At 56.9% G+C, this 57,671-nt stretch carries 53 protein-coding genes and 1 pseudogene (1 of these 54 running past the window's edge); 48 read left to right on the forward strand and 6 right to left on the reverse strand.

Features of this window, described 5'->3' with window-relative positions; genetic code table 11:
• From FHC49_RS16810 to nuoN, 15 genes are all read left to right on the forward strand, one after another.
• A partial coding sequence (locus tag FHC49_RS16810) for an IS1 family transposase (RefSeq protein WP_220423053.1) occupies positions 1-99 on the forward strand: 99 nt, incomplete at its 5' end.
• A gap of 30 nt (positions 100-129) precedes the next feature.
• Positions 130-1,071, forward strand: coding sequence for a transcriptional regulator LrhA (gene lrhA, locus FHC49_RS16815; RefSeq protein ID WP_185666809.1), 942 nt, complete (start codon positions 130-132; stop codon positions 1,069-1,071).
• Between the two features lie 626 nt (positions 1,072-1,697).
• Positions 1,698-2,144, forward strand: coding sequence for an NADH-quinone oxidoreductase subunit NuoA (gene nuoA, locus FHC49_RS16820; protein ID WP_185666810.1), 447 nt, complete (start codon positions 1,698-1,700; stop codon positions 2,142-2,144).
• A 15-nt stretch (positions 2,145-2,159) separates the two neighbouring features.
• A complete protein-coding gene (nuoB, locus tag FHC49_RS16825) occupies positions 2,160-2,834 on the forward strand; it encodes an NADH-quinone oxidoreductase subunit NuoB (protein WP_002913178.1) in 675 nt (224 codons plus the stop codon).
• 93 nt (positions 2,835-2,927) lie between these two features.
• Complete coding sequence (nuoC, locus tag FHC49_RS16830) at positions 2,928-4,733, forward strand: NADH-quinone oxidoreductase subunit C/D (RefSeq protein WP_115073849.1); 1,806 nt, start codon at positions 2,928-2,930, stop codon at positions 4,731-4,733.
• A 2-nt stretch (positions 4,734-4,735) separates the two neighbouring features.
• Positions 4,736-5,236 (forward strand): NADH-quinone oxidoreductase subunit NuoE, encoded by a 501-nt coding sequence (gene nuoE, locus FHC49_RS16835; RefSeq protein WP_035892483.1) that lies wholly within the window; start codon positions 4,736-4,738, stop codon positions 5,234-5,236.
• Entirely contained in the window at positions 5,236-6,573 is a 1,338-nt protein-coding gene (gene nuoF, locus FHC49_RS16840) for an NADH-quinone oxidoreductase subunit NuoF (protein WP_115073851.1), read from the forward strand. Before nuoE ends, nuoF begins: the two co-directional genes overlap by 1 nt.
• A 153-nt stretch (positions 6,574-6,726) precedes the next feature.
• Positions 6,727-9,453, forward strand: coding sequence for an NADH-quinone oxidoreductase subunit NuoG (gene nuoG / locus FHC49_RS16845; RefSeq protein ID WP_220440364.1), 2,727 nt, complete (start codon positions 6,727-6,729; stop codon positions 9,451-9,453).
• Positions 9,450-10,427 (forward strand): NADH-quinone oxidoreductase subunit NuoH, encoded by a 978-nt coding sequence (gene nuoH / locus FHC49_RS16850; protein ID WP_185666812.1) that lies wholly within the window; start codon positions 9,450-9,452, stop codon positions 10,425-10,427. Before nuoG ends, nuoH begins: the two co-directional genes overlap by 4 nt.
• 13 nt (positions 10,428-10,440) lie before the next feature.
• Complete coding sequence (nuoI, locus tag FHC49_RS16855) at positions 10,441-10,983, forward strand: NADH-quinone oxidoreductase subunit NuoI (RefSeq protein WP_000172742.1); 543 nt, start codon at positions 10,441-10,443, stop codon at positions 10,981-10,983.
• 11 nt (positions 10,984-10,994) lie between these two features.
• A complete protein-coding gene (gene nuoJ / locus FHC49_RS16860) occupies positions 10,995-11,549 on the forward strand; it encodes an NADH-quinone oxidoreductase subunit J (protein ID WP_185666813.1) in 555 nt (184 codons plus the stop codon).
• Positions 11,546-11,848, forward strand: coding sequence for an NADH-quinone oxidoreductase subunit NuoK (nuoK, locus tag FHC49_RS16865; protein WP_035892477.1), 303 nt, complete (start codon positions 11,546-11,548; stop codon positions 11,846-11,848). Before nuoJ ends, nuoK begins: the two co-directional genes overlap by 4 nt.
• Positions 11,845-13,686: an NADH-quinone oxidoreductase subunit L gene (gene nuoL / locus FHC49_RS16870; RefSeq protein ID WP_220440365.1), complete on the forward strand. Its 1,842-nt coding sequence runs from the start codon at positions 11,845-11,847 to the stop codon at positions 13,684-13,686. The genes nuoK and nuoL overlap by 4 nt, the downstream gene beginning before the upstream one ends.
• A gap of 100 nt (positions 13,687-13,786) precedes the next feature.
• Positions 13,787-15,316 (forward strand): NADH-quinone oxidoreductase subunit M, encoded by a 1,530-nt coding sequence (gene nuoM / locus FHC49_RS16875; RefSeq protein ID WP_185666815.1) that lies wholly within the window; start codon positions 13,787-13,789, stop codon positions 15,314-15,316.
• Positions 15,317-15,322: 6 nt separating this feature from the next.
• On the forward strand, positions 15,323-16,780 hold the full coding sequence (gene nuoN / locus FHC49_RS16880; RefSeq protein WP_185666816.1) for an NADH-quinone oxidoreductase subunit NuoN: 1,458 nt from the start codon (positions 15,323-15,325) through the stop codon (positions 16,778-16,780).
• Positions 16,781-16,837: 57 nt separating this feature from the next.
• On the opposite strand, the gene FHC49_RS16885 is transcribed toward nuoN, so the two are convergent.
• The gene (locus tag FHC49_RS16885; protein ID WP_185666817.1) at positions 16,838-17,467 is read right to left on the reverse strand and encodes an NUDIX hydrolase; all 630 of its coding nucleotides are present in this window, start codon (positions 17,465-17,467) and stop codon (positions 16,838-16,840) included.
• A gap of 160 nt (positions 17,468-17,627) precedes the next feature.
• On the opposite strand from FHC49_RS16885, the gene FHC49_RS16890 reads away from it, so the two are divergent.
• The 5 genes from FHC49_RS16890 (at position 17,628) to FHC49_RS16910 (ending at position 24,222) form a co-directional block, all read left to right on the forward strand.
• Positions 17,628-18,737, forward strand: a complete 1,110-nt coding sequence (locus FHC49_RS16890) for an AI-2E family transporter (RefSeq protein ID WP_220440366.1) — start codon at positions 17,628-17,630, stop codon at positions 18,735-18,737.
• Positions 18,738-18,854: 117 nt separating this feature from the next.
• Positions 18,855-20,636 (forward strand): diguanylate cyclase, encoded by a 1,782-nt coding sequence (locus FHC49_RS16895; RefSeq protein ID WP_220440367.1) that lies wholly within the window; start codon positions 18,855-18,857, stop codon positions 20,634-20,636.
• Positions 20,637-20,941: 305 nt separating this feature from the next.
• Positions 20,942-21,658 (forward strand): YebC/PmpR family DNA-binding transcriptional regulator, encoded by a 717-nt coding sequence (locus FHC49_RS16900; protein WP_185666820.1) that lies wholly within the window; start codon positions 20,942-20,944, stop codon positions 21,656-21,658.
• 270 nt (positions 21,659-21,928) lie between these two features.
• Positions 21,929-22,588, forward strand: a complete 660-nt coding sequence (locus tag FHC49_RS16905; RefSeq protein WP_185666821.1) for a DUF1345 domain-containing protein — start codon at positions 21,929-21,931, stop codon at positions 22,586-22,588.
• Between the two features lie 152 nt (positions 22,589-22,740).
• Complete coding sequence (locus FHC49_RS16910) at positions 22,741-24,222, forward strand: APC family permease (protein ID WP_185666822.1); 1,482 nt, start codon at positions 22,741-22,743, stop codon at positions 24,220-24,222.
• Positions 24,223-24,243: 21 nt separating this feature from the next.
• Here the strand turns inward: FHC49_RS16910 and FHC49_RS16915 are convergent, their stop codons facing one another.
• Both FHC49_RS16915 and FHC49_RS16920 read right to left on the reverse strand, forming a co-directional pair.
• Positions 24,244-24,942, reverse strand: coding sequence for a cache domain-containing protein (locus FHC49_RS16915; RefSeq protein WP_220440368.1), 699 nt, complete (start codon positions 24,940-24,942; stop codon positions 24,244-24,246).
• A gap of 7 nt (positions 24,943-24,949) precedes the next feature.
• On the reverse strand, positions 24,950-25,681 hold the full coding sequence (locus tag FHC49_RS16920) for a FadR/GntR family transcriptional regulator (protein WP_185666824.1): 732 nt from the start codon (positions 25,679-25,681) through the stop codon (positions 24,950-24,952).
• Between the two features lie 311 nt (positions 25,682-25,992).
• Here FHC49_RS16920 and FHC49_RS16925 point away from each other — a divergent pair, with 311 nt between their 5' ends.
• The 12 genes from FHC49_RS16925 (at position 25,993) to FHC49_RS16980 (ending at position 37,362) form a co-directional block, all read left to right on the forward strand.
• Entirely contained in the window at positions 25,993-27,420 is a 1,428-nt protein-coding gene (locus FHC49_RS16925; protein WP_220440369.1) for a gamma-aminobutyraldehyde dehydrogenase, read from the forward strand.
• Positions 27,421-27,432: 12 nt separating this feature from the next.
• Positions 27,433-27,909 carry an ester cyclase gene (locus tag FHC49_RS16930; RefSeq protein ID WP_220440370.1) on the forward strand — a complete coding sequence of 159 codons (477 nt, stop codon included), beginning with the start codon at positions 27,433-27,435 and terminating at the stop codon, positions 27,907-27,909.
• A gap of 82 nt (positions 27,910-27,991) precedes the next feature.
• Positions 27,992-29,884, forward strand: a complete 1,893-nt coding sequence (locus FHC49_RS16935; protein WP_220440371.1) for an FAD/NAD(P)-binding protein — start codon at positions 27,992-27,994, stop codon at positions 29,882-29,884.
• Between the two features lie 3 nt (positions 29,885-29,887).
• Entirely contained in the window at positions 29,888-31,084 is a 1,197-nt protein-coding gene (locus FHC49_RS16940) for a cytochrome c (RefSeq protein WP_220440372.1), read from the forward strand.
• Between the two features lie 31 nt (positions 31,085-31,115).
• On the forward strand, positions 31,116-31,742 hold the full coding sequence (gene ccmA / locus FHC49_RS16945; RefSeq protein ID WP_220440373.1) for a cytochrome c biogenesis heme-transporting ATPase CcmA: 627 nt from the start codon (positions 31,116-31,118) through the stop codon (positions 31,740-31,742).
• Positions 31,739-32,401 (forward strand): heme exporter protein CcmB, encoded by a 663-nt coding sequence (gene ccmB / locus FHC49_RS16950; protein ID WP_185666830.1) that lies wholly within the window; start codon positions 31,739-31,741, stop codon positions 32,399-32,401. The genes ccmA and ccmB overlap by 4 nt, the downstream gene beginning before the upstream one ends.
• Positions 32,402-32,433: 32 nt before the next feature.
• The gene (locus FHC49_RS16955) at positions 32,434-33,171 is read left to right on the forward strand and encodes a heme ABC transporter permease (RefSeq protein ID WP_220440374.1); all 738 of its coding nucleotides are present in this window, start codon (positions 32,434-32,436) and stop codon (positions 33,169-33,171) included.
• Complete coding sequence (gene ccmD / locus FHC49_RS16960; RefSeq protein ID WP_220440375.1) at positions 33,168-33,380, forward strand: heme exporter protein CcmD; 213 nt, start codon at positions 33,168-33,170, stop codon at positions 33,378-33,380. Before FHC49_RS16955 ends, ccmD begins: the two co-directional genes overlap by 4 nt.
• On the forward strand, positions 33,377-33,847 hold the full coding sequence (gene ccmE, locus FHC49_RS16965) for a cytochrome c maturation protein CcmE (protein WP_185666833.1): 471 nt from the start codon (positions 33,377-33,379) through the stop codon (positions 33,845-33,847). The genes ccmD and ccmE overlap by 4 nt, the downstream gene beginning before the upstream one ends.
• Complete coding sequence (locus FHC49_RS16970) at positions 33,837-35,765, forward strand: heme lyase CcmF/NrfE family subunit (RefSeq protein WP_220440376.1); 1,929 nt, start codon at positions 33,837-33,839, stop codon at positions 35,763-35,765. The genes ccmE and FHC49_RS16970 overlap by 11 nt, the downstream gene beginning before the upstream one ends.
• The gene (locus tag FHC49_RS16975) at positions 35,762-36,319 is read left to right on the forward strand and encodes a DsbE family thiol:disulfide interchange protein (protein WP_220440377.1); all 558 of its coding nucleotides are present in this window, start codon (positions 35,762-35,764) and stop codon (positions 36,317-36,319) included. The genes FHC49_RS16970 and FHC49_RS16975 overlap by 4 nt, the downstream gene beginning before the upstream one ends.
• On the forward strand, positions 36,316-37,362 hold the full coding sequence (locus FHC49_RS16980) for a cytochrome c-type biogenesis protein CcmH (protein WP_220440378.1): 1,047 nt from the start codon (positions 36,316-36,318) through the stop codon (positions 37,360-37,362). Before FHC49_RS16975 ends, FHC49_RS16980 begins: the two co-directional genes overlap by 4 nt.
• On the opposite strand, the gene FHC49_RS16985 is transcribed toward FHC49_RS16980, so the two are convergent.
• Complete coding sequence (locus FHC49_RS16985; protein WP_220440379.1) at positions 37,349-38,833, reverse strand: PLP-dependent aminotransferase family protein; 1,485 nt, start codon at positions 38,831-38,833, stop codon at positions 37,349-37,351. The two genes, FHC49_RS16980 and FHC49_RS16985, sit on opposite strands and share 14 nt — an antisense overlap.
• 107 nt (positions 38,834-38,940) lie before the next feature.
• Here FHC49_RS16985 and puuE point away from each other — a divergent pair, with 107 nt between their 5' ends.
• The 5 genes and pseudogenes from puuE to FHC49_RS17010 all read left to right on the forward strand — a co-directional run bounded on the left by puuE (position 38,941) and on the right by FHC49_RS17010 (position 44,648).
• Entirely contained in the window at positions 38,941-40,206 is a 1,266-nt protein-coding gene (puuE, locus tag FHC49_RS16990; RefSeq protein ID WP_220440380.1) for a 4-aminobutyrate transaminase, read from the forward strand.
• Positions 40,207-40,348: 142 nt separating this feature from the next.
• A complete protein-coding gene (locus FHC49_RS16995) occupies positions 40,349-41,620 on the forward strand; it encodes a Glu/Leu/Phe/Val dehydrogenase (protein ID WP_220440381.1) in 1,272 nt (423 codons plus the stop codon).
• A gap of 455 nt (positions 41,621-42,075) precedes the next feature.
• Positions 42,076-42,327: pseudogene (locus FHC49_RS17000) on the forward strand (SymE family type I addiction module toxin); the annotation flags it as partial.
• Positions 42,328-42,534: 207 nt separating this feature from the next.
• Positions 42,535-43,428 carry a hypothetical protein gene (locus FHC49_RS17005; protein ID WP_220440383.1) on the forward strand — a complete coding sequence of 298 codons (894 nt, stop codon included), beginning with the start codon at positions 42,535-42,537 and terminating at the stop codon, positions 43,426-43,428.
• Between the two features lie 302 nt (positions 43,429-43,730).
• The gene (locus FHC49_RS17010) at positions 43,731-44,648 is read left to right on the forward strand and encodes a hypothetical protein (RefSeq protein WP_220440384.1); all 918 of its coding nucleotides are present in this window, start codon (positions 43,731-43,733) and stop codon (positions 44,646-44,648) included.
• 193 nt (positions 44,649-44,841) lie between these two features.
• Here FHC49_RS17010 and FHC49_RS17015 read toward each other — a convergent pair whose 3' ends face one another.
• Entirely contained in the window at positions 44,842-45,837 is a 996-nt protein-coding gene (locus FHC49_RS17015; protein WP_220440446.1) for a chemotaxis protein, read from the reverse strand.
• 66 nt (positions 45,838-45,903) lie between these two features.
• Positions 45,904-46,821: a ribonuclease BN gene (gene rbn / locus FHC49_RS17020; protein ID WP_220440385.1), complete on the reverse strand. Its 918-nt coding sequence runs from the start codon at positions 46,819-46,821 to the stop codon at positions 45,904-45,906.
• A gap of 46 nt (positions 46,822-46,867) precedes the next feature.
• Between rbn and FHC49_RS17025 the strand changes: the two genes are divergently transcribed.
• From FHC49_RS17025 to rhmD, 11 genes are all read left to right on the forward strand, one after another.
• A complete protein-coding gene (locus FHC49_RS17025; protein ID WP_220440386.1) occupies positions 46,868-47,329 on the forward strand; it encodes a GNAT family N-acetyltransferase in 462 nt (153 codons plus the stop codon).
• A gap of 147 nt (positions 47,330-47,476) precedes the next feature.
• Positions 47,477-48,769: an isochorismate synthase MenF gene (menF, locus tag FHC49_RS17030; RefSeq protein WP_220440387.1), complete on the forward strand. Its 1,293-nt coding sequence runs from the start codon at positions 47,477-47,479 to the stop codon at positions 48,767-48,769.
• Positions 48,770-48,847: 78 nt separating this feature from the next.
• Positions 48,848-50,518 carry a 2-succinyl-5-enolpyruvyl-6-hydroxy-3-cyclohexene-1-carboxylic-acid synthase gene (gene menD, locus FHC49_RS17035; RefSeq protein WP_220440388.1) on the forward strand — a complete coding sequence of 557 codons (1,671 nt, stop codon included), beginning with the start codon at positions 48,848-48,850 and terminating at the stop codon, positions 50,516-50,518.
• Positions 50,515-51,279 carry a 2-succinyl-6-hydroxy-2,4-cyclohexadiene-1-carboxylate synthase gene (gene menH / locus FHC49_RS17040; RefSeq protein ID WP_220440389.1) on the forward strand — a complete coding sequence of 255 codons (765 nt, stop codon included), beginning with the start codon at positions 50,515-50,517 and terminating at the stop codon, positions 51,277-51,279. Before menD ends, menH begins: the two co-directional genes overlap by 4 nt.
• Positions 51,280-51,287: 8 nt before the next feature.
• Positions 51,288-52,145, forward strand: coding sequence for a 1,4-dihydroxy-2-naphthoyl-CoA synthase (gene menB, locus FHC49_RS17045; protein ID WP_035892608.1), 858 nt, complete (start codon positions 51,288-51,290; stop codon positions 52,143-52,145).
• A complete protein-coding gene (gene menC, locus FHC49_RS17050; protein ID WP_220440390.1) occupies positions 52,145-53,110 on the forward strand; it encodes an o-succinylbenzoate synthase in 966 nt (321 codons plus the stop codon). The genes menB and menC overlap by 1 nt, the downstream gene beginning before the upstream one ends.
• Positions 53,107-54,468, forward strand: a complete 1,362-nt coding sequence (gene menE, locus FHC49_RS17055) for an o-succinylbenzoate--CoA ligase (protein WP_220440391.1) — start codon at positions 53,107-53,109, stop codon at positions 54,466-54,468. Before menC ends, menE begins: the two co-directional genes overlap by 4 nt.
• A 176-nt stretch (positions 54,469-54,644) precedes the next feature.
• Positions 54,645-55,187, forward strand: a complete 543-nt coding sequence (locus FHC49_RS17060; protein ID WP_185666850.1) for a YfaZ family outer membrane protein — start codon at positions 54,645-54,647, stop codon at positions 55,185-55,187.
• A 98-nt stretch (positions 55,188-55,285) separates the two neighbouring features.
• Positions 55,286-56,482, forward strand: a complete 1,197-nt coding sequence (locus FHC49_RS17065) for a nicotinamide mononucleotide deamidase-related protein YfaY (RefSeq protein WP_220440392.1) — start codon at positions 55,286-55,288, stop codon at positions 56,480-56,482.
• A gap of 203 nt (positions 56,483-56,685) precedes the next feature.
• A complete protein-coding gene (locus tag FHC49_RS17070; RefSeq protein ID WP_185666852.1) occupies positions 56,686-57,468 on the forward strand; it encodes an IclR family transcriptional regulator in 783 nt (260 codons plus the stop codon).
• A gap of 14 nt (positions 57,469-57,482) precedes the next feature.
• Positions 57,483-57,671 carry the beginning of an L-rhamnonate dehydratase gene (rhmD, locus tag FHC49_RS17075; protein WP_220440393.1) on the forward strand. It continues 1,017 nt past the right edge of the window, so the window shows 189 of its 1,206 coding nt (coding positions 1-189); it begins with the start codon at positions 57,483-57,485; its stop codon lies off the right edge, out of view.

The following is a 57,671-nucleotide window of genomic DNA, read 5'->3' on the forward strand; positions in this document are numbered from 1 at the left end:
CTGGCAAGGCTGGGACGGAAGTCACTGTCGTTCTCAAAATCGCTGGAGCTGCATGACAAGGTCATCGGGCATTATCTGAACATAAAACACTATCAGTAAGTTGGAGTCATTACCTGTAAGTGGATTAATATGATAAATGCCAATCGTCCGATACTGAACCTCGATCTCGATCTGCTGAGAACCTTTGTTGCTGTTGCCGACCTGAGCACCTTCGCGGCGGCGGCGGCGGCGGTGTGCCGCACTCAATCTGCCGTCAGCCAGCAAATGCAGCGCCTGGAACAACTGGTGGGGAAAGAGCTCTTTGCCCGCCATGGGCGTAATAAGCTCCTCACCGAACATGGCATCCAACTGCTGGGCTATGCGCGAAAAATTCTGCGCTTCAACGATGAAGCATGCACGTCGCTAATGTTTAGCTCCCTGCAGGGGCAGCTAACGCTCGGCTCATCAGATGAGTCCTCTGATACCATTCTCCCGTTCCTGTTGAACCGCATTAGCTCTGCCTATCCGAAGCTGGCGCTGGATGTGCGGGTTAAACGTCACTGCGTGATGGCCGAGATGCTGAAAAGCAAAGAGGTCGATCTGGCGCTGACGACGCATCCGTTGGAAGGTTTTGAGTCGACGATTTTACGTACGTCGCCTACGCTTTGGTATTGTGCGGCGGACTTCACCCTGCGCCCGGAAGAGCCGGTACCGCTGGTGTTGCTCGACGATCCAAGTCCGTTCCGCGATATGATTATCAAAACGCTGGATGCCGCCGGTATCGCGTGGCGTCTGGCATACGTTGCCTCAACGCTCTCCGCCGTTCGCGCTGCGGTTAAAGCGGGTCTTGGCGTGACCGGTCGGCCGGCCGAGATGATGAGCCCGGATCTCCGCGCCCTCGGCAAAGGAGAGGGGATGCCAGACCTACCGGAAACGGAATATATGCTCAGCTACAACGTGGAGAGCGAAAACGAGCTGGCGCAGATGATTTTCCAGTCTCAGGAACAGCGTTACGATCCGTGGCCGAATGCTGGCAGTTATACCTCGGAAGGGGGAGATAATTCCCTTATTCATGAGAGGGACTTTGATTAACAACTCGCTCAAAATGTAGTAACAAAATGTGAATGCAAAAAAGAATCGTAGACGAAGAAAAATCCGTTTGCGGTTCTTTTTTCGTACTTCTACGTAGCCAGAAAAAAAATAAATCTAATAATGTGATAATAATCATGCAATTAGAATTATTTTCCTCTTCAAATGCCCTACCATTAAACGCAAAGTCATATCACCTGCTAATGTTAAAAAAACGGATAGATTGTTGCCGTTTTGCGGGTCGAATTAACAAAAGCGTGTCTTAGATCAAGAAAATACTCCTCATTGGGGGGAGGAATCATTAGAAAATCCTGTCAAAATAGAAGGGTAATTCTTGTTGTCGCTACAAAACGGACACGATTCAACAACAGGTAAACCGCAGGGTCTATTGAGCTGAATCAAATCAAAGGGCACGTAATGTTAATGAAATGCTTTTGATGTAAATTAATGTGAGGAAACTTTTGTTAAAGTTGACAAAAGGTTATAGAAAGGAGTAAAAAACCTCCACATTTTGCGGTCTATGTTTCGAATTGGGCTGTTTGTTGGTTTTTTAATCCTCCCCATGAATCGATGTAGCGTCCATCTGCCGGTAAGAGCAGAGGTGGTAATGCTACTTATTTGGTTAAGCAATGCGTATGTCAACATCCACTGAAATCATCGCTCATCACTGGGCATTCGCTATCTTTCTGATCATTGCCATTGGCCTGTGCTGCCTGATGTTAATCGGCGGCTGGTACCTTGGTGGTCGCGCACGCGCAAGAAGCAAAAACACCCCGTTTGAATCGGGTATCGACTCCGTTGGCTCCGCTCGTTTGCGTCTGTCGGCTAAGTTTTATCTGGTCGCCATGTTCTTCGTCATCTTCGACGTTGAAGCGCTCTACCTCTACGCCTGGTCAACGTCCATTCGCGAGAGCGGTTGGGTTGGCTTTATCGAAGCCGCCATTTTCATATTTGTGCTGCTGGCTGGTCTGGTTTACCTCGTTCGCATCGGCGCGCTTGATTGGACGCCTGCGCGTTCTCGCCGCACGCTGGCTAACCCAGAAACCGACAGCGTCACTAACCGTAATACGCAGTAAAAGCGAGGCAATAAGATGGATTATACGCTCACCCGCATAGATCCTAACGGTGAGAACGACCGTTACCCCCTGCAGAAACAGGAGATTGTTACCGATCCCCTGGAGCAAGAGGTGAACAAAAGCGTGTATATGGGGAAACTCGAACACGCGCTTCACGACATGGTCAACTGGGGCCGTAAGAACTCAATCTGGCCTTACAACTTCGGCCTTTCTTGCTGCTACGTTGAAATGGTGACGTCATTCACTGCGGTGCATGACGTTGCGCGTTTTGGTGCGGAAGTACTGCGTGCGTCCCCGCGTCAGGCTGACCTGATGGTGGTTGCCGGTACCTGCTTCACCAAGATGGCTCCGGTTATTCAGCGTCTGTACGACCAGATGCTGGAACCGAAATGGGTTATCTCAATGGGCGCCTGTGCAAACTCCGGTGGTATGTATGACATCTACTCCGTGGTGCAGGGCGTGGATAAATTCATTCCTGTCGACGTGTACATTCCAGGCTGCCCTCCGCGCCCGGAAGCCTACATGCAGGCGCTGATGCTGCTTCAGGAATCCATTGGTAAAGAACGTCGCCCACTGTCGTGGGTTGTTGGCGATCAGGGCGTTTACCGCGCCAACATGCAGTCGGAGCGCGAGCGTAAACGCGGCGAACGCATTGCGGTGACGAATCTGCGGACACCGGACGAGATTTAATTTGCGCCTGCGGGCGGTGGCACTTTTTGACTTCGCAAACCAATATACAACAGCGCGAAGGCCACCCCCGGCAGTCACCACGGACCTTTTGCAATGGTGAACAATATGACCGATTTAACCGCGCAAGACGCAGCCGCATGGCAAACCCGCGATCACCTTGATGATCCGGTCATCGGCGAGTTGCGCAACCGTTTTGGGCCGGATGCTTTTACCGTTCAGGCCACTCGCACCGGGATACCCGTTGTTTGGGTTAAGCGCGAACAACTGCTCGAAATTGTCGACTTCCTGAAGAGGTTGCCAAAGCCTTACGTCATGCTTTTCGATCTCCACGGCATGGACGAACGTCTGCGTACGCACCGCGAAGGTTTACCTGCCGCGGACTTTTCCGTTTTCTACCACCTGATCTCAATAGACCGCAATCGCGATATCATGCTCAAGGTGGCATTGTCTGAAAACGACCTGAACGTCGCGACCATCACCAAACTTTTCCCGAACGCCAACTGGTATGAGCGTGAAACCTGGGAAATGTTCGGCATTACCTTTAACGGCCACCCGAACCTGCGCCGCATCATGATGCCGCCGACCTGGGAAGGCCATCCGCTGCGTAAAGACTACCCGGCGCGCGCCACCGAATTCGACCCGTTTGAGCTGACGAAAGCCAAGCAGGATCTGGAAATGGAAGCGCTGACCTTCAAACCGGAAGAGTGGGGCATGAAGCGCGGGACCGAAAACGAGGACTTCATGTTCCTCAACCTCGGCCCGAACCACCCGTCTGCGCACGGTGCATTCCGTATTATTCTGCAGCTTGATGGCGAAGAGATTGTCGACTGCGTACCTGACATCGGCTACCACCACCGTGGCGCTGAGAAGATGGGCGAGCGTCAATCCTGGCACAGCTACATTCCGTACACCGACCGTATCGAGTACCTCGGCGGCTGCGTGAACGAAATGCCGTACGTGCTGGCGGTAGAGAAACTGGCGGGTATCACCACGCCGGACCGCGTGAACGTGATTCGCGTGATGCTCTCCGAACTGTTCCGCATCAACAGCCACCTGCTGTACATCTCGACGTTCATTCAGGACGTCGGCGCGATGACGCCGGTCTTCTTCGCCTTCACCGACCGTCAGAAAATCTATGACCTGGTCGAAGCGATTACCGGCTTCCGTATGCACCCGGCCTGGTTCCGCATCGGCGGCGTGGCGCACGACCTGCCTCGCGGCTGGGATCGTCTGCTGCGTGAATTCCTCGAGTGGATGCCGAAGCGTCTGGACTCTTACGAGAAAGCCGCGCTGCGTAACACCATTCTGAAAGGCCGCTCCGTCGGCGTTGCTGCTTATACCGCAAAAGAAGCGCTGGAGTGGGGCACCACCGGTGCTGGCCTGCGTGCGACCGGTATCGGCTTCGACGTACGTAAATGGCGTCCATACTCTGGCTACGAAAACTTCGACTTCGAAATCCCGACCGGCGGTGGCGTTTCTGACTGCTACACCCGCGTGATGCTGAAAGTGGAAGAGCTGCGCCAGAGCCTGCGCATTCTTCAGCAGTGCCTCGACAACATGCCGGAAGGCCCGTTCAAGGCGGATCACCCGCTGACCACGCCGCCACCGAAAGAGCGCACGCTGCAGCACATTGAAACCCTGATCACCCACTTCCTGCAGGTTTCCTGGGGCCCGGTTATGCCGGCGCAGGAGTCCTTCCAGATGGTGGAAGCGACCAAGGGTATTAACAGTTACTACCTGACCAGCGACGGCAGCACCATGAGCTACCGCACCCGTATCCGTACGCCGAGCTATGCGCACCTGCAGCAGATTCCGTCGGCGATCCGTGGCAGCCTGGTATCAGACCTTATCGTCTATCTGGGTAGTATTGATTTTGTTATGTCAGACGTGGACCGCTAATTATGCACGAGAATCAACAACCACAAACCGAGGCTTTTGAGCTGAGTGCGGCAGAGCGTGAAGCTATTGAGCACGAGAAGCACCACTACGAAGACCCGCGTGCGGCGTCCATCGAAGCGCTGAAGATCGTTCAGAAACAGCGTGGCTGGGTACCGGACGGTGCGATTTACGCGATTGCCGAGGTTCTGGATATTCCGGCAAGCGACGTAGAAGGTGTGGCAACGTTCTACAGCCAGATTTTCCGCCAGCCGGTTGGCCGTCACGTGATTCGCTATTGCGACAGCGTGGTGTGTCACATCACCGGTTATCAGGGCATTCAGGCCGCGATTGAGAAGAAGCTCGACATCAAACCGGGTCAAACCACCTTTGATGGCCGCTTCACCCTGCTGCCGACCTGCTGCCTGGGCAACTGCGACAAGGGGCCGACCATGATGATTGATGAGGACACTCACAGCCATCTGACGCCGGAAGCCATTCCTGACCTGCTGGAGCAGTATAAATAATGAAAAATATTATTCTGACTCCCGAAACCCATCCGCTGACCTGGCGTCTTCGCGACGACAAACAGCCGGTGTGGTTGGAAGAGTATCAGGCGAAAAACGGCTATGCCGGTGCGCGTAAAGCGCTCTCCGGGATGGCCCCGGACGAGATCGTCAACCAGGTCAAAGACGCTGGCCTGAAAGGGCGCGGCGGCGCGGGCTTTTCCACCGGTCTGAAGTGGAGCCTGATGCCGAAAGACGAATCCATGAACATCCGTTACCTGCTGTGTAACGCCGATGAAATGGAGCCGGGCACCTATAAAGACCGCCTGTTGATGGAACAGCTGCCGCACTTGCTGGTGGAAGGCATGCTGATCTCCGCGTTCGCCCTGAAGGCGTACCGCGGCTACATCTTCCTGCGTGGTGAATACATTGAAGCCGCACAGCACCTGCGTCGCGCCATTGCGGAAGCGACCGAAGCGGGCCTGCTCGGGAAAAATATTCTCGGCACCGGTTTTGACTTCGAGCTGTTCGTGCACACCGGGGCAGGGCGCTACATTTGCGGTGAAGAAACCGCGCTGATTAACTCCCTTGAAGGCCGTCGTGCTAACCCACGTTCTAAGCCGCCGTTCCCGGCGAGCTCTGGCGTGTGGGGCAAACCGACCTGCGTCAACAACGTGGAAACCCTCTGTAACGTTCCGGCGATTCTGGCCAACGGCGTGGAGTGGTATCAGAACATCTCCACCAGTAAAGATGCCGGCACTAAGCTGATGGGCTTCTCCGGGCGTGTGAAAAACCCAGGCGTCTGGGAACTGCCGTTTGGCACCACCGCGCGTGAAATCCTTGAAGACTACGCTGGCGGTATGCGTGATGGCCTGAAATTTAAGGCCTGGCAGCCGGGCGGCGCAGGGACTGACTTCCTGACCGAATCGCACCTTGACCTGCCGATGGAGTTTGAAAGCATCGGTAAAGCGGGTAGCCGTCTGGGTACCGCGCTGGCAATGGCCGTCGACCACGAGATCGGCATGGTACCGTTGGTGCGTAACCTGGAAGAGTTCTTCGCCCGTGAGTCCTGCGGCTGGTGTACGCCATGCCGCGACGGCTTGCCGTGGAGCGTCAAAATTCTACGCGCCCTTGAGCGCGGTGAAGGCCAGCCTGGCGACATCGAGACACTTGAGCAACTGTGTCGATTCTTAGGGCCGGGTAAAACCTTCTGCGCGCACGCGCCTGGTGCGGTTGAGCCGCTGCAGAGCGCCATTAAATATTTCCGCGAAGAATTCGAAGCAGGCATCAAGCAGCAGTTCAGCAACACCCATGCAATTAACGGGATTCAGCCGAACCTGCTAAAGACGCGCTGGTGATTCCCACAAACTCATTCAGGTTGCATCAAGGCGGCAACTGAGTGAATCCCCGGGAGCTTACATTGGTAAGTGACTGGGGTGAACGAAGGCAGCCAACGCAGAGGCAGCCTGAATGAGGAAGTGGTAACGATTTTTTAATTTGGAAGCACGCTAATGGCTACGATTCATGTAGACGGCAAAGAGTACGAGGTCAACGGAGCGGACAACCTGTTACAGGCATGTCTCTCTATGGGCCTTGATATTCCCTACTTTTGCTGGCACCCGGCGCTTGGGAGCGTCGGTGCTTGCCGCCAGTGTGCGGTGAAGCAATATCAGAACGCGGAAGACACGCGTGGCCGCCTGGTGATGTCCTGTATGACACCGGCATCTGACGGCACCTTTATTTCTATCGACGACGCAGAAGCGAAGCAGTTCCGCGAGAGCGTGGTGGAGTGGTTGATGACTAACCACCCGCACGACTGTCCGGTCTGTGAAGAGGGCGGTAACTGCCACCTTCAGGATATGACCGTAATGACCGGCCATAGCTTCCGTCGCTATCGCTTTACTAAGCGTACCCACCGCAACCAGGACCTGGGGCCGTTCATCTCTCACGAAATGAACCGCTGCATCGCCTGCTACCGCTGCGTGCGTTACTACAAAGACTACGCTGACGGCACCGATCTCGGTGTATACGGCGCGCACGACAACGTCTACTTCGGCCGTCCAGAAGACGGTACCCTGGAAAGCGAATTCTCCGGTAACCTGGTTGAAATTTGCCCGACCGGCGTATTTACCGATAAGACGCACTCCGAGCGCTACAACCGTAAGTGGGACATGCAGTTTGCACCAAGCATCTGCCAGCAGTGCTCCATCGGCTGTAACACCAGCCCGGGCGAGCGTTACGGCGAACTGCGTCGTATCGAAAACCGCTATAACGGTACCGTTAACCACTACTTCCTCTGCGACCGCGGTCGTTTCGGCTATGGCTATGTGAACCTGAAAGACCGTCCGCGTCAGCCGGTTCAGCGTCGTGGCGATGACCTCATAACCCTCAACGCCGAGCAGGCGATGCAGGGCGCGGCGGATATTCTGCGTCAGTCGAAGAAGGTGATTGGTATCGGTTCTCCACGTGCGAGCGTGGAAAGCAACTTCGCGCTGCGTGAACTGGTGGGTGCGGATAACTTCTACACCGGCATCGCCAAAGGCGAGCAGGAACGTCTGCAGCTGGCGCTGAAAGTGCTGCGCGAAGGCGGCATTCATACGCCGGCGCTGCGTGACATCGAATCTTACGATGCGGTACTGGTGCTGGGCGAAGACGTTACCCAGACCGGCGCTCGCGTCGCGCTGGCGGTACGCCAGGCGGTGAAAGGTAAAGCGCGAGAAATGGCAGCGGCCCAGAAAGTGGCTGACTGGCAGATTGCGGCAATCCTGAACATCGGCCAGCGTGCTAAACATCCGCTGTTTGTCACCAACGTTGACGACACCCGTCTGGACGATATCGCCGCGTGGACCTACCGCGCACCGGTAGAAGATCAGGCGCGTTTAGGCTTCGCCATTGCCCATGCGCTGGACAACAACGCGCCGGCGGTTGACGGTATCGATCGCGACCTGCAGGGCAAGATCGACGTGATCGTTCAGGCGCTGGCCGGGGCGAAAAAACCACTGATTGTCTCCGGCACCAACGCCGGTAGCGCTGAAGTGATTCAGGCTGCAGCGAACGTGGCGAAAGCCCTGAAAATGCGCGGTTCTGACGTTGGCGTGACGATGATTGCTCGTGCGGTGAACAGCGTTGGCCTCGGCATGATTGGCGGCGGCTCTCTGGATGACGCCCTGAACGAGCTGGAAAGCGGCGCTGCCGATGCGGTTATCGTGCTGGAAAACGACCTGCACCGTCATGCGGCTGCCAGCCGTGTGAACGCGGCGCTGGATAAAGCTCCGCTGGTGATGGTCATTGACCATCAGCGCACGGCGATTATGGACCATGCGCACCTGGTGCTCTCGGCGGCAAGCTTTGCTGAAAGCGACGGTACGGTCATCAACAACGAAGGTCGCGCACAGCGCTTCTTCCAGGTGTATGACCCAAGCTACTACGACAGCAAAACCATCATGCTGGAAAGCTGGCGCTGGCTGCACTCGCTGCACAGCACCCTGGAAAACCGTCAGGTTGACTGGACTCAGCTGGACCACGTGATTGACGCTGCCGTCGCGGCGCTGCCGCAGCTGGCGGGCATTAAAGATGCTGCGCCGGATGCGACCTTCCGCATTCGTGGTCAGAAGCTGGCGCGTGAACCGCACCGCTACAGTGGCCGTACGGCCATGCGCGCGAACATCAGCGTTCACGAACCGCGTCAGCCGCAGGATAAAGACACCATGTTCGCCTTCTCTATGGAAGGGAACAACCAGCCGGGCGCGCCGCGCTCGCAGATCCCATTCGCATGGGCTCCAGGCTGGAACTCCCCGCAGGCATGGAACAAGTTCCAGGCGGAAGTGGGCGGCAAACTGCGTCACGGTGACCCGGGCGTACGTCTGATTGAAGCGTCTGCTAACGGTCTGGATTACTTCACCACCGTACCGGCAGGCTTCCAGGCTGAAGCCGGAAAATGGCGCGTGGCCCCGTACTACCATCTGTTTGGTAGCGACGAGATGTCACAGCGCGCACCGGTGTTCCAGAGCCGCATGCCGCAGCCTTACCTCAAGCTCAACCCGGCCGATGCCGCGGCGCTTGGCGTAAACGAAGGCGCGAAGATGGCGTTCAGCTTTGATGGTCAGACGGTCACGCTGCCGCTGGTCATTTCCAGCGGGCTGGTGGCAGGGCAGGTTGGTTTGCCGATGGGCATGCCGGGCATTGCTCCAGCACTGGCGGGCGCGCGTCTTGAGAATCTGCAGGAGGCACAGCAATGAGTTGGTTAACGCCGGATCTGATTGAGATCCTCCTTAGCATCATCAAGGCCGTGGTCATCCTGCTGGTGGTCGTCACCTGCGGGGCGTTCATGAGCTTCGGTGAACGTCGCCTTCTGGGCCTGTTCCAGAACCGCTACGGGCCAAACCGCGTGGGCTGGGGCGGTTCGCTCCAGCTGGTTGCCGACATGATCAAAATGTTCTTTAAAGAGGACTGGGTTCCGAAATTTACGGACCGCATGATCTTTACGCTGGCACCGGTTATCGCCTTCACCTCGCTGCTGCTGGCCTTCGCCATTGTGCCGGTCAGCCCAAGCTGGGTGGTCGCCGACCTCAACATCGGGATCCTGTTCTTCCTGATGATGGCGGGTCTCGCGGTTTACGCGGTGCTGTTCGCCGGCTGGTCGAGCAACAACAAATACTCGCTGCTGGGTGCGATGCGTGCGTCTGCGCAGACCCTGAGCTACGAAGTGTTCCTGGGTCTGTCTCTGATGGGCGTGGTGGCGCAGGCCGGTTCATTCAACATGACCGACATCGTCAATAACCAGGCTCACCTGTGGAACGTCATTCCTCAGTTCTTCGGCTTCATTACCTTTGCGATTGCGGGCGTGGCGGTATGTCACCGTCACCCGTTTGACCAACCGGAAGCGGAGCAGGAACTGGCCGATGGTTACCACATCGAATATTCCGGTATGAAATTCGGTCTGTTCTTCGTGGGTGAATACATCGGTATCGTCACCGTGTCGGCGCTGATCGTGACGCTGTTCTTCGGTGGCTGGCAAGGCCCGTTCTTACCGCCATTCATCTGGTTCGCGCTGAAAACCGCGTTCTTCATGATGATGTTCATTTTGATTCGTGCGTCGTTACCGCGTCCTCGTTATGACCAGGTAATGTCCTTCGGCTGGAAAGTGTGCCTGCCGCTGACGCTCATCAACTTGCTGGTAACGGCGGCTGTCATTCTCTGGCAGCAGCCATAAGGGGCTATAGACCATGACCTTAAAAGAATTACTCGTAGGCTTCGGCACCCAGGTACGCAGTATCTGGATGATCGGCCTGCATGCGTTCGCCAAACGCGAAACGCAGATGTACCCGGAAGAGCCGGTCTACCTGCCGCCGCGCTATCGTGGCCGTATCGTGCTGACGCGCGACCCGGACGGCGAAGAGCGCTGCGTTGCCTGTAACCTGTGCGCGGTAGCCTGCCCGGTTGGCTGTATCTCTCTGCAGAAAGCAGAGACCAAAGATGGCCGCTGGTATCCGGAGTTTTTCCGCATTAACTTCTCACGCTGCATCTTCTGCGGCCTGTGTGAAGAAGCGTGCCCGACCACGGCGATTCAGTTGACCCCGGATTTCGAACTGGGCGAATACAAGCGTCAGGATCTGGTGTACGAAAAAGAGGATCTGCTGATTTCCGGTCCGGGCAAATACCCGGAATATAACTTCTACCGGATGGCGGGTATGGCAATCGACGGCAAAGATAAGGGCGAAGCAGAGAACGAAGCTAAGCCTATCGACGTCAAGAGCCTGTTACCGTAAGGAGAGGGGCAATGGAATTCGCTTTTTATATCTGTGGCCTGATTGCTGTCCTCGCGACCCTGCGAGTGATTACGCACACTAACCCGGTACACGCGCTGCTGTATCTGATTGTCTCGCTGCTGGCTATTGCCGGGGTGTTCTTCTCGCTGGGCGCTTACTTCGCCGGTGCGCTGGAGATCATCGTCTATGCGGGCGCCATCATGGTGCTGTTCGTCTTCGTGGTGATGATGCTGAACCTGGGCGGCGCTGAAATCGCCCAGGAACGTCAGTGGCTGAAGCCGCAAATCTGGATTGGCCCGGCGGTTCTGTCCGCCGTGCTGCTGGCGGTGATGGTGTACGCCATCATGGGCCTGAACGACCAGGGTATTGACGGTAACGCTATCAGCGCCAAAGAAGTCGGTATTGCCCTGTTCGGGCCGTACGTACTGGCGGTTGAACTGGCATCGATGCTGCTGCTGGCAGGCCTGGTTGTGGCCTTCCATATCGGTCGTGAAGACCGCATGGGCGAAGTGCTGAGCAACCGTGCTGGCGATAGCGCGAAAAGGAAAACGGAGGAACACGCATGATTCCTTTACAACATGGGCTGATCCTCGCGGCGATTTTATTCGTGCTGGGTTTAACCGGTCTGGTTATCCGCCGCAACCTGCTGTTTATGCTGATTGGGCTGGAAATCATGATTAACGCCGCCGCGCTGGCCTTCGTGGTCGCCGGCAGCTACTGGGGCCAGACCGACGGTCAGGTGATGTATATCCTCGCCATTACCCTCGCGGCTGCGGAAGCGAGTATTGGCCTGGCGCTGCTGCTGCAGCTCCATCGTCGCCGCCAGAACCTGAACATCGATTCAGTAAGTGAGTTGCGCGGATGAACATGCTTGCCTTAACCATTATTCTGCCATTCATTGGCTTCGTTCTGCTGGCCTTCTCCCGCGGACGCTGGTCGGAGAACCTCTCCGCTACCGTTGGCGTCGGGTCGATTGGCCTCGCGGCGCTGGTCACGGCGTTTGTCGGTATGGACTTCTTTGCCAACGGCAAGCAGGCTTTCAGCCTGCCGCTGTGGACGTGGATGTCCGTCGGCGACTTCAACATCGGTTTTAACCTGGTGCTGGATGGCCTGTCCCTGACCATGCTCTCCGTGGTGACCGGCGTCGGCTTCCTGATCCACATGTTCGCCTCCTGGTATATGCGTGGGGAAGAGGGTTACTCTCGCTTCTTCGCCTACACCAACCTGTTTATCGCGAGCATGGTGGTGCTGGTGCTGGCCGATAACCTGTTGCTGATGTACCTCGGCTGGGAAGGCGTAGGCCTGTGCTCCTATCTGCTGATCGGTTTCTACTACACCGATCCGAAGAACGGCGCAGCGGCCATGAAAGCCTTCGTGGTGACCCGTGTCGGTGACGTATTCCTGGCGTTCGCGCTGTTCATTCTCTACAACGAGCTGGGCACGCTGAACTTCCGCGAAATGGTTGAACTGGCACCGGCGCACTTCGCCGCGGGCAACAACATGCTGATGTGGGCAACCCTGATGCTGCTGGGCGGTGCGGTAGGTAAATCCGCGCAGTTGCCGTTGCAGACCTGGCTTGCGGATGCGATGGCTGGCCCAACCCCAGTTTCTGCGCTGATCCACGCGGCGACCATGGTGACCGCTGGTGTTTACCTGATTGCCCGTACCCACGGCCTGTTCCTGCTGACGCCGGAAGTGCTGCATCTGGTCGGTATTATTGGGGCGGTAACGCTGGTGCTGGCAGGCTTTGCCGCGCTGGTACAGACCGACATCAAACGTGTACTCGCTTACTCCACCATGAGCCAGATTGGCTATATGTTCCTGGCGCTTGGCGTACAGGCATGGGATGCGGCGATTTTCCACCTGATGACCCACGCGTTCTTCAAAGCGCTGCTGTTCCTGGCGTCCGGCTCGGTGATTCTGGCCTGCCATCACGAACAGAATATCTTCAAGATGGGTGGCCTGCGTAAGTCGATTCCGCTGGTGTATGCCTGCTTCCTGGTCGGTGGTGCCGCGCTCTCCGCGCTGCCGCTGATTACCGCTGGCTTCTTCAGTAAGGACGAAATCCTTGCCGGTGCGATGGCGAACGGTCATATCAACCTGATGGTTGCGGGCCTGGTCGGCGCATTCATGACCTCGCTCTACACCTTCCGTATGATCTTCATCGTCTTCCACGGCAAAGAGCAGATTCACGCCCACGCAGGGAAGGGGATTACTCACCACCTGCCGCTGATCGTGCTGATGGTGCTGTCGACCTTTATCGGCGCGCTGATTGTGCCACCGCTGCACGGCGTACTGCCGGCAACGACCGAACTGGAACACGGCCGCGTGCTGACGCTGGAAATCACCTCGGGTGTCGTGGCGATTGCCGGGATCCTGATTGCCGCATGGCTGTGGCTGGGCAAACGCACGCTGGTGACCTCCATCGCCAACAGCGCGCCTGGCCGCCTGCTGGGGACCTGGTGGTATAACGCCTGGGGCTTTGACTGGCTGTACGACAAGGTGTTCGTGAAGCCGTTCCTTGGCATCGCCTGGCTGCTGAAGCGCGACCCGCTCAATGCCTTGATGAACATTCCGGCTATCCTCTCACGCTTCGCAGGCAAAGGCCTGGTACTGAGCGAGAACGGGTATCTGCGCTGGTATGTTGCGTCAATGAGCATCGGTGCCGTGGTGGTGCTGGCGTTGTTGATGGTATTGCGTTAATTCGTTGGGGAGGAGTTTCCTCCCCATGAAAATGTCGTGCTGTTTTCCTGTTCTGGCAGGCTTGTCGCCTCCGGATAGATTAATAAGGAAATGAATTGCCATGTTATTACCCTGGCTAATACTGATTCCCTTTATCGGCGGTTTCCTCTGCTGGCAGACCGAACGCTTTGGCGTGAAGATGCCGCGCTGGATCGCGCTGATCACCATGGGACTGACGCTGGCGCTTGGCCTGCAGCTGTGGCTGCAGGGCGGCTACTCACTCACCCAATCCACCGGTCTGCCGCAGTGGCAGTCTGAGTTCATCCTGCCGTGGATCCCACGTTTTGGGATAACGATTCACCTCGCTCTCGACGGCCTGTCGCTGCTGATGGTGGTGTTGACCGGTCTGCTGGGTGTGCTGGCGGTGCTCTGTTCCTGGAATGAAATCCAGAAATACCAGGGCTTCTTCCACCTCAACCTGATGTGGATCCTGGGCGGCGTTATCGGCGTGTTCCTGGCCATCGACATGTTCCTGTTCTTCTTCTTCTGGGAGATGATGCTGGTGCCGATGTACTTCCTGATCGCGCTGTGGGGCCATAAAGCCTCCGACGGTAAAACGCGTATCACGGCGGCCACCAAGTTCTTCATCTATACCCAGGCGAGCGGCCTGGTGATGCTGATTGCCATCCTGGCGCTGGTGTTCGTGCACCACGATGCGACCGGCGTATGGACCTTCAACTATCAGGACCTGCTGAAGACGCCAATGTCCCACGGCGTGGAATACCTGCTGATGCTGGGCTTCTTCATCGCCTTCGCGGTGAAAATGCCGGTGGTTCCGCTGCACGGCTGGCTGCCAGACGCGCACTCGCAGGCACCAACCGCCGGTTCCGTTGACCTTGCGGGTATCTTGCTGAAAACCGCGGCCTACGGTCTGCTGCGCTTCGCGCTGCCGCTGTTCCCGAACGCCTCTGCGGAGTTCGCGCCTATCGCCATGTGGCTGGGTGTAATTGGTATCTTCTACGGCGCATGGATGGCGTTCACGCAGTACGACATCAAACGTCTGATTGCTTACACCTCCGTTTCCCACATGGGCTTCGTGCTGATTGCTATCTACACCGGCAGCCAACTGGCTTACCAGGGCGCGGTTATCCAGATGATTGCGCACGGTCTGTCCGCAGCCGGCCTGTTCATCCTGTGTGGTCAGCTTTACGAACGTCTGCACACCCGCGACATGCGTCAGATGGGCGGCCTGTGGAGCAAAATTAAATGGCTGCCTGCGCTGTCACTGTTCTTCGCAGTCTGTACGCTGGGGATGCCGGGTACCGGTAACTTCGTCGGCGAATTCATGATCCTGTTCGGCAGCTACCATGTGGTTCCGACGATTACGGTGATTTCGACCTTCGGTCTGGTGTTCGCTTCCGTTTACTCGCTGGCGATGCTGCACCGTGCGTACTTTGGCAAAGCGAAGAGTGAAATCGCGGCAAAAGAACTGCCAGGGATGTCGCTGCGCGAGCTGTTTATCGTCCTGTTGCTGGTCGTGCTTCTGGTTCTGCTGGGCTTCTACCCGCAGCCGATTCTGGACACGTCACATTCTGCGATGAGTAACATCCAGCAGTGGTTTGTTAATTCTGTTTCAACTACAAGGCCGTAATTCGCCATGACAATAACTCCACAACAACTGATCGCGCTATTACCGCTGCTGATCGTCGGCTTGACGGTGGTGGTTGTGATGCTCTCCATTGCGTGGCGACGCAATCACTTCCTGAATGCCACGCTGTCAGTGCTTGGGCTTAACGCCGCGCTGGTCTCGCTCTGGTTTGTTGGTCAGGCGGGGGCGATGGACGTCACGCCGCTGATGCGCGTTGATGCCTACGCCATGTTCTACACTGGCCTGGTGCTGCTGGCGAGCCTTGCGACCTGTACCTTTGCTTACCCGTGGCTTGAGGGCTATACCGACAACAAGGAAGAGTTCTACCTGCTGGTGCTGATTGCTGCCCTCGGCGGCATTCTGCTGGCGAACGCCAACCACCTGGCGGCGCTGTTCCTCGGTATTGAGCTGATTTCTCTGCCGCTGTTTGGCCTGATTGGTTACGCGTTCCGCCAGAAACGTTCTCTGGAAGCGAGCATCAAATACACCATTCTGTCCGCCGCCGCATCGTCATTCCTGCTGTTCGGTATGGCGCTGCTGTACGCGCAGTCCGGCAACCTGTCTTTCGTCGCGCTCGGTAAGAGCCTCGGCGATAACATGCTGCACGAACCGCTGCTGCTGGCAGGCCTGGGGATGATGATTGTTGGCCTCGGCTTCAAGCTCTCTCTGGTGCCGTTCCACCTGTGGACGCCGGACGTTTATCAGGGTGCCCCTGCGCCGGTATCAACCTTCCTGGCCACCGCCAGCAAGATTGCTATCTTTGGCGTGGTGATGCGTCTGTTCCTGTATGCGCCGGTAGGCGACAGCGAAGCGGTACGCGTGGTGCTGGGTCTTATCGCCTTTGCCTCCATCATCTTCGGTAACCTGATGGCGCTGAGCCAGACCAACATCAAGCGTCTGCTCGGTTACTCCTCCATCTCTCACCTCGGCTACCTGCTGGTGGCGCTGATTGCGCTGCATAGCGGCGAGATGTCGATGGAAACCGTTGGCGTGTACCTGGCGGGTTACCTGTTCAGCAGCCTCGGCGCGTTTGGTGTCGTCAGCCTGATGTCCAGCCCGTACCGTGGCCCGGATGCAGAGTCTCTGTACGCCTACCGTGGTCTGTTCTGGCACCGTCCGATTCTGGCGGCGGTGATGACCGTGATGATGCTGTCTCTGGCCGGTATCCCAATGACCCTCGGCTTTATCGGCAAGTTCTACGTGCTGGCCGTCGGCGTCCAGGCACACCTGTGGTGGCTGGTTGGCGCGGTGGTTGTCGGTTCCGCGATTGGTCTCTACTACTACCTGCGTGTGGCGGTGAGCCTGTACCTGAGCGCGCCGGAAAAACCAAACCGCGATGCGCCGTCTAACTGGCAGTACAGCGCAGGCGGTATTGTGGTTCTGATCTCCGCGCTGCTGGTACTGGTGCTGGGTATCTATCCACAGCCGCTGATTAGCATTGTGCGCCTGGCGATGCCGATGATGTAATCCATCGTCACCGATGTGAAAAAACCCCGCGACGCGGGGTTTTTTATTGCCGGATATCTAGTCGCACCACACCGGTTCGTTTTCACGAATGCTGCGGATGCTAGCGTGGATCTCTTCCGGCACGATACGCGTCAGGGAGAGCGGCGGCAGATTGTTCGGGTCAACGTAGGCGATATCCAGCGATTCATGGCTGATGGCAAGCTCGCCGCCCAGCGTTTCGCAGAGGAAAATCAGCTTATAGACATGCCAGGGATAGGGCGGATGCCCGTGCTGGTTGCGGTCCCAGACGCCGAGAAGGCGGCTCACCTTCACCTCAAGCCCGGTCTCTTCACGCACTTCACGCTCGACCGCTTGCGCAGGGCTATCGCCAATATCGGCCCAACCTCCCGGCAGGCTCCAGCCTTTATCGTCAGATTCCTGAACCATCAGCAGCTTGCCTTCATGCAGAATGATGGCGCGGACGTCGGTTTTTGGCGTGGCGTAGCCGGTGTCTACCTTATGCAGATTTTTCAGCGTGGCTTCCGGCAGGTCAAAGCGCGCGGTTAGCATTCGTTCGGCGATGCCCATCAGCTCTTCATAACGCTCCCGGTCATAGGCGTCTTTGGTGTAGGTGAGTCCGGTCTGCGCCAGCGCTTGTAAACGTTGGGCAATGCGTGCAAGTTCATTATCGTTGAGTACTTCTGACATGCTTCCTCCCGTTGTGTCTTCCGGTCAATGGGCCGGAAAACGGTCTTTGTAGGTTACCAGGCGCGGTCACTTGTCCGTTAGGGAGAATGAACATGCCGCCTGGTAAATCCGGCTAAACGCTTCTATAGTCGAGACTGTTTCCCCGCAACAGGACTCACTAATGCGATTTAACGGATTGACCAAAGGCTTCTTTATTTTCATTCTCGCGCTCGTGACCTGGGCATTCTTCGATGTACTGTCGCCGTATTTCTCCGCCATTCTATGGGCCGCGATACTCACCGTCGTCTTTAACCCGGTGAAAAACAAACTGCGCAGCATACTGGGCGATCGTAACGGATTGGCCTCGCTGCTGACTATCGGCATTATCTGTCTGATCGTTTTTATTCCATTGATGGTGATCCTCTCCTCGCTGGCGCTTGAGCTAAACGTGGTGTACACCAAGCTGCAGGAGAACAACACCCGTTTTCCGCAGGTGATAGCCAGCCTGTTCTCGCATCTGCCGCATTGGGCGCGCGGGTTCCTGATAGAACACAATCTCGATAACGTCGCACAGATCCAGAAAAAACTCTCTGACGTCGCGCTGGCGGGTGGGCAGTACCTTGCTGGCAGCGCCTTCTTGATTGGTAAAGGGACGTTTGGCTTTGCCATCAGTTTCGGCATCATGCTCTATCTGCTGTTCTTCCTGCTGAAAGACGGGCCGTTTCTGGTGCGCCAGATCCTCGACTCCTTACCGCTGACGGATATCGTTAAGCAGCACCTGTTTGCCAAGTTTGTCGGCGTCACGCGGGCGACGGTCAAAGGCACGGCGGTGGTCGCGGTGGTGCAGGGGACGCTCGGCGGCATAGCCTTTGCTATTGTCGGCATTGACGGCAGCGTGCTGTGGGGCGCGCTGATGGCGTTTCTCTCGCTGGTGCCAGCCGTAGGGTCGGCGATTATCTGGGTACCGGCGGCAATCTTCCTCTTCGCCACCCAGCAGGTGTGGCAGGGGCTATTTATCGTCGGCTTCTTCGTGATTATTGTCGGGCTGGTGGACAATATTCTGCGCCCGCTGCTGGTGGGCAAAGATACCAAAATGCCTGACTACCTGATTCTTATCACCACCATTGGCGGTATGGAAATTTACGGTATCAACGGCTTTGTGATTGGCCCGCTGATTGCCGCGCTGTTCCTCGCCTGCTGGAACCTCTTCTCCGGGCGAGATCACGCCGGGAACGTCGAGGGGCTGGACGAAGAGTTTATCGAAGAGGGCAAAAGCCCGCCCGAGGCATGACGATCACGAAATAGCAAAAGGCGGCCTGAGGTCGCCTTTTTATTGTCACGAGAAATCAGGCGTTTCCTATAATTTCAATCATGCTTCTTGTTTTCAGGTAGTAGAAGGAACCGACAGGTGAGAATTGCCACAATAACCAACTGGGCCTACGGCGCGACGGTATGTCTGACGATTGCCTCCGGTATCGTCATGTTGATGGCCTCCAGTGCGGATAACGCCGAACGGCAGGCGGTACAGCAGCGTCTGATGTTCGACCAACTGACGGACGAGGTCGACGGCGATGCCTGGTCGCTCTCTGACCTGGCGCGCCTGTACGTAGTGAATAAAGACCCGGCGGTGTTGAGTGAATACCAGCAACGAGAAAAGCAGCAGGTTGAGATTGAACAGCGTCTGTCAAAGCTCAAAGACGCCGGTGCGACAGGGGAAGAGCTGGCGCTGCTGCATGAAGGGCTGGAGATTGTTGATGGGCTTCAGGATGAACAGCAAACGGCGCTCGCCAACCTCGCACACGATCAGGCTCCGCTGGCGGTTTCGCTGCTGTATGGCAAAGTCTACGAGCAGGAGCTTGACCGGGCGCAGGAGCGCATGGACCATTTCCGCCAGATGCTCGATAGCCGGGCGCTGCGTGCGGTTCAGGAGGCGACCCGCGACTCTCGTATGCTGCGCACGCTGTCGGAGGTGATGGTCGGGCTGACGGCGCTGCTGTTTTTATTCGTCCTCGGTTTTATTTTAAAACGCCGCGTGCTGCGCCCGGTCGTGCGGTTGAGCGATGTGGTGCATCGCCTGGCCTCGCAGGACTATGCCGTTGAAACGCCGAGCTTTAACCAGATTGATGAAATTGGCGACATGGCGCAGGCGATCCGCATTTTCCGCGAGAACGGCCTGGTGCGGCAGCAGCTTGAACGGCAGCGCGATGCCGACTGGGCGATACGCGAACTGCTGGCGCGCATGACCCAGCGTCTGCAGGGCTGCGAGTGTTTTGATGATGTGGTTAACGTCGCCGAGCTTTTTGCCCCGAACATTGCGCCGGGCGTGGCGGGGCGACTCTATATCCTCGACCGCGACCCGTGGCAGATGCGCTGCGTGGCCTCCTGGCTTTCCCCGGAGGGCGAACCAACGCCGTTCCATCCGGATGAGTGCTGGGCAGTGCGCCGCGGGCAGAGCCACCCGCCGGTACATGGCGAGCCGGATATCGGCTGCTACCATCTGCCGGAGTCATGCCTCGACCATACGCTGTGCGTCCCGCTGATTGCCCAGGGCGAGGCCATTGGCCTGCTCTCATTCCAGAATCTCAACGACCAGACTGCACCTTCCCGCGCCTACCTTGAACTGATGGCGGAAGCGCTGGGCCTGGCGTTAGCCAACCAGCGCCTGCGTGACGCGCTGCTGGAAAAAGCGCTCTACGACCCGCTCACTGGTCTACGTAACCGCCACCATCTGGACGATATCCTGAATACCCAGATGAGCCAGGCGATTCGCAACGAAGAGCCGATGAGCTGTTTGATGATCGATATCGATCACTTCAAAAACATCAACGATCGCTTCGGCCACGAGGCGGGCGACGGCGTGATTAAAAGCGTCGCCTCCACTATTCAGCGCGTGGTGAACGACCGCGGTATGGCTTTCCGTTACGGCGGCGAAGAGTTTCTGGTGCTGCTGTACGACGTGGATGATGAGGCCGCCAACCGCATCGCCAGTGAGATTTTCGACGGCGTGCGCGAACTGGTGCTGCGCTTTAGCGGTGCGGAGATTGGTCATGTGGATGTCTCCATCGGCGTGGCAAGCTACCCGCAGCACGCCCAGAGCGACAGCCTGCTGCGTGCGGCGGACGTGGCGCTGTATCGGGCGAAAGAGCTAGGGCGTTCGCGGATAGTGAGCTTTGGGGCGCTGGCAGGGTAGGGCAGGTGTGCGTGGTTTTATAATAAAATGACGGCGGTATTTTTCAGGAATGCCGCCTTATTTCTATTATATTTTATTGCTAGCGTTTGGTTATTAATAATAGAAATATAATATCCTGGAGCTCATTTCAAAATAATTCACCCGCAATGTTAATTATTTATATAATTAAAGTAACACGTCGTGAAAGTTGGCTGTTTTTAGTTCTCATAGACGAGTATTTACATATCATGATATAATGCGGAGGAAAAACGTGCAGATTATTAATCTGGCGTTAACGTAAATAAATATTTGAGGGGACTCTTCCAGTGGGACGTAAATGGGCCAATATCGTTGCTAAAAAAACGGCTAAAGACGGTGCAACGTCAAACGTATATGCAAAGTTCGGTGTAGAAATCTATGCTGCTGCTAAACAAGGCGAGCCAGATCCAGAATCAAACTCCGCGTTAAAATTCGTTATTGAACGTGCTAAACAAGCACAGGTTCCAAAGCACGTTATTGATAAAGCTATTGATAAAGCCAAAGGCGGCGGAGACGAAACCTTCGTAGCAGGGCGTTATGAAGGCTTTGGGCCAAGCGGTTCTATGCTTATCGCTGAAACGCTGACCTCTAATGTTAACCGCACGATTGCTAATGTCCGCAACATTTTCAATAAAAAAGGCGGGAACATCGGCGCAACGGGTGCGGTCAGCTATATGTTTGACAACACCGGTGTGATTGTATTTAAGGGAACAGACCCTGATAGTATTTTTGAAATTCTGCTTGAAGCTGAAGTGGAAGTTCGTGATGTGACTGAAGAAGAAGGCAACATTATTGTTTATACTGAAGCCACCGACCTTCATAAAGGTATTGCCGCGCTGAAAGCGTCTGGTATTACTGAATTCGCGACCACAGAATTAGAAATGATTGCGCAGTCAGAAATTGAACTGTCACCAGAAGATTTAGCCATCTTTGAAGGGCTTGTTGATGCTCTTGAAGATGATGACGATGTGCAGAAAGTCTATCACAACGTTGCTAACCTCTAATTATAGATTACAGAAATCTGCCGTTATGGCAGATTTTTAAATTTATAAAGACGTTATAAATATATCCAGCCTGATATATTTTTTGCCAAAGGCAGCGCTAAAAGATAGCTAACAGCGGTTTAAATACCGCTGTAATTAGCACTAAATGAAAGAACTTCCCACCTCGCCGTTGACCTATCAGTAGCATCTACTTTCAAGGGCCAACCCGCGAAGATTTGAAGGGTTAGGGCTACAGTTAATCTATCGTCCCTTTTCTAAGCCACTCACATCATGACCCTTTCTCTCGGTACTTACTTTCGCGCGCGTCTGCGCTTACTGATGGCTATTCTGGCCGGGCTAATCTGTTTCTTTACTCTTCCTCCCGCGCTGGGTTATTTGCAGCGGTTGCTGATTAGCTGGAACGTGCTGGCGTGGCTGTATCTGTTCTTTATGTGGTTTCTGATGCTGCGTACCGATGTGCGGGACATTCCGCGCATTGCCAGAATGCAGGATGAAAGCGCGGGGCTGGTGCTGGGCATGGTGATTGTTGGTTGTCTGGTCAGCATCCTGGCGATTCTGGTTGAGCTGACGTCGCTTAAGCATCTTTCCGGCACGCCGCGGGTACTGCATCTGTTGCTCACCGGCGCCACGCTGGCGGTATCCTGGGCCTTGCTTCCCACCTCATTTGCCATGCATTACGCTCACCACCATTATCTGCACCGTAGCGAAGAGGTCACGCCGATGATCTTCCCGGAAAAACCAGGGGAACCGGGCTACTGGGATTTCCTCTATTACTCCTTCACCATCGCCGTCGCGTCACAAACCGCTGATGTGGCGACGGGGACTACCGATATGCGACAAATCACGCTGCTCCATTCGGTTATCTCTTTTGTATTCAATCTGGCGATTCTGGGCCTGTCGGTGAACGTCGGGGCGGGGCTGCTGAGCTAAATGCAGCATAATTTCGGACAAACCATTCCTTAGCACCCTAAGTCCACACTAAAACTTAACAAAAATGTGACAATGACAATATACATATAACTTATTATCTTTTATAAATTAGCGGGTGTACTCTGCGCTTTACCTACAAATGAGAAACGTATATGGAACAGACACCTGCTAAAAAAACTGAACATATTCAGTCTGATAACAAAGAGCAATTCACAAGATCTATTGGCCTGGTCTCAAATTTCGCGTTGGGTTTTACCTATCTTTCGCCGCTGACCGCCGTCTACTCGCTGTTTGCCCTGGCGGTGACGCTGGCGGGGCCACCGGCGGTATGGTGGATTCTGATCGTCGCCTGCGGGCAGCTGCTGGTGGCGCTGGTTTTTGGTGAAGTCTCTTCGCAATACCCGATTACCGGGGGGTTATACCCTTGGGCCAGACGCCTGTGGGGGAAAAAATACGCCTGGATTGCTGCCTGGATCTACCTCTGGGCGCTGGTCGTGACCGTTACCTCCATTGCGGAATACACCGCGACCTTCGTTGAGTCGTTGTTCAAGTACGGACAAACGCCGATGACGATGTTGATAACCTCAGCGGTACTGCTGCTGATGATGATGGCTATCAATATGTCGGGTACCAAAAACCTGGCGCGCGTCGCCCGTATCGGCTTCTGGTGCGAGATTGTCAGCGTAATTGCGCTGGGCATCTACTTACTGATTTTCCATCGCACTCAGCCGTTCTCGGTGATCTTCGACTCGATGGGCGTGATGGCGCATGATGGCAGCTACACCACCGCCTTTATGTCCGCCGCGCTGATGGGCCTGTTTATGTTCTTTGGCTTCGAAGCCTGCGGCAACGTGGCGGAAGAGGTGCAAAACCCAGGCAAGAAGATCCCGGTCGCCATGATTTTAAGTATCGTCTTCGGCGCTATCTCCGCCATTATCTCGGTACTGGGCTATCTGCTCTCCTCACCGAATCTGCTCAATATCGTGAACGGCAAGGTGGCGGATCCTATCCCGGCAATTTTGCATGAAGCGCTGGGTGAAACCGGTGCGACGGTATTTATCGTGATCGCGATTATTGCCATGCTCTCCTGCATTCTCTCTCTGCAGGCGGCGTTAAGCCGACTGATCTTCTCCTTCTCCCGCGACAAAATGTTACCGGGCAGCGAGTGGATGTCTAAAATCTCCAAAAACAGCGTGCCGGACAACGCGATGATCGTCAGCTGCCTGCTGCCGGTGATTGTCTGCGTCTGCGTCTACTTCCAGCCTGACAACCTGGCGCGTATTACCGCGTTTGCGGTGATCGGCATTTATATCTCCTTCCAGATGGTAGTGCTGGCCGCCATGCGTCAACGCCTGAACGGCTGGAAACCGGCCGGTGAGTGGACTATCGGTGGCTGGGGGACGCTGGTGAATGGACTGGCGCTGGCCTATGGCGTCGCGGCTATCTGGCTGCTGGCGCAGCCTGCGGAAGGGAGTACCTTCCTCGATCGCTGGACGGTGCTGATTGGACTGGCGATTGTGCTGGGAACCGGTCTGCTCTATATGGCGATTGCGCGACCGTTTGGTCGCTCCAGCGCGCCGGAAAATGATGCCATCGCCTATGCGGATGAGCTGAAAGCAAGAGAAAGTTATTAATACTCAAGGGCCTGCGGGCCCTTAATTGTCACATTGATACAGAATGAAGTAGTCGCTTTGATGAAGCACCGTAGCCGGGAGCGTGGTCAGCAGATTGCCCACCCGGAAACGGGGTTCAGTCGAAAAAATGATGCGTCTGTCGCGGTTAGTCAGCACCACTTTTGCGGGAGGGCGACAGGAAAGCAGCTCCTCTTCAATCTGGCCTACCAGCATATCGATAGCCGCCACGCCAAGAAATTGCCCATTGCTGTAAACCGGCACCGCAGAGGTGAGGGTGTACGCGGTATTACAGACGTAATCCACATAAGGGCCGTGAATACAGGCCTTACCCACCGACGGCGTGTGTTTAAACCACTCAAATGTTCTGAAATCCAGCCGCTGCTGGGTAGCCTGATCCAGGTCGAGATTGACCTGCTGCATCCCGTTGGCCTTTTTAAACCACCACTCCAGCAACCAGTATTCGCTGGTAGTCGGGCTGCTCTCAATATGGCTGGCAAAACCGGCCCCCGAGCAGTAGCGGTTATGCTGCAACGTGTGCTGGATATGCCCCTGAATGGTGGCCTTCACGGCAGGCTCTAATAACATCTCCGCCGACGCCTTTTGCCCGCTAGTGATGCTTTCACGTATGCGGTCAGCCAGCGCGACGGTGGACGCCACTGTTGAGGCGGTAATATCCTCAATTTTATCTATCAGGGTGGTAAACGATATGGGAGAGGTCATTTTGCGGTCAGCCTTCGCTCAGATTATATTTCATCTTTTGGTCGATCAGGTGGTAGATAAACGTATCAATAAGTCGGGTTGCAATCGCCATGGCGGCCAGTTCGTCGTGGTTCGCCAGCGCCTCCGTCAGCGTCTCGTACAGGGCCACAACCTGCGGGAAAATCTCATCGGAACGGTAGAGTACCGCCACCAGTGAGGCCCACTCAGCCTGCAGCTGTAGCTCCTGGTTTGCCAGCCTGGCGGAATGCGAGCTGGCGGCAAGCGCCAGCAGACAGCGCATATCAGACTGGGTTCTTTGCTCCGGCGTGTCGGCGTGTTTCAGCACGTCAACAAACCCTCGCAGCCGGTCAATATCCGCCGCGGTCACCCGGCGGGAGGCTAGCCTGGCACTATGGCTGATAATGGCGGAGTGCATCTCTCCTAAATCGGAAAGGTAATCCGTGCTGATGGTTTTGAACGGGTGCAGGCTGCTGTTTTTATCGCGCACGTTTTCGCACACGAAGCTGCCGCCATTTCTACCACGCACGGTGTAGATCAATTCATTGGCCCGCAGCGTGTTAAGCGCCTCGCGGATCGTAATGTGCGAAACGCCCATCATTTTCGCTAAGTCGGTTTCATTGGGCAGCTGTTCATGAGGTTCCAGCAGCCCGGTAATGATCGCGTTGGAGAGGCGCTGAACTATTTGATCGGAGCGACTGGCCTGTCCAATAGGCGCAAAGATAACTGCATGAGTAATCATAAGCTTTTCTATTATTTATTCCCTGAAAGAGCACCCTTCTTAACATAAGCCTGCCGGGCAGGAAAGGAGAGAATCACGGCAGATAACCCCCGTTTTCGCGATCTCCTGGCCTGCTGGCACTGAGCCAACATAGCGTAATCCCGTCGGTGAGCAATCCCTCCCCGCTTAGATTTAGCTATTTTGTGATTCTAATGTAAGAAAATAGTTAAATTTGCGAAGCGTATCATATTGTTCGCTCAGCACGTTTGAATCCTGACGGTAACAAATATATTACATAAGTTTCTTTATGTTTTAAATGTCAGGAGTTGGTCATGAACACGCTGAAGCATTTTATTAACGGACAGTTTGTCTCGTCGTCGTCGGAAGAGTCGTTTGAGCTAGTGAGCCCGGTCGACGGCGAATGCTATGCCATGAGCCCGAACGGCGGCAAAGCGGAGGTCGATCAGGCTTACGCGGCGGCAAAAGCGGCTTTCGCGGTATGGAAAAAATCGACCCCGGCGCAGCGTCAGAAGGCGCTGCTGAATCTTGCGGATGCGATTGAAAGCAACGCCGCGCGCCTGGCGGAAATTCAGAGCCAGGAGACCGGGCAGCTGCGGCACTTTATCGAGAAAGAGGAAATTGCCGCGTCCTGCGACGCCATTCGCTTTTTTGCCGGGGCCGCACGCTGCCTGGAAGGTAAAGCCAGCGGGGAGTACAGCGAAGGTTTTACCTCCACGATTCGCCGCGAACCGCTGGGGATCGTGGGGCAGGTGACCCCCTGGAACTACCCCTTCATGATGGCGGTATGGAAAATTGCTCCGGCGCTGGCAGCAGGTAACACGGTGGTGTTAAAGCCGAGCGACACGACCCCTATCAGCACCCTGATGCTGGCGGAACTTGCCGCGCCATTCTTCCCGGCAGGGGCGTTTAATGTGGTGCTGGGTAAGGCCGGTACCGGTTCGCTGGTGGTCTCAAACCCCACGGCCTCGCTGGTATCGATTACTGGCTCCGTGCGTGCCGGTCTGCAGGTCGCCGCATCGGCGGCAGCCAACCTGACCAAAGCGCATCTGGAGTTGGGCGGTAAAGCGCCGGTAGTGGTGTTTGCCGATGCCAATCTGGACAAAGCCGTCGATACCATCCTCACCGCCGGGTTCTTCAACGCCGGGCAGGACTGCACCGCCGCCACGCGCCTGCTGGTTGAGCAGTCGGTCTACGACGTCTTCCTGCAAAAACTGCTCGAGAAAGGCAAAGCCATCCGTTTTGGGCTGCCGGACGATAAGTCTGCGCTTTACGGCGCGCTGAACAGCAAAAATCAGCTGGAGCAGGTGAAAGGCTTTATTGAGCGCCTGCCGTCGCACGCCAGAATTGAGATGGGCGGCCATGCGGGGCCGGGGCCGGGCTTCTACTTCGAACCGACGCTGATCTCTGGTCTGCATCAGCAGGACGAAGCCATCCAGCATGAAGTCTTCGGCCCGGTGATGACCATTCAATCGTTTAACAGCGAAGAAGAAGCGCTGCATAAGGCCAATGACGTGGAGTATGGCCTGGCGGCCAGCGTCTGGACCAGTAACCACGGCCGTGCCCAGCGTTTCAGCATCGAGCTGGATTTCGGCACCGTATGGGTCAACAACCACATCCCGCTGTGTGCCGAAATGCCTCACGGCGGCTTCAAAAAGTCCGGCTATGGCAAAGATCTCTCCTCCTATTCACTCGACGAGTACACCAGAGTGAAACACATCATGTGCGATATCACTGAATAACAAGGATAAAAAATGAAAACCCTTAAAGTTGCCCTTTTTTCCGCCGTGCTGTTCTCCGGGCTGGCGCAGGCCCATAGCTCCTCTATGGAAGTCGTAAAAGCCTATATGGCGGCATGGAATGCCCATGATGCCAGCAAGGCGGCGACCCTGCTGTCCAGCGACGTGGTCTATTACGACGCGGCGGCGGGTGAGCCGGTGAAGGGCCGGGATAACGCCGAAAAAGAGGTGATCGGTGCCTTTATCCACGCCGTTCCTGACCTGAAATGGACCATGACCGATAAGCCGGTTTACGACAAAGATACCGTTGCCTTCCGCTGGCAGTTTGTCGGCAAAAACAGCGGTGAGTGGGCAGGTAGCCCGGCTACCAACAACGCCATCAAATTTGAAGGCGTGAGCTATATCCGTGTGAAGGACGGAAAAATCACCTGGCAGGGGGATTATTACGATTCCAAAAAGCTGGATGAAGAGCTGAAACCTGAGAACAAATAATCGGCCACCCCCTTTGCAAAAAGGGGGGACGTTTAACCTGGCATCCTGAACCGGGTGTCAGCCATAAAAGACAGGATTATCAATGGCAATCACCAGACGTGATTTTCTTAACGGTGTGGCAATTACCATCGCGGCCGGGCTGACGCCGCTGGAGTGGGCGCGGGCGGCAGGCAAAGAGAATGAGTTTATCCACGGGGAGGCTTACCCCCCAGCGCTCACCGGTCTGCGCGGCAACCACCCCGGTTCATTTGAGATGGCCCATGCCCTGGGCCGTGAGCATGAAAAGTTTGATTTCGGCACTCTGCCGTTTGAAGAAGAGTATGACCTGGTTATCGTCGGCGGCGGGATAAGCGGGCTGGCTGCGGCCTGCTTCTGGCGCGAGAAAATGGGGCCGGAAAGTAAAATCCTGATCCTCGATAACCACGACGATTTCGGCGGCCATGCCAAACGTAACGAATTTACCGTCGGCAATAAAACGCTCATCGGCTATGGCGGCAGCGAGGCGTTTCAGTCTCCCACCCACAACTTTAGCCCGGAAGTGAATGGCTTGATGCAGAAGTTGGGGGTGAGTATCACCCGCATGAAAGAGAGCTTTGACGTCAATTTCTACCCGGATCAGCAGCTCAGCCGTGGCGTCTTTTTTGATAAGAAAAACTTTGGCGAGACCAAAATCGTCAGCGGCGATCCGGGCCGTGCGGTCGCAGATGATATTCCTCCGGACAGGCTGAATGGCCGTAGCATGGAAGCGTTCATCAATGATTTTCCGCTGGTGGAGAGCGATAAAAAAGCGCTTCTCGACCTCTACGAACATCCACGGGACTATCTGCCGGGCATGAGCCAGGAAGAGAAAATCGCCTGGATGGATACCCATAGCTACAGCGAGTTTCTCAGCGATAAGGTAGGGCTCAGCAAGATGGCTCGCCTTTACTTCCAGCAGCGCTCCAACGATTTCTTCGCCATTGGCATTGAGGGCATTTCCGCCACCGACGCCCGCGCCTGCGCGCTGCCGGGGATGGAAGCGCTTGGCCTGCCGCCGCTGGATGGCGAAACGCTGGCCGACCTCGAAGAGCCGTATGTGTATCACTTCCCGGACGGCAACGCAGGTCTGGCACGCCTGATGGTGCGCCACCTTCTGCCTGACGCGCTGCCGGGCAGCACCATGGAAGACTCGGTCACTTCCCGCCTCGATTACAGCAAGCTTGATCTGGCCAAAAACAGCACCCGCCTGCGGTTGAGCAGCATTGTTATCAACGCTGCCAACGAGCAGGACGGGGTGAGTATCACCTACATCAACGACGGCAAGCTCCATCGCGTTCGGGGACGCAACGCGGTGATGGCAGGCTACAACATGATGATCCCGTATCTGGTGCCCGAGATGCCTGAGGAGCAAAAGGCCGACATGCGGCTGAACGTCAAAGCGCCGCTGGTGTACACCAACGTGGCGGTGAAAAACTGGCAGGCGTTTAAAACCCTCGGCGTGCATGAGTTTTACTCACCGACGGCGCCTTACAGCCGGGTAAAACTCGACTATCCGGTGAGCATGGGCGGGTACGAACACTCCCATGGCCCGGATGAGCCGATCGTGCTGCATATGGTCTTTGTCCCTACCTACCCAGGCAGCAATATGAGCGCGCGGGAGCAGTTCCGCAAAGGCCGAGCCTGGCTGCTCGGCACCTCTTTTGAGGCGCATGAAAAAATGATCCGCGACCAGCTCCAGGAGATGTTTGGCGCGGTCGGGTTCGACCATCAGCGGGATATCGCTGGGATCACCGTGAACCGCTGGGCGCATGGCTACGCCTACTATGCCTGCTCGTTGTTCGACGATATGGACAAAATCCCCGACATTATCTCCCGCGCGAGAAAGCCCGTTGGCCGCATCACCATCGCCAACTCCGATTCAGACTGGAGCGCTTACGCCCACGCGGCGATCGACCAGGCCTGGCGTGCCGTCAACGAACTCAAGGATATGGGGTAAGCGATGCGTATCGTAACCATGTTATTCACCGGCCTGCTTTCTGTTGGGGCCTCTGCGGCACCGATGACGGGGGAGTATATCGCCCGCGTTGCCGATTGCATGGCCTGCCACACGGCAGAAGGCGGTTCCCCTCTGGCGGGGGGCAAGAAATTTCCGACTCCCGTCGGTGATATTTATTCCACCAATATCACCCCGGATAAAACCCACGGCATCGGTAACTACAGCTATGCCGATTTTGAAAAGGCCGTGCGTCAGGGGATAGCCAAAGACGGCCATCCGCTCTATCCGGCTATGCCTTATCCCTCCTACGCCCGGATGAGCGATAGCGATATTCACGCCCTGTACGACTACTTTATGAAAGGCGTCGCGCCCTCAGAGAAAGCCAATCAGGAGAGTGACATTCCCTGGCTGCTCTCCGCTCGCTGGCCGTTGCATGTCTGGAACTGGCTGTTCCTGGACCCGCCGACGGGAGAACGTCGTCCGCTGTCGGATCCCGTGCTTCAGCGGGGCGCGTACCTGGTTGAAGGGGCCGGTCATTGCGGGGCGTGCCATACGCCGCGAGGCGTGGCGATGAACGAAAAAGCCTACAGCAACCAGGATGATACGTTCCTGAGCGGTGCCATGATTGACGGCTGGTATGCACCGTCGCTGCGAACGCTGTCGCTGCCGGAAAACGAGCTGACCTCGCTTATCGTCACCGGTAGGAGCAAGCATGCCGCTGTATCGGGCTCTATGGCGGAAGTGGTCAGTCAGAGCACCCAATATCTGACGCCTGACGATGCCACCGCCATTTCCCGTTACCTGTTAAGCCTCAATAACAATAAGCGCACGGCGACGCCTGCCAGCCATGTGGCTACCGCTGCGTCTGCTTCTCCGGCAGCGGGGAAAACCCTGTATGGCCGCTACTGTTCCACCTGTCACGGCACCGAGGGGAAAGGCACCGATGACAACGTTCCTTCGCTGGTGAATAACCCTCTCGTCAGCGCCAAAGCGGCCACGCCGCTGCTGCGTGTGGTCACGCAAGGCGCGGAAACGCCGACGACCGTGGGCAACGTCTCGTTCAGAATGCCTGGCTATGGGGATGTGATGACCGACGAAGAGATGCGCGACGTGGTGAATTACGTTCGGCAAAGCTGGGGTAACGGCGCGGGCGATGTCACGGCCGATGATGTGGCGAAGGTGAAAGCATCTCACCCTTAACCTGGCATAGGGGTCAGCAAAAAGGCAGAACATGGAAAACAGATTAGAAGCGGTAGGGCTGTGCTGTGAGCGGGACGATCGGCACTTATTTCGCGATCTCTCGTTTACCGTCGCGCCGGGAGAGTGGGTACAGATTGCGGGCGGCAACGGAGCGGGAAAAACCACGCTGCTGAGGATGCTGACGGGAATCATACGGCCCGACGGTGGAGAGGTGCGCTGGCAGGATAAATCCGTCAGCCGTCACCGCGAGGGCCTGCACGCTCATCTGCTCTGGATTGGTCATCAGCCGGGCATAAAAATGCGCCTGACGGCGCTCCAGAATATCGCCTTTTTTCATCCCGATGCGTCGCCGTCAGAACGGTTGGCAGCGCTCGGGCTGGTGGGGCTCGCCGGCTACGAAGATGTACCGGTGGCGACGCTCTCTGCCGGGCAACAGCGCTATGTGGCGTTGGCGCGGCTCTGGCTGACCCACGCCGCGCTGTGGATCCTTGATGAACCCTTTACTGCTATTGACGCGCAGGGCGTCGCCAGGTTGACGCGCAGGATGGCGCAGCACGTTGCCGCGGGCGGGCAGATTGTGATGACCACGCATCAGCCGCTGGCCGACTCAACCCTGCCTGTACGAAGGGTGGCGCTGACGGGAGGCGAGCCGGGATGATGTGGTCTCTTTTCTGCCTTGAACTGCGGGTCGCTTTTCGCTGCCGCGCCGAGCTTGCCAACCCGCTGTGGTTCTTTTTTATTATCCTCACGCTCTTTCCTATCGCTCTGGGTCAGGACAGCAAACAGCTGGCGCACATCGCCCCCGGTGCCATCTGGATAGCGGCGCTTCTCGCCTCTTTGCTGGCGCAAGACCGGCTGTTCCGCGATGACTACCAGGACGGCAGCCTCGAGCAGCTGATGCTGCTTCCCGTGCCGCTGCCCGCGGTGGTGCTGAGTAAAATCCTCGCCCACTGGTGCGTCACGGGCCTGCCGCTGCTGCTCTTCTCGCCGCTGGCGGCATTATTGATGGCAATGGATTTTGCCCAGTGGGCGGTGATGGCGCTGACCTTGTTGCTCGGCACCCCGACCCTCAGCTTACTGGCTGCGCCCGGTTCAGGGCTGACGGTTGGGCTGCCCCGGGGCGGCGTCCTGCTCAGCCTGCTGGTGCTGCCCTTTACCTTGCCGCTGCTGATCTTTGCCACCGCCGCGATAAACGCCGCGACGGCGGGGCTGCCCGTTTCCGGTTATCTCGCCATTCTGGCGGCGATGCTGACCGGCAGCGCCATGTTCAGCCCCTTTGCCACCGCTGCGGCCCTGCGCGCCAGCCTGCAGGGGTAAGCCTCATGTTATTTCGAAGAAGAGTGCGCACTATGTGGAAAACACTGCATCAACTGGCTATCCCGGAACGCTGCTACCGCCTCAGCGGCCGGGCTCTTTTCTGGCTGGCGCCGGCGGCGCTGGTCACGCTGGCGCTGGGCTGGGTCTGGGGATTCGCCTTCGCCCCCGCCGATTACCAGCAGGGCGAGGGGTACCGCATTATCTATCTGCATGTTCCCGCGGCGATGTGGTCGATGGGGATTTATGGCGCGATGGCGGTGGCCGCTTTTGTCGGCCTCGTCTGGCAGCTTAAGCTCGCCTCCCTGGCGGTGGCGGCAATGGCGCCCATTGGTGCGGTCTATACCTTTATCGCCCTCGTCACCGGGGCGCTGTGGGGAAAACCGATGTGGGGGACCTGGTGGATATGGGACGCCCGGCTGACCTCGGAGCTCATTCTGCTGTTTATCTATATGGGCATTATTGCGCTTTGGAATGCCTTTGATAACCGCCGCACGGCGGGCCGGGCGGTGAGCATTCTGGTGCTGATGGGGGTGGTTAACCTGCCGGTGATTCACTACTCGGTGGTCTGGTGGAACACATTGCATCAGGGTTCCACCGGGCTGCAGCAAACTATCGACCCGGCGATGCGTCTGCCGCTGCGGCTCGTCATTGTGGGTTTTCTGCTGCTGTTTATCACGCTGACGCTGATGCGTTTACGTAATTTGATCCTGCTTGAGGAGCGCCTTCGCCCCTGGGTACGCCATATCGCTTGCGCAGGAGAACGGCCATGACGCCAGCTTTCAAACACTGGAACGACTTTTTCGCGATGGGCGGCTACGGACTCTATATCTGGCTGGCCGTGGCGCTGGTGCTGCTCGCGCTGGTTGGGCTGATATGCCACACCTGCTGGCAGCGGCGCGCCATCTTGCAGGCGATTCGCCGTAGCCACGCTCGGGAACAGCGCCGACGTAACGTGCCGCAACGCGAGGCCAGCTTATGAATACCCGCCGTAAAAATCGCCTGCTGATAACCAGCCTCCTGCTCGGTGGGCTGGTGCTGACTCTGGGGCTGATTCTGTATGCCCTGCGCGCCAATATTGACCTGTTTTACACACCGGGAGAGGTACTGTACGGCAAAGGGGAGGCCAGAGAAATGCCTGTCGCCAGACAGCGCCTGCGGGTGGGCGGTCTGGTGCTTCCCGGCAGCATTAAGCGTTCGCCTACCTCAATGCAGGTGAGCTTCACGCTCTACGACGAGCGGGGCAGGGTGCAGGTCACCTTTGATGGGCTGCTCCCGGATCTCTTTCGCGAGGGGCAGGGCATTGTGGTTCAGGGGGAACTGGATTCCGGCAACCACATTATTGCCCGTGAAGTGCTGGCAAAACACGATGAAAACTACACGCCGCCCGGCGTAAAAAAGGGAATCAAAACCCCTTCGGCTATAGGAAACCGTCAACATGATGCCTGAATGGGGGAACCTGCTGCTCTGCCTGGCGCTGGGGGCCGCGTGTCTGCTCTCCAGCCTGCCGCTGTATGGCGCATGGCGCGGGCAACGCTTGCTGATAGCCGCCGCGCCAATGTTCGCCATCGTGCTATTTTCCTGCCTTGCCGGGGCGTTTCTTATCCTGATGTACGCCTTTATCAGTAACGATTTCACTGTTGCCTACGTGGCGGCTAACGCCAATACGCAGCTGCCGATTATCTACAGAATGGCCGCCGTCTGGGGTGCCCACGAAGGCTCAATGCTGCTGTGGGTGCTGCTGATGAGCGGCTGGACGCTGGCAACGGCCTTACGTCGCACTATACCGCCGTCACTGCGCGCGCAGGTGCTGGCAGTGATGGGGATGATAAGTCTCGGGTTTCTGCTGTTTATCCTGTTTACCTCGAATCCCTTCGCCCGCACTTTGCCCGATTTCCCGATTGAAGGGCGGGACCTGAATCCGATGCTGCAAGACCCGGGGCTGGTTTTTCATCCCCCGGCGCTCTATATGGGCTACGTCGGTTTCTCCGTTGCCTTCGCGTTCGCCATCGCGGCGTTGCTCAATGGCCGCCTCGACCGGGAGTTTGCCCGGCTGGCGCGCCCCTGGACGCTGATGGCGTGGATCTTCTTAACGCTGGGCATCGTGATGGGCTCCCTGTGGGCGTACTACGAGCTGGGCTGGGGAGGGTGGTGGTTCTGGGATCCTGTGGAAAACGCCTCCCTGATGCCCTGGCTGGCGGGCACCGCGCTGCTGCACTCGCTGGCCGTTACCGAACAGCGGGATACCTTCAGAGCCTGGAGCGCGCTGCTGGCTATCGCCGCCTTTTCCCTGTGTCTGCTGGGCACCTTTCTGGTGCGCTCCGGCGTGCTGGTCTCGGTTCACTCCTTTGCCGCAGACCCCACGCGCGGCATGTATATCCTGATCTTTATGGCGCTGGTGGTCGGCGGTTCGCTGCTGCTCTTTGCCCTGCGCGGCTACCGTATCCGCTCCAGGGTGAATAACGCCTTCTGGTCACGGGAGTCGCTGCTGATGGGCAATAACGTTCTGTTGATGACCGCAATGCTGGTGGTGCTGCTTGGCACTTTGCTGCCGCTGGTGCATAAAGCGCTGGGTTTGGGCGCTATCTCCATCGGTGAGCCGTTCTTTAACCGTCTATTTGTGGTGCTGATGGTGCCGTTAGCGCTGTTGATGGGGCTGGCCCCGCTGGTGAGATGGGGGCGCGATCGCCCGGAAAAGCAGCGCAAGCCGGTCATTGCTGCGCTGATTGCCACCCCGTTGCTGGCGCTGCTGCTGCCGTGGTGGTTGCAGGATCAGATTGCCGCCCTGACGGTGCTGGGCCTTTGTATGGCGCTGTGGATTGTCATCCTCCATCTGTGGGAGGTGATACGGCGTCTGCGGCGTGGGGAGCCGGTGACTCGCCGCTTCACCGGCATGATTATCGCCCATCTCGGGGTGGCGGTGACGGTCATCGGCATCGCCTTTCACCAGAACCACGATATCGAGCGCGACGTGCGGATGGGGGTCAACGATACCCTGCAAATCCGGGAGTACCGTTTTACCTTCCGTGAGGTCCGCGAAAGCCTTGGCCCTAACTACCAGGCGGTGACGGCGGTGATTGATGCCGATGCCCCCGGCAGCAAAACGGCGACGCTATTCGCCGAGAAACGTTTTTACACCGCCAGCCGGGCGATTATGACCGAGGCCGCTATTCAGGTCGGCTTCACCCGCGACCTCTACGTCGCGCTGGGCGAACAGTTCGATGACGGCTCCTGGGGCATGCGTTTTTACTATAAGCCCTTTATCCGCTGGATTTGGGCCGGGGGAATCTTAATGGCGCTGGGGGGCGGGCTCTGTTTTCGCGGGCGTCGCACGCTGGCGGTAAAAGCTCAAAAGGTGACGGCATGAAACGTAACCTGTATCTGCTGCCGCTGGCGATTTTCGTCGTGCTGGCGGGCCTGCTTTTCTGGCAGTTGCTGCGCATTGGCGACGGTGAAGACCCTAAAGCGCTGGATTCCGCCCTTATCGGCCAGCCGTTGCCCGCGCTGCGGGTGGCGACGCTGGTGCAACCCGAGGAGAAACAGGATTTTCAGACGCTGGGCAAGGGCAAACCTCTGTTGCTGAACGTCTGGGCCACCTGGTGCCCCACCTGCCGGGCAGAACACCGGTACCTCAATACGCTGGCGGCGCAGGGTGTTGTGATTGCCGGGCTGAATTACAAAGACGACCGGCAAAAGGCGCAGCGCTGGCTGCAGGATTACGGCAACCCTTATCGCGATAACCTGCTGGATGCAGAGGGTTCGGTCGGTATTGAGCTGGGCGTCTTCGGTGCGCCGGAGACTTTCCTGATTGATGGGCAGGGGATTGTGCGCTATCGGCATACCGGGGAGTTGAATGCCGACGTATGGCGTAAAGAGGTTGCGCCGCTGTGGGAAAAATACCGTAAAGAGGCCGGAGTATGAAAAACGGATTACTGGCGCTGCTGCTGCTGACGCTGAGCTTTTGGGTGATGGCGGCGCCGGAGGTGATGACCTTTCAAAGCGAAGCGCAGGAGCAACAATACCGCCAGCTGACGGCCGAACTGCGCTGCCCCAAATGCCAGAACAACAGTATTGCCGACTCCGGGTCGCTGATTGCCGCGGATCTGCGCCAGAAGGTGTATCAGCTAACGTTGCAGGGCAAAACGCGCGAGCAGATTGTCGATTACATGGTGGCGCGCTACGGCGCGTTTATCAGCTACGATCCGCCGCTGACGCCGGTCACGCTGCTGCTGTGGATGCTGCCGCTGCTGGCGGTTCTTGCAGGGGGCTATGCCATTTACGCTCGCAGCCGCAGGCGGGTGCGTATTACGGTGATGCCAGATTCCGCTGAGACACTCCCCGTCAGAGGAAACCCGTGGGGGCTGGTAGCCGGGATTGTGATGGCGCTGGCGGTAAGCGGGGCGGCGTTTTACGCGACCAGCGGCTATCGACAGGTGCACGACTGGCAGCAGGCAACCCGGCAGTTACCCGAACTGATGAACCGGGCGATAGACTCCCGCGCTGCGCCGTTGACGGAGAAAGAGCTGCAAACCCTGGCGCTGGGCTTACGTACCCATTTAGCGCATGACGGCGACAACCCGGAAGGCTGGATGCTGCTAGGGCGCGTGGGAATGATGCTCAACAACGCCACGCTGGCAACCCAGGCCTATGGTCGCGCCCATGCCATGGCGCCGGAGGATCTCGCCGCGGCATCTGGCTACGCCGACGTTCTGACCCGCACCGACGAACCGGAGGCGCTACAGCAGGCCGCCGGGCTACTGGCTCCGCTTCTAAACGCCCATCCGGACAACCTGCGTCTTCTGCAACTGGCGGCGGTCAACGCGTATCAACAGCAGCAATACAGTCTCGCCATCGCCCGCTGGCAGCGGATGCTGTCGCTAAACGAGGGAGACGCCGCGCAGCGGGCGGACATCGAACAGAAAATCGCGCTCGCTCGCCAGCATCAGTCGGTTAAGCAGGGTTAAGCAGGTGCTTTTTGATGATCTCCGCCAGCCGGGTAAACGCTGGTGCCATCGCCTCCTCATCAATGCTGGCAAACCCCAGCAGCAGACCTTTGCGCGTTGGCGTGTCGGCAAAATAGCGTGACAGGGGGCGCACCAGCAGCGCCTGCTGGTTGGCCTCCTGGGTAATGGCGAGGTCATCGGCATCATCGGGTAGCTGCAAAATGAGATGCAGCCCGGCGTTGCTGCTGAACTCGCCCAGATATTCTTTCCCCAGTTGACGGGTAATCAGCGCGACCAGCGCGAGGCGACGGCGGCTGTAGAGCTGGCGCATTTTGCGGATATGGGCCGCGTAGTAGCCTTCGCGAATAAACTCCGCCAGCGCGGCCTGCATCAGCAGGTGGCCCCCACGATAGAGATCGCTATGCACCTTTTTTAACGCCGCCGCCAGCGGCTCCGGCAGCACCATATAGCCGAGGCGGAGTGCCGGGTAGAGGGTTTTACTGAAGGTGCCGATGTAAATCACCGGGCTCGCCTCTTCCAGCCCTTGAAGGGACGGGATCGGCTGCCCGGCAAAGCGAAACTCGCTGTCGTAATCGTCCTCGACAATCCAGCTCTGGGTTTTACGCGCCAGCGCCAGCAGTTGCTGACGGCGGCTCAGGCTCATCACCGAGCCTAGCGGGTACTGATGCGAGGGGGTGACAAAAATCATCCTCGGCGGCACCGCGTTCTCTTCTGCAGGCACCAGCCCCTCTTCATCCACCGCGATGGCGGAAAAATTCACCCCATTCATGCGCAGAATATTTTTGATGCCCCAGTAGCCCGGCTCCTCCACCCAGGCCTGATCGCCCGGGTTGCATAAGGTGCGGGTGACCAAATCCAGCGCCTGGTGGATCCCTTCGGTTATCAGAATCTGGTCCGGGGAGCAGCGCACCCCGCGCGCCGTGCGCAGGTAATCGGTCAGCGAGGCTTTCAGTTCGGCCACGCCGCCGTAGGCATCGTAGGTCAGATACTGCGGCAGCGGCTGGCGGGCGAGGCGATCCTGAATTTTTTTCAGTGCGCGATGCGGGAAGAGGGTGACGTCCGGGACGCCCGGCACAAATGCGCCCCACTGGCGCGGGCTGGCGCTGGCATTGCCCAGCAGCGCCTGGCCGCGTTCCGACAATTGGACGCTGAGCGCCTGCTGCGGTGGGGCCGATGGCGGCGCCTTTCGCTGGACCAGATTGTCCAGCACGCTCTCGCTGACAAAGGTGCCGCTGCTGGTGCGGGCTGAGATATATCCCTCCGCCTGCAGCTGTTCATAAACACGCAGCACGGTGTTACGCGACAGCGCCAGCTCGTCGGCCAGATCCCGGGAAGGAGGGATGCGGGTGGCGGGTTTCAGGCTGCCTTCCAGAATGCAGCTGCATATCGCCGCATAGAGACGACGATGCAATTTCTCACCGGTCTGTTGCGAAAATGCCTGCGTGATCACATCTACAGCAAGAGAACGCATTTGGATCCTTAAAATAAAACGTTTTGGCTCTCGATTAGAGTACCAGATGGTGAATAAATAGCAGTGAGATGTATTCACAGACTTATAAAAAAGGATGAGGCAACACTATGAGTAATAAAAACCTGCATCAACGTCGCCTGGCCGCCACCCCACGTGGCGTGGGCGTGATGTGCGATTTCTTCGCGCAGTCCGCTGAGAACAGCACCCTGACGGATGTGGAAGGTCGCCAGTTTATTGATTTTGCGGCCGGCATCGCGGTACTCAACACCGGCCACCGCCACCCGCGCTTGGTGCAGGCCGTTGAAGCGCAGCTGCAGGCCTTTACCCATACCGCCTACCAGATTGTCCCTTACGAAAGCTATGTCACCCTGGCCGAGAAGATTAACGCCGCGGCCCCGGTGGGCAGCGACGCGAAAACCGCCTTCTTCACCACCGGTGCCGAAGCGGTAGAGAACGCGGTGAAAATTGCCCGCGCCCACACCGGCCGACCGGGCGTTATCGCCTTTGGCGGTGGCTTCCACGGCCGCACCTACATGACCATGGCCCTGACGGGCAAAGTGGCCCCTTACAAAAAAGGCTTTGGCCCCTTCCCGGGATCGGTATTCCACGCGCCTTATCCTTCCGCCCTGCACGGGATCACCACCGACGATGCGGTAAAAGCCATCGAGCGCCTGTTTAAGGCCGATATTGATGCTGAGCAGGTCGCCGCCATTATCTTCGAACCTATCCAGGGGGAAGGGGGCTTTGTCGTCGCTCCGCCAGATTTCGTCGCGGCAATTCGCCGCATCTGCGATAAGCACGGCATCGTGATGATTGCCGACGAAGTACAAAGCGGCTTCGCCCGTACCGGCAAGCTGTTCGCCATGGACCACTACGCGGACAAACCGGACCTGATGACCATCGCCAAAAGCCTTGCGGGCGGTATGCCGCTTTCCGGCGTGGTGGGCAAAGCTGAGATTATGGATGCACCAGCGCCCGGCGGCCTGGGCGGTACTTATGCGGGCAACCCGCTCTCCGTCGCGGCTGCGCTGGCGGTGCTGGATATTATTGATGATGAGAAACTATGCCTGCGCGCTGATGCGTTAGGCGAGCGTCTGCGTGCTACCCTGAACGACGCCCGTGAATACGCGCCGGGTCTGGCAGAAGTGCGCGGCGTCGGTTCGATGATTGCCGCAGAGTTTACCGACCCGACAAGCGGAGAACCGTCTGCCGAACTGGCCCAGCGCGTGCAGCGTAAAGCGCTGGAGCAGGGGTTACTGCTGCTGACCTGCGGCCAGTATGGCAACGTGATCCGCTTCCTCTATCCGTTAACCATTCCGGAGTTCCAGTTCACCCAGGCGCTGGAGATTATCAAAAACGCCCTGAAGGACTGACGAACCGCCACGTTACCCTCGCTTTCTGCACAAGATGGACATCTTTAGTGCCGTGGTACTTTGCTCATCCGAGCACCGACGATAGCCATCCGTATCGTCGGTTTTTTTATTAAAAAATCCGATTTCACTGTTGAGGTAAACGATGAAAACGCTGTCGTTTCTGAATAACAATCCCGATTCCGCATGGAATATCTTTATTGCCCAGGTTGAGCGCGTGCTGCCGTATTTAGGCGAGCTGGAGAGCTGGGCCGACACCCTGATCCGCCCCAAACGCGCGCTGATTGTCGACATTCCGCTGGAGATGGAAGATGGCACCGTGCGCCATTTCGAAGGCTATCGCGTACAGCATAACCTGTCCCGCGGGCCGGGTAAGGGCGGGGTGCGCTACCACCCGGACGTCACCTTAGAAGAGGTGATGGCGTTATCCGCCTGGATGACCATCAAATGCGCAGCGCTGAATCTGCCTTTCGGCGGTGCTAAAGGCGGCATTCGCGTTGACCCAGGCGAGCTCAGCAAGAAAGAGCTGGAACGGCTGACCCGCCGCTACACCAGTGAAATCGGCCTGATTATTGGGCCACAGCAGGACATTCCGGCACCGGACGTGGGCACCAACGCGCAGGTGATGGCCTGGATGATGGACACCTACTCGATGAACGTCGGCTCCACCACCACCGGCGTGGTCACCGGCAAACCTATTCACCTTGGCGGCTCACTGGGCCGCGTTAAGGCCACCGGGCGCGGCGTCTTTGTCACCGGGATGGCGGCGGCCAAACACATTAACCTCGACATTACCGGTGCGCGTATTGGCGTGCAGGGTTTTGGTAACGTCGGCAGCGTCGCCGCGCAGCTGTTTGCCAGCGAAGGGGCCAAGGTCATCTCCGTGCAGGATCACTCCGCCACGCTGTATGACGCTTCCGGCATTGATATTGACGCACTTATCGCGTGGCAAACCGAGAACGGCAAGATAAAGGGCTTCCCGGGCGCGGCTGACGTCAGCCCCGATGCGTTCTGGCTGTACGACTATGACATCGTGATCCCCGCCGCGCTGGAGGGCCAGATTACGGCTCAACGCGCCGAAGGTCTCTCATGCCGCCTGGTGCTGGAAGGCGCGAATGGCCCGACGGTGCCGCAGGCTGATGACATCTTGCGCGAACGCGGCATTATCGTCCTCCCGGACGTTATCTGTAACGCGGGCGGCGTGACGGTGAGCTACTTTGAGTGGGTGCAGGATTTCTCCAGCTTCTACTGGTCAGAAGACGAGATCTATCAAAAGCTGGATAAAATCATCCTCAACGCCTTTGATGATGTGTGGAATAAATCGCAGCAGCTGAAGATCTCGCTGCGCACGGCGGCGTATGCGATTGCCTGCGAGCGTATTCTTACGGCGAGGAAAGAGCGCGGGATTTATCCGTAATCTCTGTTTGCAGGTAGCGCGGAATCAAGCCCGATGACGTTTTGTGCATCGGGCTTTAATGATGTTACAGCGCCAGGATTTTCATTCAGTTTTGCGAGCGTCCTTCCAGCAACCCGTATTGCTCAGCCCCGTTAAGCGCAGTATCCTGTTGTTGTACCTGCAAAATCAGGTGCCGGGATTGGAACCCTGAACCAACTTCATCGACGACATAAAGCGCGTTAACGCAAATTTATGTCGTATGCACAGTCACCATCTCAATGGTGGGCTAGCGGGGGCATTGAAAGATGCACCGGTATCGATGAGTCGGTCGTTCTAACCCTGTCTGCTTTAGCCACCAATGAGAGAGAAAATATCATTTATTGGAGGCTGCCACGATGGCGACACCCCTCAACACAACTACCGTACCAGACTTCACCCACTGCGAGTTCTACTCCTTCGTAGAAGGCCGCGCCGTCCACCTCGGCGGAGAATGGCTCTCCCAAGCCGGATTTATCGACGGCATGCCCATCAAAGTCCGCGTGATGAAAGATTGCATCGTGATCACCCCGCAGAACACCCGCGAGCTATGGGGCTGCATTGAAGGCATGAGCGTCGCGAACATCAACCAGCGCAAAGTAAAGGCATGGCTGAAAACCTTTCCCGGCGCGTTGAACGATAGCGGGGATATTCCGGAGATTAAGCGGAGTAAATCGGGCGGGAAATTCTAACGACAAGCGACAATGGTAGCCCGGCCGAGCGGAGCGACGGCCGGGGTTTTTGCTTCCGTTTTGCGTCAGCGGTTGGACGTCGATAGGGCGAAATATGTGATAAATTCATAAACTCATTGTGGCTAGTTGAGTTTTTTGAATTAGCAATGGGATTTGTGTTGGTTGTATAATTGCCTGATATTCTTCAAGTTGAATGGGAGATTTGTGATGAAGTTCTCGCACAGACATGGTTTTGATCCTGAGTATAAAAAACAGCCTATACGGGAAGATGCTCCAGAGTGGCTTCGCTCTTTATTTTTTGTAACTGTACTAGATAATTTTTTGTACATTGATGGTGATAGCCGCATTGCGAATGATGAGAACAAGCCTCTGGGAATTAAGGCGTTGATTGAGCGACTTTGCGCAGAGAATGGTCAAGAAACAGATCATGAAGATTTTGATTCATGGCTCTGTCATGATGCTTTGAAAACACGTTTACAATATATGAATTGGTTTCAATTTTACGATGCGGTTGAGGTAATCGGAGATTTAATAAGAAAAAAGGATGATGATAGAGGTCCCACTTGGGGGAGAAAGGCATTAGAAAATATTACGTTTATATCATATCGTCAAAAATTGAATGAGTTATTCGCATCTCGAAACATTGACTGGAGAATGAATTCAATAGGCAGATTAGAAACACCATTACCAACCGAACTAGAACAAAAGATAGACGAAACTAATAAATTATTGCAGGACCAGTTTGAACCAGCAAGGAGGCACTATGTAAAAGCTAGGTCTTTTGCATTAGGCCCGAATAAAGATCCAGAAAACTCCATAAAAGAATCGATAAGTGCAATTGAGAGTTTATGCAGAACTTATTATCCGTCAGCATCAACTTTGGGTGAGGCTCTTAAACTAATGAGAAAAGAAAACGCTATCTCATCTATGCTATTAACTGTTATAGAAAAGTTCTACGCGTATACAAATGCAGAACCAGCAGTAAGACATGGAAGCAACAAAGTTTCTTCAGTGTTGGAGTACGATGCTGAATTTGTGTTGCACATTTCAGTTGCGTTTATTAGGACAATAATACAAAGAAAAACCGTTTTAGATAACTAAGCTAGACTTACGTTCAACTAAGAATGCTTCACTGTTAAAAAAACAACGGTGTTAGGTTAGTGCTTTGTTCATAGCTGAGTTAACGATTCTAACTGAGAGTGTCCTGTTTAAAAATTTAGGTTGATAAAAGCTCTAATGTTAATTGTTAGGAGGTGAAATGTAATGTGCTTAATATAGTAAGTTTTAGTTGACACTTGCGCTAAAATAGAGTGAGAATATAGCAAGTGCTATTATGGAATTATTTTTACATTAATGCATTACATGCTAATTAACGAACTGGTAAATATTCAATAAGGTTCCATATGTCTGAAATGGCTTCAGCTCATACTTTTATGGCAGCAGTAGTATCTGGATTAGTTACAATTTCGTTATTTTTAATGAAAGGTATTTGTACACCTTTATGGAATAAATATTTTCTTGTGTACAAAATAAAAACAGAACATGCTTATGAGCAAAAAAAGAAAATTAAAGAGGCAATATCAAAATATAAAATGCCTTTACTCGACTCAGCAGAATCACTGAATCATAGGTTGTGGAACTTCTCAGGTAATTGTAATAAGGGTTGGCATAACTTCAAAAAAAATGAGTTAATTAGTGATAAATATTACTTGCAAACTTTCTGTTACAGATTTTTAGCATTCTATGCTTGGTGTGTGAAATTCGAAAGAGAATTGATATACTTAGATGTAACCCTTTCAGAAAAGAATGACCTTTATTTCGTCAAATACATTAAGATTATGCAAAATATATTTTGTGATGCTTCGATGCTGAGTAATACAGGTTATGACAATGAGCACGCCACTGATCATTTTTTCAAAGATGACCTTATTAGCGTTGTAGAGGGGATGTTTACTCCCACTGGAGTTATTACTTATTCAGATTTCAAATTAAAACCGGAATCAGACTATGTACTGGTCAGTAAATACATTTCCACAATATTGAAGAATAAATCTTGTAATAAATGGCATCTGATCAATTGTTTTCATTTCATGCTAATGGCCTTTTTGTCTAAATATGGATATGATTATCAAAGAACAGGGTTGTTTAAGTTGTTCAAATTACGGAGATTAGAACCTGAGAATAAGCTAATAATTAATTTTAAAGTGTTAACGCTAAATGCAAGATTAAATAAGTGCAAGGAAATGAAGAAAGCAATAAATATTCTTGAATGTAAATCAAAGCTTGCTAGGTGCTGTAACTTCCTAAAACTAATAAAATAATAAATGCTTGGGTTGTGATAAATATAAATTCCTATTTTATAGGCTGGGAGTAAAAAATAAAATATAATTTGAATTGAAAATGTCACTCTGATCCTAAGAATTCAAGCAAAAGATTTCAATATCTGCTCCTTGTTCATTCTAACTCCACAGACACCTCCGCCAGGCACTCCCTCCTGGCGGTCCCCCCCAACACTCACCTCACCGCATGCAACCCACTCTCCCCCCTCCCAGCGGCCTTATCCAACACCCGCTCAATCACCGCCGCCAGTTCGTTAATCTCAAACTTCGCCACGTACCCATCGGCGTTAACCTTGCGAATATGGTCTTCGTTAGCGTTCCCCGACAGCGAGGAGTGGATCACCACCGGAATATTGCGCAGCCGTGGGTCGGTTTTGATTTTGCGGGTCAGGGTAAAGCCGTCCATCTCCGGCATTTCGAGGTCGGTCAGCACGAGGGCGATTTTATCGCTCACCGGCACGCCTTCTTTCGCCGCTTCCTGGGCGATAAGCTCGATTTTCTCCCACGCTTCTTTGCCGGTCACGTGCAGCTGGGCGGGGATGTCCATCGCCTTCAGCCCTTTCTCCAGCATGGCGCGCGCCACCTTCGAGTCCTCGGCGACAATCGCCGTAGCACCCGGCTTAATATTGAATTTGCGCGGATTTAGCTCTTTGGCATGCAGGTCGTGGTTGGAAGGGGTGATGTCGTAGAGAATTTGCTCCACGTCGATAACCATCGCCAGGTTGTTGCTCTCCTTATGATCGTCAAGGCAGGCGATGCTGGTGATGTATTTGCCGTTCACCGCTTTCTCGGCGGTGTGGATCTGCGTCCAGTCGAGGCGGGTAATGTTCTCGACGGATTCGACGGCGAAGGCCTGCACGCTGCGGGCGTATTCGGTAATCAGCAGAATGTTCAGGCCGGTGGCAGGTTTGCAGCCCGCCACGGCGGCGAGGTCGATAACCGGAATGATTTGATCACGAATATTCACCATGCCCATCAGCGGCGGCTTAATGCCGGCGGGGCGGGTGAAGCTCGGCATCGGGACGATTTCCCGCAGCTTAAAGACGTTAATGCCGTACAGCTCCGAGGCGTCGCTCTGCGATGACGCGCCGAGGCGGAAAAGCAGCAGCTCAAAACGGTTGGACAGGGTCAGGTTAGCCCTGTCGTCGATCTCTTTCTGGAAGTTATCCATCATGCCCTCAGCGTAAAAAGCGTTCTCTTATTAGCTGAGTTATCGGCAGGTGCGGCTAAAACGTTATCACAGCGTGAAGGTGGCGAAATCCTCGGCCAGTTCGCATGCCGGGAAATAGACCTGGCACTCGGCGAGCAGGCGGCGGCAGCCTTCAGCGTCGTAGCGCGAGCTGACGTGAGTGACGATAAGCCGCTTGGCGTTGGCGGCTCGCGCCAATTGGGCGGTCTGCTCGGTGGACGAATGCCCACGACTGTTGGCTTTCTCCGCCATGGCGGCTTCCAGCGTCGCTTCATGCACCATCACATCAACGTCGCGGGCCATCGCCAGCGCAGCATCGCACGGCGCGGTGTCGCCAAATATGGCTACTTTTTTACCGGGCGTGGCGGGGGAGAGGTAATCCGGGCCGTTAATCATGCGGCCGTCCGCCAGCGTGACCTGCTCACCAGCTTTAAGCTGCTGGAACAGCGGGCCGGGCGCGACGCCTGCGGCAACCAGCCTGCGCGCATCCAGCGCGCCCGGCTTATCGTGCTCTTCCACGCGAAAGCCGTAGCACTCGACCGGGTGATTCAGCGGGAAGGCGGTGACTTTACGCAGGCCGTCGTCGAGGATCTCCCCGCCGCTGATCTCGACCACTTCCAGCGGGAAATCGGTCCACGAACCGCTCAGGCGCAGGGTAGTTTCAACAAACTCTTTCAACCCTTTTGGCCCGTACAGGGTGAGCGGCTGGGCGCTGCCCGACATCGAACGGCTGCAAATCAGCCCCGGCAGGCCAAACAGATGGTCGCCGTGCAGATGGCTAATAAAGATGCGCCCGATTTTGCCCGGATGAAAAGCGGTGTGCAGCAGCTGGTGCTGGGTGCCTTCGCCGCAGTCGAAAAGCCACAGCCCCGGCTGCGTCGGGTGTTGCAGATTCAGCAGCATTGCTGTTACGTTGCGAGTTCGGGTTGGCACGCCCGCGGATGTACCTAAAAACGTCAATTGCATAGCGCCGCGCCCCTGGCGGTAAAAAATAAGGTTTAAGGAGCCTACCATGATTCGCTGGCAAGATTTGCACCATTCTGAATTAACCGTCCCGACGCTGTACGACCTGCTGAAACTGCGCAGCGAAGTCTTCGTGGTGGAACAGGCCTGCGTGTATCTGGATATCGACGGCGACGATCTGGTGGGTGAAAACCGCCATGTGCTTGGCTGGAAAGACGACAAGCTGGTGGCCTACGCGCGCATTCTGGTCAGTGAGGAAGAATTTGAACCGGTGGTGATTGGCCGGGTGATTGTCAGCTCAGCGGTGCGCGGCGAGCGTCTGGGCTATCAACTGATGGAACGCGCGCTGGCCAGCTGCCAGCAGCATTGGCCGCAGCGGGCGCTCTATCTTGGCGCGCAGGCGCATCTGCGTGAGTTCTACGGCCATTTCGGTTTTATCACCGTCACCGACGTCTACGACGAAGATGGTATTCCACACGTGGGGATGGCGCGAGAAGTGGCGCAGGCATAACCCCAAATCCCGTCTATAGTGAAAGGCAAAGAGCGTTGATTTTCAGTGCGATATTGCCTTGTTACGTTTCCGCTCCCTAATCGTGGGTACTGCTTTTTATAACAAGTACCCCGTATACTATGTGGTTTTTATCATAGGGAGGTTTGCGTGCGATCCATTCTAGCGGCGTTGCAGAGCCTGTCAGGGCTGCTGACAGACGATTTTCCAGCGTTGCCCGGCGCGCGAACCCTCGAAGTCTCTTTTCCCCTGAGCGATGCCTTCGACCCGCTTGCCTGGCTTAGCGGGCAGGCGGTCTGGCCGCAGTTCTACTGGCAGCAGCGCAGCGGCAAAGAAGAGATTGCCGCGCTGGGTGCGGTCAAAACCTTTACCTCCCTGGCTAAGGCCAATGCCTTTTTGCACACGCTTGAGCGCGACGATCTGCGCATCTGCGGCGTGAACGCGTTTGATCCCAACGTCGGCCAGCTGTTCCTGCCGCGTCTGGAGTGGCGACGCGAAGCCGGGCACGCTCAGCTTCGCATCAACCTGTGGAGTGACACCTCGCTCCGGCAGGATGCCGAACAGGCGCGAGCATGGCTGGCCTTGCTCACCGCCCATCACGCCTCGGCGGAGTTGGCGTTGCAGCAGAAAAGTGAAACCCATCGCCCCGGCAAAGAGGGCTGGTGTCGGCTAATTGACCAGGCCACCCAGGCGATTCGCGACGGTGCCTTTAGCAAAGTGGTGCTGGCGCGGGCAACGGATCTGGTCTTTAGCAGTGCGCCGAACGCCAGTGCGCTGATGGCCGCCAGTCGCCGGGTCAATTTCTCTTGCTATCATTTCTATATGGCGTTCGACGCGCAGCGGACGTTTCTCGGTTCCTCGCCGGAACGTTTATGGCGGCGGCGCGGCACGGCGCTGCGTACCGAAGCGCTGGCGGGTACCGTGGCGGCGCACGACGATGCGGCAACCGCGAAGCGGCTGGGCAACTGGCTGATGCACGACGATAAAAACCAGCGGGAAAACAGCCTGGTGGTGGAAGATATCTGCCAGCGCTTACAGGGGCTGACCCACACCCTCGACGTTCTGCCTGCGGAAATCGTTCGCCTGCGCAAGGTGCAGCATCTGCGCCGCTGCATTCAGGCGGAGCTTAACGTGGCGGACGATACGCGCTGCCTGCTGCAACTGCAGCCGACGGCGGCGGTGGCGGGGCTGCCGCGCGCGCAGGCGCTGGACTTTATCGACCGTTTCGAGCCGTTTACCCGCGAATGGTACGCCGGGTCGGCGGGCTATCTTTCTCGTCGCCAGAGCGAATTTTGCGTCACGCTGCGCTCGGCGAAGGTGGAAGGCGATACGGTGCGCCTGTATGCCGGGGCCGGCATCATCGACGGCTCGGATCCTGAGCAGGAGTGGCAGGAGATCGAAAATAAAGCGGCGGGTCTGCGCGCTTTGCTGTTCCCTGAATAGAACATTACCGATTCATATCAAAATCCTACTAAGCCGTAGAATCTATACTGAGTCGATTATTTGATACCGGACAACTTCATGTCAGTAAGCGCATTTAACCGACGCTGGGCGGCGGTGATCCTTGAAGCATTAACCCGTCACGGCGTGCGGCACGTTTGCATTGCGCCGGGGTCTCGTTCCACACCGCTTACGCTGGCGGCGGCGGAGAACCGCACCTTTATTCATCACACCCATTTTGATGAACGCGGGCTTGGGCATCTGGCGCTGGGGCTGGCGAAGGTCAGCCAGCAGCCGGTGGCGGTGATTGTCACTTCCGGCACGGCGGTGGCGAACCTCTACCCGGCGCTGATTGAAGCGGGGTTGACCGGTGAAAAAATTATTCTGCTGACCGCCGACCGCCCGCCTGAACTGATTGACTGCGGCGCGAATCAGGCGATCCGCCAGCCCGGTATGTTTGCCTCACACCCGTCCAGCACCCTCTCGTTACCGCGCCCGAGCCAGGATATTCCGGCCCGCTGGCTGGTCTCCGTGGTGGATGACGCGCTGGGCTCACTGCATTCCGGCGGCGTACACATCAACTGCCCGTTTGCTGAACCGCTGTATGGCGATATGGACGATACTGGCCTTGCCTGGCAGCAGGCGTTAGGCGACTGGTGGCAGGGGGAAAAACCCTGGCTGCGCGAAGCGCTGCATCAGGAGAGTGCCGTCCAGCGCGACTGGTTCTTCTGGCGGCAAAAGCGCGGCGTGATTGTCGCCGGGCGCATGAGCGCGGAAGAGGGCAAGAAGGTTGCCGAATGGGCGAAAACCCTCGGTTGGCCGCTGATTGGCGACGTGCTGTCGCAAACCGGGCAGCCGCTGCCGTGCGCGGATCTCTGGCTCGGCAACCCGGCCGCCATCAGCGAGCTTGAGCAGGCGCAGATTGTGGTGCAGCTTGGCAGCAGCCTCACCGGCAAACGCGTGCTGCAATGGCAGCTGGCCTGTGAACCGGACGAGTACTGGCTGGTTGACCCGCTCTCCGGTCGCCTCGACCCGGCGCACCATCGCGGTCGCCGTCTGGTGAGCAATATCGCCCAGTGGCTGGAAAAACACCCGGCGGAAAAACGCGCGCCGTGGACGACCGTTATCCCAACCCTCTCCGAGCAGGCATGGGACGCGGTCGCCGCGCAAAGCGAACATTTTGGTGAAGCGCAGCTGGCGCACCGTATTCGCCGCTATCTTCCTGAACAAGGGCAACTGTTCGTCGGCAACAGCCTGGTGGTGCGCTTAATTGACGCTTTAGGCCAGCTTCCGGCGGGCTATCCGGTTTATAGCAACCGCGGTGCCAGCGGCATCGACGGCCTGATTTCTACGGCGGCTGGCGTGCAGCGTGCCAGCGCGAGGCCGACGCTGGCCATCGTTGGCGACCTGTCCGCGCTCTACGATCTCAACGCGCTGGCGCTGCTGCGTCAGGTCTCCGCGCCGCTGGTGCTGATTGTGGTCAACAACAACGGCGGGCAGATTTTCTCTCTGCTGCCGACGCCGGTGGAGGAGCGCGAGCGCTTCTACGCGATGCCGCAAAACGTTCACTTCGAACATGCGGCGAAGATGTTTGGCCTGCGCTATCAGCAGCCAGAGGATTGGGCCTCGCTGGAAACGGCGCTGAGCACCGCCTGGCGTACGCCCGCGACCACGGTGATTGAGCTGGTGGTAAACGACACTGACGGTGCGCAAACGCTGCAGCATCTGCTGGCGCAGGTCAGCAAGCTATGATTCTGCACGCCGTGGCCGAGCAGGGCGACTCCACGCAGCCGTGGCTGGTTTTCCTGCACGGTTTTTCCGGCGACCATCGCGAATGGCAGCCGGTGGGGCAGCGCTTTGCGCGGGCGAATCGGCTGTATGTCGATCTCCCCGGCCACGGTGGTTCTGCGTCTGTGCGGGTCACTACCTTCACTGAGATGGACGCCGCACTCCAGACTACGCTGCTTAGTTACAACATACTTAATTACTGGCTGGTGGGGTACTCGCTGGGCGGACGGATTGCCATGCACTACGCCTGCTCGCGGCCCGAAGGCCTCGCAGGGCTGATTGTCGAAGGCGGTCACCCTGGGCTGACGGACGACGCGGAGCGGGAATCGCGCTGGCGCAATGACGAAGCCTGGGCGCAACGTTTTCGTGAGCTTCCGCTAGCGGACGTTTTCAGCGCCTGGTATCAACAGCCGGTTTTTGCCAGCCTCACCGACGCGCAGCGTGATTCGCTGGTAACGCTGCGTCAGCAAAACGACGGCAACGCGCTGGCAGCGATGCTGCTGGCCACTTCTTTAGCCGTGCAGGAAGACCTCCGTCCTGCGCTGCAAATGCTTTCATATCCATTCTGGTATCTCTGTGGCGAGCGCGACCGCAAGTTTCGGGCTATTGCCGAGGAACTCTCGCGACCTTGCCACCTTATTCATGATGCCGGGCACAACGCGCACCGGGAAAATCCCGTGGGCGTGGCCGCGTGCCTGGCTCAGATTCTGCCTGTTAACTTATAGGACTCGCTATGATCTATCCTGATGAAGCTATGCTGTACGCCCCCGCTGAGTGGCACGATTGTTCCGAAGGTTTTACCGACATTCGCTACGAAAAATCCGCTGACGGCATCGCCAAAATCACCATTAACCGCCCGCAGGTTCGCAACGCGTTTCGTCCGCTGACGGTCAAAGAGATGATTCAGGCGCTGGCGGATGCCCGCTATGACGACAACGTCGGCGTGATCATCCTGACCGGTGCGGGCGACAAAGCCTTCTGCGCCGGTGGCGACCAGAAAGTGCGCGGCGACTACGGCGGATACCAGGACGACAGCGGCGTTCACCACCTGAACGTGCTGGACTTCCAGCGTCAGATTCGTACCTGCCCGAAACCGGTGGTGGCGATGGTCGCGGGTTTCTCCATCGGCGGCGGCCACGTGCTGCACATGATGTGTGACCTGACCATTGCGGCGGATAACGCCATCTTCGGCCAGACCGGCCCGAAAGTCGGCTCCTTTGACGGCGGCTGGGGTGCTTCCTACATGGCGCGTATCGTGGGTCAGAAGAAAGCGCGTGAAATCTGGTTCCTGTGCCGCCAGTACGACGCCAAAGCGGCGCTGGATATGGGCCTGGTGAACACCGTGGTACCGCTGGCCGATCTCGAAAAAGAGACCGTTCGCTGGTGCCGCGAAATGCTGCAAAACAGCCCGATGGCGCTGCGCTGCCTGAAAGCCGCGCTGAACGCCGACTGTGACGGTCAGGCGGGTCTGCAGGAGCTGGCGGGTAACGCCACCATGCTGTTCTACATGACCGAAGAAGGGCAGGAAGGCCGTAACGCCTTCAACCAGAAACGTCAGCCAGACTTCAGCAAATTCAAACGGAATCCGTAATGCGAAGTGCGCAGGTTTACCGCTGGCAGATACCGATGGACGCAGGTGTGGTTCTGCGCGAGCGGCGGCTGAAAACCCGTGATGGGTTATTCGTCTACCTGCGTGACGGCGAACGGGACGGGTGGGGAGAGATCTCCCCACTGCCGGGCTTTAGCCTGGAGTCGCTGGACGACGCGCAGTCGGCGCTGCTGGGCTGGGTTAACGCCTGGCGACAGGGCGGCGATCGCACGTTGCCAGAAGTGCCTTCAGTCGCTTTCGGCATCAGCTGTGCGCTGGCGGAGCTGAACGATGCGCTGCCCGAGGCAGCGGACTATCGCGCCGCGCCGCTGTGCACTGGCGACCCGGACGATCTGGTTATCAAGCTTGCCGACATGTCCGGTGAGAAGGTGGCTAAGGTGAAGGTTGGCCTGTACGAAGCGGTTCGCGACGGCATGGTGGTGAACCTGCTGCTGGAAGCCATTCCAGAGCTGACCCTGCGCCTTGACGCCAACCGTGCCTGGACGCCGCTGAAAGCCCAGCAGTTCGCCAAATACGTCAACCCGGATCACCGCTCGCGTATCGCTTTCCTTGAAGAACCGTGCAAAACCCGCAATGACTCGCGCGCCTTTGCGCGTGAAACCGGCATCGCCATTGCCTGGGACGAAAGCCTACGCGAGGCGGATTTCCGCTTTGAAGCCGAGCCCGGCCTCAAAGCCGTGGTGATCAAACCGACGCTGACCGGCAGCCTGGAACGCGTCAAAGCCCAGGTGGCGGCGGCACACGCGCTCGGCCTGACGGCGGTGATCAGCTCCTCGCTGGAATCAAGCCTCGGCTTAACCCAACTGGCGCGCATCGCCGCGTGGCTGACGCCGCAAACTATCCCCGGCCTCGATACCCTGGATCTGATGCAGACCCAGCTGATTCGCTGCTGGCCTGGCAGCTTGCTGCCGTGCGGCGCGATCGAGGATATGGAGCCACTGCTGTGACCTTTACAACCTGGCCGTGGCGGCACTGGCGTGACGTGCGCGGCGACGCCATCGCGCTGCGTCTCGATGACGAAACCCTGAGCTGGACGGCGCTGTGCGAACGTATCGACGCGCTGGCCGCCGGGTTTCAGGCACAGGGCGTGAAGCCCGAAGACGGCGTGGCGCTCTGCGCGCGCAATCGCCCGGAGGCGGTGCTGGCCTGGCTGGCGCTGTTGCAGTGCGGTGCGCGCATTCTGCCGCTGAACCCACGGCTGCCGACGACGCTGGTCAACCAACTGCTGCCGGGCCTCAGCCTGCGCCACTTTTTAAATCTGGAAGCCGATGAGCACTATGGCCTCGCGCCGTTGCAGCTGCGTTGTGCATCGCTGATATCGTCGTGCGGCTGGCGTGCTGAACGCCTGGCCTCCATGACGCTCACCTCGGGTTCAACCGGCCTGCCGAAAGCGGCGGTGCATACCTGCGCGGCGCATCTGGCGAGCGCGCACGGCGTACTGAGCCTGATGCCGTTTGATCAGGATGACTGCTGGTTGCTGTCGTTGCCGTTGTTCCACGCCTCCGGCCAGGGGATTTTCTGGCGCTGGCTGCTGATGGGCGCGCAGATGGCGGTCAGTGAACGCCCGCTCGCGCAGGCGCTGCACGGCTGCTCCCACGCCTCGCTGGTGCCGACGCAGCTCTGGCGTCTGCTTAATGACGAACAGCCGCTCACCCTAAAAACGGTGCTGCTGGGCGGTGCGGCGATCCCTGCGGTGCTGACTGAACAAGCTGCGGCGCAGGGGATTCAAACCTTCTGCGGCTACGGCCTGACCGAGTTTGCTTCCACTGTCTGTGCGCGCGAAGCCAACGGCGGCGAGGATGTCGGCGTACCGCTGCCGGGCCGTGAACTGCGCCTGGTCGACGGTGAAATCTGGCTGCGCGCCAGCAGCATGGCCTCAGGTTACTGGCGTAACGGTGAACTGGTGCCGCTGGTGAATGCCGAAGGCTGGTTTGCCACCCGCGATCGCGGAGAAATCCACGACGGCAAGCTGCACGTCATTGGGCGTCTGGATAATCTGTTTTTCAGCGGCGGTGAGGGCATTCAGCCGGAAGACGTTGAACGGGTATTGGTACAACATCCGGCGGTGAATCAGGTCTTTATTGTTCCCATTGATGATATCGAATTTGGTCAGCGCCCGGTGGCCGTGTTGGACGCTGAACCGACGCTGAATATGGCCGAGCTAGCGCAGTGGGCAAAGGACAAACTGGCAGGATTTCAACAACCTTGCCATTGGCTGCTGCTGCCTGAGGCGATGAAAGGGACGGGAATTAAAGTTTCTCGCCATCAGTTGACCCAGTGGGTAAGCGCACAGGGAAAATTGTGATCAATAGATATGCGTGATTACATTGGTAAGTATTATTATTCCTGCTGATGTATGAGAAGTAATTCGTTACAATCCCACTGATTATTGCCTGTTTCGTACATTGAATCCGCTGCGTATCGCAGTACAATTCAGCGGGTTATGGGCGTTTATTTTTGCGTTTGCGTGAAAGGATGAAGATGAAAAAGAGCGTGTTATTGGGTCTGGCGGGGCTGATGTTTGTCTCCGCGTCAGCGAGTGCAGTCAGCTTTAGCGGCCAGGCCGGTAAAGATTACACTAACCTGGGTTTTGGTCTCGGCACTGAGACATCCGGCCTGGCGTTAACCGGTAACTGGACGCACAGCGACGACGACGGTGATGTCGCAGGTCTGGGCCTGGGTCTGAATATCCCTCTCGGTCCATTCATGGCAACCGTGGGCGGTAAAGGCGTTTATACCGATCCGAACGACAGCGATTCCGGCTATGCCGCTGCGGTCGGCGGCGGCCTGCAGTGGAAAATTGGCGACAGCCTGCGTCTGTTCGGTGAGTACTACTACTCTCCAGATTCGCTTTCCAGCGGTATCGACAGCTACACCGAAGCGAACGCGGGCGCGCGTTACACCATCATGCGTCCAATCAGCATCGAAGCGGGTTATCGTTACCTGAACCTCGCGGGTAAAGACGGTCATCGCGACAACACCGTGGCCGATGGCCCATACGTTGGCGTGAGCGCAGCGTTCTAATCTCCCCCCGGCGCGGCGGCACCGCTGCGCCAGTTTTTCTCTTCTTAAATCCTCCGCTTGCGTTATAGTGACTCGTCCTCTTTTTATTGGAGAAAGTGATGATAACGGTTGAGATGCTGTCCACCGGTGACGAAGTCTTATCGGGGCAGATCGTCGATACAAACGCTGCCTGGCTTGCCGACTTTTGCTTTCAGCAGGGAATCCCGCTGACGCGACGCAACACCGTGGGCGATAACCTGGAAGACCTGGTGGCGATACTGCGCGAACGCAGTACCCAGGCGGATATCCTGATTGTGAACGGCGGCCTGGGGCCGACCAGCGACGACCTCAGCGCGCTTGCCGCGGCAACGGCCAAAGGCGAATCGCTGGTTCTGCACGAAGAGTGGCTGGCGTTTATGGAGCGCTTTTTCAGCGAGCGCGGCCGCGTCATGGCGCCGAGCAACCGCAAGCAGGCTGAAATCCCGGCCAGCGCCGAGCTTATCGATAACCCGGTTGGCACCGCCTGCGGCTTTGCCGTCAAGCTCAACCGCTGCCTGATGTTCTTCACCCCGGGCGTGCCATCCGAATTTAAGGTGATGGTCGAACAAGAGATCCTGCCGCGCATTCGCCAGCGTTATCCGGTCGGCGAACCGCCGCTGTGTCTGCGTCTGACCACCTTTGGCCGCTCAGAAAGCGATCTCGCTCAGAGCCTCCAGCACCTTGAGCTACCGCCGGGCGTGAGCATGGGCTATCGCTCCTCGATGCCGATTATCGAACTGAAGCTAACCGGGCCTGCGGAGCATCGCGAAGCCATGCTGGCGCTGTGGCCGGAAGTGCAGAAAGTGGCGGGCGAAAGTCTGATTTTTGAAGGCACCGAAGGGCTGCCTGCGCAGCTGGCTCGGGTGCTGAAAGAGAAACAACTCAGCCTGACCTTAAGCGAGCAGTTCACCAGCGGGCTGATTGCCCTGCAACTGTCCCGCGCCCAGGCGCCGCTGCTCGCCAGCGAAGTGGTACCGCCGCAGGATGAGAGCTTAGCGCAGACCGCCCGCTGGGCCGCTGAACGCCGGGTGAATCATTTCGCCGGGCTGGCGCTGGCGGTAAGCGGCCTTGAAAGCGAACACATCAACTTTGCGCTCGCCACGCCGGACGCCACCCACGCGCTCCAGGTGAAGTTCAGCAATACGCGTCATGGTCTGGCGGTGCGTCAGGAAGTGTGCGCAATGATGGCGCTGAACATGCTGCGCCGCTGGCTGAACGGTCGCCCGGTTGCCAGCGAACACGGCTGGATTAATGTGGTCGATTCGCTGGTGCTGTAACACATCAACGCGTCGGAGATGGCCTTCGGCGCTTTTTCAGTCCAACCTGTTGTACTTGCTTTGAAATAATCTGTGCGCCATCTCTCATCTTTTTCCCTCCAAACCTCCATCAGGCTGGAATAGCCCCATCGTTTGAAGTTGCTCACAATTTAGCGCCCTGACAACCGCAACACTGATTCCAGTATTCAGGATTGGAGTCCAGTATGTTGGAATCAAGCAAAGTCCCGGCGCTCACCCGCGCCATTGATATTCTCAATTTGATCGCCCGTATCGGCCCCTGCAGCGCGGCGACCATTATTGACGAACTGGGTATCCCGAAAAGCACTGCCTATCTGCTGCTGGGGGAGTTAAAAAAACAGCGCTTCCTCAGCCTGGATAATCAGGATAACTATTGCCTGTGGACTAAGCTGGTTGAACTGGCCGGTCATGCTCTGAGCAAAATGGACCTGCGAGAACTGGCGCGCCCGCGCCTGACGCAGCTGATGGATCAGTGCGGACTGCTCTGCCACCTGGGGATCATCGATAACGGCAACGCCTATTACATTCTGAAGATCGAATCTCCGGCCACCATCAGCGTGCGTTCACATGAAGGCAAGAGCCTGTCTCTTTATCGTTCCGGTATCGGTAAATGCCTGCTGGCCTGGCAACCTGAGCGGGTTCAGGAGTCGATTATCAGCGAACTGCGCTGGGAGCGGGCCACGCCGACCACCATCATCACTGCCCAGCAGCTTCACGATGAGCTAAAACGCATTCGTGCCAGAGGCTGGAGCTTCGATAATGGCGAAGATTATCCCGACGTTCGCTGCGTCGCCGCACCGGTCTTTAACGCGAATAACGAGCTGACCGCTGCTATCTCAGTGGTGGGCACGCGCCTGCAAATCAACGAAGACAATCGTGATTACCTCGCCGGTAAGGCGATTGCCTGCGCGAAAGATATTTCACGCCTGTTGGGGTGGAAAAGCCCCTTTGAACAACAAGCCTCATAATAAGGAAAAACATCATGACCCTACCGAAAATTAAACACGTTCGCGCCTGGTTTATCGGCGGCGCTACCGCAGAGAAAGGCGCTGGCGGCGGTGATTATCACGATCAGGGGGCAAACCACTGGATTGATGATCACATTGCTACGCCGATGAGCAAGTACAAACAGTATGAGCAGTCTCGCCAGTCATTTGGCATCAACGTTCTG

The organism is Kluyvera sp. EC_51 (assembly GCF_019584505.1).
Taxonomy (GTDB): domain Bacteria; phylum Pseudomonadota; class Gammaproteobacteria; order Enterobacterales; family Enterobacteriaceae; genus Kluyvera; species Kluyvera sichuanensis.

Excerpts from the sequence above, each read along its gene's own strand:
- FHC49_RS17025 (WP_220440386.1), top strand. The coding sequence starts at position 46,868 with ATGATTCGCTGGCAAGATTTGCACCATTCTGAATTAACCGTCCCGACG.
- FHC49_RS16970 (WP_220440376.1), top strand. The coding sequence starts at position 33,837 with ATGATGCCTGAATGGGGGAACCTGCTGCTCTGCCTGGCGCTGGGGGCC.
- nuoM (WP_185666815.1), top strand. The coding sequence starts at position 13,787 with ATGTTATTACCCTGGCTAATACTGATTCCCTTTATCGGCGGTTTCCTC.
- menC (WP_220440390.1), top strand. The coding sequence starts at position 52,145 with ATGCGAAGTGCGCAGGTTTACCGCTGGCAGATACCGATGGACGCAGGT.
- menD (WP_220440388.1), top strand. The coding sequence starts at position 48,848 with ATGTCAGTAAGCGCATTTAACCGACGCTGGGCGGCGGTGATCCTTGAA.
- FHC49_RS17005 (WP_220440383.1), top strand. The coding sequence starts at position 42,535 with ATGAAGTTCTCGCACAGACATGGTTTTGATCCTGAGTATAAAAAACAG.
- ccmA (WP_220440373.1), top strand. The coding sequence starts at position 31,116 with ATGGAAAACAGATTAGAAGCGGTAGGGCTGTGCTGTGAGCGGGACGAT.
- FHC49_RS16980 (WP_220440378.1), top strand. The coding sequence starts at position 36,316 with ATGAAAAACGGATTACTGGCGCTGCTGCTGCTGACGCTGAGCTTTTGG.
- FHC49_RS16905 (WP_185666821.1), top strand. The coding sequence starts at position 21,929 with ATGACCCTTTCTCTCGGTACTTACTTTCGCGCGCGTCTGCGCTTACTG.
- FHC49_RS16920 (WP_185666824.1), bottom strand. The coding sequence starts at position 25,681 with ATGATTACTCATGCAGTTATCTTTGCGCCTATTGGACAGGCCAGTCGC.
- lrhA (WP_185666809.1), top strand. The coding sequence starts at position 130 with ATGATAAATGCCAATCGTCCGATACTGAACCTCGATCTCGATCTGCTG.
- nuoN (WP_185666816.1), top strand. The coding sequence starts at position 15,323 with ATGACAATAACTCCACAACAACTGATCGCGCTATTACCGCTGCTGATC.
- FHC49_RS17015 (WP_220440446.1), bottom strand. The coding sequence starts at position 45,837 with ATGGATAACTTCCAGAAAGAGATCGACGACAGGGCTAACCTGACCCTG.
- nuoL (WP_220440365.1), top strand. The coding sequence starts at position 11,845 with ATGAACATGCTTGCCTTAACCATTATTCTGCCATTCATTGGCTTCGTT.
- nuoF (WP_115073851.1), top strand. The coding sequence starts at position 5,236 with ATGAAAAATATTATTCTGACTCCCGAAACCCATCCGCTGACCTGGCGT.
- ccmB (WP_185666830.1), top strand. The coding sequence starts at position 31,739 with ATGATGTGGTCTCTTTTCTGCCTTGAACTGCGGGTCGCTTTTCGCTGC.
- FHC49_RS17060 (WP_185666850.1), top strand. The coding sequence starts at position 54,645 with ATGAAAAAGAGCGTGTTATTGGGTCTGGCGGGGCTGATGTTTGTCTCC.
- FHC49_RS16955 (WP_220440374.1), top strand. The coding sequence starts at position 32,434 with ATGTGGAAAACACTGCATCAACTGGCTATCCCGGAACGCTGCTACCGC.
- nuoC (WP_115073849.1), top strand. The coding sequence starts at position 2,928 with ATGGTGAACAATATGACCGATTTAACCGCGCAAGACGCAGCCGCATGG.
- FHC49_RS17010 (WP_220440384.1), top strand. The coding sequence starts at position 43,731 with ATGTCTGAAATGGCTTCAGCTCATACTTTTATGGCAGCAGTAGTATCT.
- FHC49_RS16910 (WP_185666822.1), top strand. The coding sequence starts at position 22,741 with ATGGAACAGACACCTGCTAAAAAAACTGAACATATTCAGTCTGATAAC.
- menB (WP_035892608.1), top strand. The coding sequence starts at position 51,288 with ATGATCTATCCTGATGAAGCTATGCTGTACGCCCCCGCTGAGTGGCAC.
- FHC49_RS16995 (WP_220440381.1), top strand. The coding sequence starts at position 40,349 with ATGAAAACGCTGTCGTTTCTGAATAACAATCCCGATTCCGCATGGAAT.
- ccmD (WP_220440375.1), top strand. The coding sequence starts at position 33,168 with ATGACGCCAGCTTTCAAACACTGGAACGACTTTTTCGCGATGGGCGGC.
- FHC49_RS16940 (WP_220440372.1), top strand. The coding sequence starts at position 29,888 with ATGCGTATCGTAACCATGTTATTCACCGGCCTGCTTTCTGTTGGGGCC.
- ccmE (WP_185666833.1), top strand. The coding sequence starts at position 33,377 with ATGAATACCCGCCGTAAAAATCGCCTGCTGATAACCAGCCTCCTGCTC.
- FHC49_RS16925 (WP_220440369.1), top strand. The coding sequence starts at position 25,993 with ATGAACACGCTGAAGCATTTTATTAACGGACAGTTTGTCTCGTCGTCG.
- FHC49_RS16975 (WP_220440377.1), top strand. The coding sequence starts at position 35,762 with ATGAAACGTAACCTGTATCTGCTGCCGCTGGCGATTTTCGTCGTGCTG.
- nuoA (WP_185666810.1), top strand. The coding sequence starts at position 1,698 with ATGCGTATGTCAACATCCACTGAAATCATCGCTCATCACTGGGCATTC.
- nuoK (WP_035892477.1), top strand. The coding sequence starts at position 11,546 with ATGATTCCTTTACAACATGGGCTGATCCTCGCGGCGATTTTATTCGTG.
- nuoE (WP_035892483.1), top strand. The coding sequence starts at position 4,736 with ATGCACGAGAATCAACAACCACAAACCGAGGCTTTTGAGCTGAGTGCG.
- nuoB (WP_002913178.1), top strand. The coding sequence starts at position 2,160 with ATGGATTATACGCTCACCCGCATAGATCCTAACGGTGAGAACGACCGT.
- FHC49_RS16985 (WP_220440379.1), bottom strand. The coding sequence starts at position 38,833 with ATGCGTTCTCTTGCTGTAGATGTGATCACGCAGGCATTTTCGCAACAG.
- FHC49_RS16885 (WP_185666817.1), bottom strand. The coding sequence starts at position 17,467 with ATGTCAGAAGTACTCAACGATAATGAACTTGCACGCATTGCCCAACGT.
- FHC49_RS17065 (WP_220440392.1), top strand. The coding sequence starts at position 55,286 with ATGATAACGGTTGAGATGCTGTCCACCGGTGACGAAGTCTTATCGGGG.
- menH (WP_220440389.1), top strand. The coding sequence starts at position 50,515 with ATGATTCTGCACGCCGTGGCCGAGCAGGGCGACTCCACGCAGCCGTGG.
- FHC49_RS16935 (WP_220440371.1), top strand. The coding sequence starts at position 27,992 with ATGGCAATCACCAGACGTGATTTTCTTAACGGTGTGGCAATTACCATC.
- FHC49_RS16930 (WP_220440370.1), top strand. The coding sequence starts at position 27,433 with ATGAAAACCCTTAAAGTTGCCCTTTTTTCCGCCGTGCTGTTCTCCGGG.
- nuoJ (WP_185666813.1), top strand. The coding sequence starts at position 10,995 with ATGGAATTCGCTTTTTATATCTGTGGCCTGATTGCTGTCCTCGCGACC.
- rbn (WP_220440385.1), bottom strand. The coding sequence starts at position 46,821 with ATGCAATTGACGTTTTTAGGTACATCCGCGGGCGTGCCAACCCGAACT.
- nuoI (WP_000172742.1), top strand. The coding sequence starts at position 10,441 with ATGACCTTAAAAGAATTACTCGTAGGCTTCGGCACCCAGGTACGCAGT.
- nuoG (WP_220440364.1), top strand. The coding sequence starts at position 6,727 with ATGGCTACGATTCATGTAGACGGCAAAGAGTACGAGGTCAACGGAGCG.
- FHC49_RS16915 (WP_220440368.1), bottom strand. The coding sequence starts at position 24,942 with ATGACCTCTCCCATATCGTTTACCACCCTGATAGATAAAATTGAGGAT.
- FHC49_RS17070 (WP_185666852.1), top strand. The coding sequence starts at position 56,686 with ATGTTGGAATCAAGCAAAGTCCCGGCGCTCACCCGCGCCATTGATATT.
- FHC49_RS16890 (WP_220440366.1), top strand. The coding sequence starts at position 17,628 with ATGCGATTTAACGGATTGACCAAAGGCTTCTTTATTTTCATTCTCGCG.
- puuE (WP_220440380.1), top strand. The coding sequence starts at position 38,941 with ATGAGTAATAAAAACCTGCATCAACGTCGCCTGGCCGCCACCCCACGT.
- nuoH (WP_185666812.1), top strand. The coding sequence starts at position 9,450 with ATGAGTTGGTTAACGCCGGATCTGATTGAGATCCTCCTTAGCATCATC.